The organism is Streptomyces sp. NPDC001700 (genome assembly GCF_053596435.1).
Genome location: NZ_JBSFGE010000009.1, coordinates 1 through 56,488, shown reverse-complemented (window position 1 = coordinate 56,488; position 56,488 = coordinate 1). Strand labels below are relative to the sequence as shown.

Here is a 56,488-nt window from a genome sequence, read left to right as displayed (position 1 = left end):
GTCATCGAACTGGCGGCCGCCCAGGACGTCGGCAAGGCGCTCAACCCGCTGTCCGTCGTCGGCCAGATCCAGGGCGGCTCCACGCAGGGCCTCGGCCTCGCCGTGATGGAGGAGATCCTCGTCTCGGACGGCGCCCGGGTCCGCAACCCGTCCTTCACGGACTATCTGATCCCCACCATCCTCGACACCCCGACCATGCCGGTCGACATCCTGGAGCTGGCGGACCATCACGCCCCCTATGGGCTGCGCGGCGTCGGCGAGGCCCCGACTCTCTCCTCCACCCCGGCGGTCGTCGCGGCCATCCGCGCCGCGACGGGCCTGCGGCTGGGTCGGGTGCCGGTGCGGCCGGAGCACCTGACGGGCACGTGACGGGCACGTGACGGGGGCCCGTCTGTAGGGTCATCTGACGGAACGCCACCCCTGGGCGGGAATCCCGTTGCGCCACTCGGCGGACGCTCGCGTTGCCGGGTCCCGGTTTCTGAGTGAGCCTCAGAAACCGACCCATGCGCCCCGCCCCTTGGAGTACGCCCGTGCGAACGAGACGGAAAACCCTCGCCGTGTCGATGGCCGTTCTGGCCGCAACTGTCCTGCCCGTACTGAGTAGTTCAGCCGTCGGGGCTGCCGTACAGGAGCGCGCCGCCGCGCCCGTGCAGAGCAGCCGCCTCTACGTCCCCCCGGCCGACAGCGCCTCATACCGTCAGGTGACGCGGCTCGCCTGGCGGGGCGACTACCGCGCGGCCGCCGGGCTCCTCGCCATGGTGCGGACCCCGCAGGCGGTCTGGTACGGGGACGACACCCCGGCCGAGGTCGCGCGCCTGGTCCGGCAGACCACGAGCGACGCGGCGGGGCTCGGCAAGCTGCCGGTGCTGGCGCTCTACAACGTCCCGGGCCGCGACTGCGGCAGCTACTCGGCCGGGGGTGCGCGGACCACCGACGAGTACAAGGCGTGGATCGACGCCGTGGCGCAGGGCATCGGCGACCGCGAGGTGATGGTCGTCCTCGAACCGGACTCGCTGGCGCTGCTGCCGTCCGACTGCGGCGGGCAGGCGAGCGAGGACACCCCGGCCGAGGCCAAGCCCCTGACCCCGGCCCCGGCCGCGACCCAGACCCCGGCCGCGGGTACGGCCACCACAGCCCCCACGGTGACGACCCCCACCACCGCCCCGACCGCGAATCCGCAACCCGGCACCGTCGCCACCCCCGGCGCGGCCACCGCCGCCGGGACCCCGGCCCCGAAACCGGCCACCCCGACCCCCGTCCCCACCCCGGCGCCGTTCCTCCCCGCCGACCCCGCCGACCTCGACAAGGAACCCGAGGTCACACCGCAGCCGACCACCGAGACCACAGCCGAGACCACAGCCGAGACGGCGGCAGAGACGGAAGCAGCGGCCGAAGCAACGACGGAAGCAACGACGGAGGCGGCGACCGACGAGGACGCGCAGACCGTCGCCCGCTACACCGAGATCAAGTACGCCGTCGACACCCTCATGGCGCTCGCCAACGCCAAGGTCTACCTCGACGCGGGCCACGCCGACTGGCACGCCGTCAGCAGCATCGTCCCGCGCCTCGTCAAGGCCGGTATCGACGAGGCCACCGGCTTCGCCCTCAACGTCTCGCACTACCAGACGGACCAGGCCAGCACCCTGTACGGACGGCTCATCTCCGCGTGCCTGGCCTACGTCGCCGACGGCGGCGACCCCGGCACCTGCCCCGACCAGGGCTGGTCGCGGCGCCACCTCCGGGCCTGGCTGAGCGCCCATAAGCCGGACGACCCGTCGGCGATGAAGCACTTCGTCACCGACACCAGCCGCAACGGCCGCGGCCCCTGGACCCCGCCGAGGTACCGCCGCCACGCGGACGCCCAGTCCTGGTGCAACCCGCCCCGCCGAGGCCTCGGCGCCCGCCCGACCACCGCCACGGGCGACCCGCTGCACGACGCCGCCCTCTGGGTGAAGACGCCCGGACAGTCCGACGGCCGCTGCCTGCGCGGCACCTCCGGCCCCTCGGACCCGGTACGCGGGGTGGTGAACCCCGAGGCGGGCCAGTGGTTCCCCGACCAGGCCCTGGAACTCGTCCGCTTCGCCCGCCCCACGGTCACTCGTTAGCCTTCGCCTCCACCCACACCAGACGCGCGGAGATGTGCGGCGGTCGCCCAAACCGCCGCACCCCGCGCTCCGGGGGCGCGGTGCTCGGTCGGGGTGATGCCGCGGAGACGTTTGAAGGCGACGCTCAGCGCGAAGGTGTTGGCGTAGCCGACCTTCCGGGCGATCGAGCCGACCGTGGCATCCGTCTCGCGCAGCAGGTCGGCCGCCATGTCGACGCGCCACGTGGCGAGGTAGGTCATCGGCGGTTCGCCGACCTTTGCAGTGAAGCGGCGGGCGAGTGCGGCGCGGGACATTCCCGCCTTGGCCGCCAGGTTCGCCACGGTCCATGGGTGGGCCGGATCGTCGTGGAGCAGTCGCAGGGCGTGGCCCACCGCGGGGTCGTCCGTCGCGCGGTACCACGGTGGCGCGTGCGCCTCGGACTGGTCGAACCAGGTCCGCAACGTGGAGAGGAGCAGCAGGTCCAGCAACCGGTTGCGCATCACATGCTGTCCGGGCTTGCCCCCGACGGTCTCCTCGATCACCAGATCCCGCAGCGGGCGGTGACAGGTGGCCTCGGGAAGCACCAGCACTTCGGGGAGCGCGTGGAGCAGCCTTTCGCTGATCTCGCCCCGGCCGGTGTAGGCGCCGCTGAGCAGGAGGGCTGACCCGTCGGGGCCCTCGTCGGTGTCGCCGCTGTCGGCGTCACGACGGCAGTAGTCGGTGCTGTCGATCACGACCTGCGGGGGGATGGCCGGGTCATTCGCGATCGTGTACGGCGCCCGGCCGCGGATGATCGCGATGTCTCCGGTGGCGACCGGCACCGGTTCGCCCTCCGCGGGGACGATCCACGCCTGGCCGCGCAGCATCGTGGCCAGCGTCAGGGGCGAGCCGCTGGCGAACCGCAGGGACCACGGGCGGTTCATGACGGTCCGCTGGAACAGGGCACCCCGTGCCCGCACTCCGTCCAGCAGTTCGGAGAGTACATCCACGCCCTTACGGTAGACGCTCGGACATTGAAGTGAGCCTCCGAACCATGGATCGTCTCGCGAGAGCTGGCTTGACTGGCCTCATGACCAAGCACCCGATTCTGGTAACTGGCGGTACGGGCAAGTCCGGCGGCCGGGTCGTCTCCCTGCTGCGAGCACAAGGAGCCCCGGTCCGGGTGGCATCGCGCTCCGGCATGCCGCGCTTCGACTGGCTCGACCGCGCCACCTGGGACTCCGCGCTCGATGGAGTGAAGGCGGTGTACCTCGTGCCGATCGACGGCGAGCTTCTCACCCGCCCCTTTGTCGCGCGCGCCGTCGAGCTGGGCGTCGAGCGCGTCGTGCTGTTGTCGGGACGCGGTGTGGACGTGCCGGGCTACTCCGGCGAGGCCAACATCGCCGGCGCCACACACATGGACGGTGAGGACGCCGTGCGCGACAGCGGTATCGCCTGGACGATCCTGCGACCCGCCTGGTTCGCACAGAACTTCAGCGAGGGCATCTTCCTGGACACGATCCTCGCCGGTGAGCTGAGGCTGCCGGCCGGGGACGGCGCGGCCTCCTTCGTCGATGCCGAGGACATCGCCGCGGTCGCGGTCGCGGCCCTCACCGAGGACGGCCACGGCGGGCAGACCTACGAACTCTCCGGGCCCCGGGCCCTGACCATCGCCGAAGCCGTCGCCGAGATCTCCAAGGCGACCGGCCGCGACATCCGCTACGTTCCGCTGTCCCCCGAAGAGTTCGTCGCCGAACTCACAGGGCAGGGATGGCCGGTCGCCGAGGCGGAGGACTACGCGGAGGCGGTGGGCCCCATCCGGCGCGGGATGGACAGCCACCTCTCCCACGGAGTCCAGCGGGCCCTCGCCCGACAGCCGCGTGACTTCACCGACTACGTGAGCGCGGCTGTCGGGGCATGGCGCGGCGGCGCGGCGTGAGCATGGTGCCGCGCCGCCGCTGACAGACTCCGGTTCGTCACCCCGCCGGGTTGTGCCGTATCAGGGTGTCGACCAGGCCCGAGGTGGTGTTCGGGTAGTCCATCGGTACGATGCCGAGCCCCGTCCAGCCCTGGTTGCCCGCGTTCTCCAGCAGGGACTTGACCTGCGGGTTGAGGCGGTCCGCGTTGGAGCGGGGCGGGAGGAGGGCGGCGGTGCTGACGTAGTTGATGTAGAGCTTGCCGGGTTGGGCCACCGCCTTGCGGAAGTGTGCCTCGATCTTGGGGTACTTGCCGAACGGCTCCGCCATGTAGTCGTCCTGGATGTCGAACAGCCCCGCGTCGCCGTACCGCACGCCCGGCATGTTGCCGGAGTCCGCGAGCAGCACCACCCGGCCGCGGGCCTGACCCAGGGTCGGGAGGGTGGTGTCGAGGCGGAAGAGGGAGCGCCAGCCCTTGTCGTTGAGGTAGATGTCGAAGATCCGGCGGAACTCGGCGGCGCTCTCCTCCGAGTACTCCTGCTTGACGCGCATCAGCACGGTCTCGGACGGATGCGCGGAGAGGAAGGTGCGGCACGCGCCGAGAACGTCATCGAAGTTGAGGTTCTGGTAGAAGGCGCCGTGGTGGATCGGGAAGGCGTTGTCGAACGCGCGGCAGCGGATGTCCAGGAAGCGGATGCCGCTGCCCAGCTGGTCGGCGATGGTGGTGTTCTGGCACTCGGTCCACGGCCCGCCGAAGCGGGCACCGGAGTCGTGTGTTCCGGGAAGGGTCAGCCGCTGCACGGGCGTGCCGTCGGCGATGCCGGAAAGCCAGTCCGTAGCGGCCAGAGGCCGAGTCGGCGCAGCAGCGGCGACACCGCCTAACCCGGTGACCACCCCCGCCGTGGACAGCGCGGCCGCGCCCTTGAGAAACCCTCGCCGATCCATAGGCATACTCCCGTCGCTCACCCGTTCGTACCGTGCGCACGGCATCGAAGCACAGATGAGGAGCGGAGGGGAGTGGGGAAGTCCCTTGGGGCCTGGTGACAAAGGCGTTGTGGGGCGCTGCGTTCTTGTGAGCATGGGCAGGGTGGGGCCTTCGTACGGTCCTACCGTCCCAGCATGGACACGACTCGTAGCAGAGGATCGAAAGCGCTGCGCAGTGCCGCTACGGCGGTGCTGTTGGCGATGGGGATGCTGGTCACGGGGGTGCCGGACGCGCGGGGTGAAACGGAGGGGGCGCGGACCGAGACGGGCGTGGTGTCGGCCAGTGCGGTCCGGGGCGTGACCGAGACGGTGGTGCGGGTGAAGGTGCCGCTGCCCGCGTCGTTCGGGGCGCGGCCCGCGGCGTGCGACTGGCTCTCGTATCTGCGCTACCGGGCCGACGACGGGCCACAGGCCTCGGCCGACGCGGATCGGATCCTCGTCGCGCAGCCGGGGATCCTGGAGGGCGCCGGGGCGTTCGACAGCGTCGCCCGCAACACCGTGGCGCGCGCGGCGGAGCAGGGCCGCCACATCGAGTTCTGGGCGCTGGACCGGCGCTCCAACTGCCTGGAGGACCGCACCGGTATCGGCTCCGGCGATCAGCACGCGGCCGTCGACTACTACTACCGGGGGAAGGAGGTCGGTGGCCGCACCTTCGACGGGTACGTAGGGAACAGCCGGATGGGGTGGATGGCCAAGCTCGGCATCGAGCAGACCGTACGGGACGAATACGACCTGCTGGCCGCCGAGTTGCCCGACCAGCGGGTGCGGAAGCAGAAGGTGTTGTGCGGCGGGCACTCGCTCGGCGGCGTGATCACCGGCTATCTGGCGGCCGCCGACTTCGACGGCAACCCCGCCACCACCGCCGACGCCGGATACAACCAGTGCGCGGGCTACTTCGCCCTCGACACCACCGTGTCCACCTCGCTCGGCGATCTGAGCGGCAGCATCCCGGACGACACCAACCTGCCCGACATCGGACTCGGTTACGGCGTGGTGCAGGCCGGGCTCGACAGCGGGCTGCTGTCGCGGTCGCTGTCCGCGCCGGTCCTGCTGAACCCCGAGACGATGACCCTGCTGTCCATCGCCGGACTGGGCGCCGTACGGGATCCGGGCGGCGAGGCCGACCTGCCGAGCTATCTGCCCGCGAACGTCAACATCGAGGCCACGAACCGCTTCCTGTTCTCCAAGGACACCGCCACCTTCCTCACCGGAAAGCCCGCGGTGAAGGACTTCCGGCTCACGAATGAGGCCGTGCTCGGCGCGCTGATGGACGACCACTCCGTACCGCTGGCGTTCCTGCAGAGCAGCGTGGGCTTCTTCGACGGCGGGCCGGTCGTCGACAAGAGCTTCCCCGTGGCCAACGGTGGCGACGCGCGACCGGGGCTGTTCGGGGGCGAGTACAAGGCCATCCCGGACCGGCCTGGCGGGCCGCTCTACACATGGCGGAATTACGACCGCGTCGGCGACCCCGACGACCCCGGGTACCGGTCGGCTGACGGGACGCCGTTCACCGGGGCGGGCAAGGAGGTCACCGACATCCAGGAGCTGGCCCGCAGCCTGGCCGAGCAGCCGCTGGACTTCACGGAGCAGTACTTCCCGACGAAGCTGGTCACCGACCTTCAGCTGGCCACCTCGCCCCAGGTGAAACGGCTTGTCGTGCACCCGAAGGGGCTCACCGCCAACCCGACGCTCACCGTGCTCGCGGGCGACGGACTCCTGGCGGGCCGTATCCCGGCCGACCTGCACCCCGTGGTGGCCGACGGCTATCAGCACCTCGATGTGCTGACCGCAGCGCCGACGCAGAACAACGGCCGCCCCGAGCCCGTCTCCACGAACCTCGCGACGTTCGCGCGGACACCGGGCTAGCGAGAGAAGGGCCCGGGAGGAGATCCTCCCGGGCCCTTCTTGTATGTGTTCTACGGGGCTCAGACCTTGCCCGCGGCGAAGGTGGCCGCCGCGTCGGCGTTCGCGGTGTAGCCGAGGTGCGCTCCCACGTCGAGCCCGCCGCTCTGGCAGATGGGGTCGCCCTTGGCGCAGAAGTCGATGGTGCGGCTCTGGTACGTGCCGGTGACGCTCTTGCCGATGGCCCGGATCGGGTTGCCGAACAGCAGCACCGCGGCGACCTTGGGTTCGAGCGCGGCGGGAATGGTCGCCACGATCGGGCTGCCGACCACCGCGCCCGCGCTGCTGATGCCGATCGAGTTGTCGACGACGTTGGCGCCCTGCGAATACCCGACCAGCACGAAGCGCTGGTTCGGGCACGCCGCCGCCTGGCTCTTGACGTGGTTCACGACGTCGGCGTTGCCCTGCGCGGCCGAGGTGAGGGAAAGGTCGGCGGGGTAGTTCACCTTGTAGCTGGAGAGGGTTTTGCCGGTGATTTTCTTCTGCAGTGCGGAATACACCGGGTCGCCGACGATGAAGCCGAGGTTGCCCGGTTCGAAGGTGCCACGGGCCGCGACGACGTCGATGTCGGCGCAGGCGGCGGCCGTTGCGGCGGCCGTTGCGGCGGGGGCCGAGACGGTGACCAGTCCGGCCCCGCCGAGCAGCGAGAGCACGGCCAGGCCCAAGCGGATACGCATGAGGGGAATCCTTTGCGGATGAGGCGCGTGGAGCGCCTGCGGACAAGGACGTCCCGAAGGTATTCGCGTGAACTGACCGAGTGTTATGGACGGGAATTCAAATATTCCTCGCCTTTTTGTGCGGAGGTGAGTGCGGGCGTAAGTCCCGAGGTGAGCGAGGGGAATTCGTTGCGCAGTGCCTCGGCGCGCAGGGCCAAGATGAGGTCCAGACGGCTGCCGGGGTCGTGCAGGGCGTCGCCGAAGAGCTTCTCCAGCTGGCGCAGGCGGTAGCGGACCGTCTGCGGGTGGATGTGGAGGCGGGCGGCGACATCGGGCACGTTGCTGCCGCTGAGCAGCCACGCCAGCAACGTCTCGGCGAGCCGCCCGCGCTGCCCCTCGGAGACGGCGGCGAGGGGCGCGAGGGCCCGTGCGTGGAGCTGGGCGAGCATGGGTTCGTCGCTGTGCAGGAGAAGAGTCGACAGGTGGTCGGAGCAGCGCACCACGCCCTGCCGGGGCAGGATGCCACGGCCCATCAGCCCGAGAGCGCGAGTGGCCCAGTGCAGCGACCGCGCGGCGTCGGCGGGCGGCACGGTGGGCCCGATAGCAGCGGGCCGCCCGCGCAGCGCGAGACTGAACGCGCGACTCCCGAGCCCCCCGACCCCGCCGATTCCGGCCCCGTGGCCGCCGTAGCCCCCGGAGCCGGAGCCGCCGAGGCCGGGGCTGCCGCATCCTCCGGAACCACCGTGGCCACCGGTACCGCCGGACCCGCCGGGGCTGCCGTAGCCCCCGGAACCGCGCGGGCTGCCGGAGCCACCGCGCCCGCTGGAACCACCGAACCCGCCCACGCCACCGGACCCACCGGACTCCGCCACCGGTACCAGAATGCGCGGCGGTCGCGACTCCATGTCCACCAGGGCGCCCGCCGCCACCAGTGGCCACTCCTCCTCCCGCTGGTCCGCCGTGGCCGCGAGTGCCACCACCGCGACGTGGCCCGGCACCGGCCATCGGGCGGCGTGGGCCAGGGTCTGTATCGCCTCCGGGGGCACCGGGCCCTCGCCCAGGAGCAGGTCGAGCAGTCGGCGGCGGCGCCGTTCCAGCTCGTCGGTGCTGTGCGACCGCGCCTCCGCGTATCCCGCCGCGGCCGCCTCGGCGACCTCGTGCACGGTACGGAACGCCAGCTCGCCCAGGGCGGCCACGACCGTGGAGTCCAGGCCCAGTTCCTCCGCCGTACGGCCCAGCAGCCGCCAGGCGTGCAGGCCGCCGATCCGCAGCGCCGACTGCAGGGCGTCCAGGCTGCGGCCCTCCAGCGCCTCGCCGCGCCCGAGTTCGTAGTACGTCGTGGCGATCGAGGCGCCCTGGCCGCCCGGTTCGGCGATGTGGTCGACGAACAGGGTCAGCGCCTGGACGACCCCCGATCGGAGGTGCGCCCGGTACGCCTCGTCGGCCGGACGCGCGTACTCCGGGACCTGCCTGCGCACCTCCGCCTCCACCTCGTCGGCCACACCCTCCAGCTGATCGCGCAGCAGTTTGGCCAGTTCGGGCGGGACCGGGGCGGCGTCGGGGCCGTCCGGTGCGCTGGGCGGGGTGGGGTCAGCCACGGCGGACCCTCCGTTCAGCCGGAAGCGGCTCACCCACGGGCCGTTGCCCGGGGCGCGCGGGACACGTACCGGGTTGGACGGACGTCCCCTGCGCTCCGTTCCGTGCCCCGACGGCACCGGCCTCACTCCGGCACCCCCAGCGCACCGGCGAGCATCGGCCACGACGCGGTGAACTCCCGCCTCCAGTAGGTCCAGCTGTGTCCTCCTCCCGCGTAGTAGTGGGTCGTGACGGGGATACGGAGCAGCGCGAGCCGGTCCGTGAAGGAGTGGGCGGACGGCCACAGCACGCTCTCCAGCGCCTCGGGCAGCCAGTCGCCGATACCGCCGATCACACCGCTGCCGCTGGACACGTACAGCGGTGTGCCGCGCAGCCCCTCGGCGCGGGCGCGCGGGTTGAAGTCGCGCCAGGTGAGCAGGTTGAGGACCGGGCTGCCCCACAGGGAGCGCGGCAGCAGCTTCTCGCGGGCCACGATGGCGTCCATCAGGGCGGGCATGCCGGGCGCCATGGTGTCGAGGGTCCCGCTGTACGAGGCCGCCGCGCCGAACACGCCCGGGTGGCGCGCCGCGTGCGCCATCGCGCCGTAGCCGCCGGTGGACACCCCGGCGACGGCCCGCACCCCGGAGGCCCGCCAGTCGCGCGCGAGCAGCGCGGGGACCTCGGTGAGCTGGAACGTCTCGTAGTCGGGGCCGCTGCGCCACACGGTGGGAATGCCGGTGGGGCCCGCGTCCGGCATCGCCACGATCAGGTCCCGGCCCTCGGTGAACGCCTCGATGTCCGTCTCCCGGGTCCACGACGTGTAGTCGTCGTGGGCGCCGTGCAGCAGGTACAGCACGGGGTACGTCCGCCCGGGCGGCCGGGTGTCGAAGCCGGACGGCAGGATCAGCCGTACCGGCGCGCTGCGGCCCAGCGCGGCGGAGGGCACGGACAGGTCGAGGGTGCGGGGCCCGAGCCGGGTCGCAGCGGATTGTGCGGCGGTGGCGGTCGTGGCGCCGGACACGACGGCCAGTCCGGCGGCCGCCGCCGCACGGGCGACGGCGCGCCGGGACACTCCGGTGGTGCGGTGGGGCATGGCGGCTCTCCTCGGATGAGGTGCGATCAGGTCAGATGCGGCGGGCTCTCCTCGGCGAGTCGCCGCCGCAGATGGGCGGCGATCTCGTCCACGCAGGGCGGGTCGAGCAGCGACAGATGGTGTCCGGCGACCGGTACGACCGTCAGGCGCGGGCACACCTCGTCCCAGCCGAGCGCGTCGTCGTCCCGTTCGTACGCGGGGTCGCGCACGGTGTGCGGCGCGGGTTCGCAGGCCCGGTAGAGCACCACCGGCCCGTCGTGGCGGCCCGGCCGATGCGCCTCGCCGATCCTCAGGTCCAGGTACGAGGAGCGCTGGTGCTCCAGCGCTGCGGGCGGCACGTCGGCTGCCTCGCGCAGGGCCCGCAGGACGGTGTCGATGCGCTCGCCGTCGTCGTCCATCGCGGTCAACTTGTCGTAGGGCAGGTCGAGTTGGACCCCATAGGTGTCGGCGATGTGGCGGGCGAACCCGGTGAAGTGGGCGCGGATCCGGTCGGCCGGTGTGCGGCCGGGCTGGGGGAGGGGGCGTACGGAGTCGATGAGCGCGACCAGCGCCACGTCCCGCCCGGCGGCGGTGAGCTGCCGCGCGGTCTCCTGCGCGACGAAGCCGCCGAAGGACCAGCCGCCCAGCAGGCAGGGCCCGTCGGGGTGGACGGCGGCGACGGACTCGGCGTAACGGCGCGCCTTCTCGGGCACCGTACGGGCCTCCTCGACCCGCTCAAGACCGTACACCGGCCGCTCGCCGCCGAGCCGTTCGGCGAGCGCCCGGTAGACATCGGTGGTGCCGCCTGCGGCGTGGACGAGGAAGAGCGGTGGCCGGGAGCCGGTGGCCTGGAGAACACGCAGGCTCGCGTCCCGCGCGGGTAGCGCCCGCTCGATGCGCGCGGCCGCCTCCGCGACGGTGGCGGCGCCGAGCAGATCGCGCAGCGGCAGCCCGACCGCGAACTCCCGCTCCAGGGCGGTGCGGATGCGGACGGCCATCAGCGAGTCCAGGCCTAGCTGGGCGAGGGCGGTGGCCGGGGTGACGCGGGTGGGCGGGTGGCCGGTGACGGCGGCGATGTGATGACACACCCGGGCGGCGACGGAGGAGTCCTCGGCCGTGTGGCCGATGGCGACGGGCGCCGCCTCTGCATGTGCTGCGGTGACGGGTGCCGTGCCTGCGTGGCCTGCGGTCACCGCTGCCGCGCCCGCGTGGCTTGCGGTCACGGGCGCCACCGGCGCCACCGGTGCGTTCCCGGCCGCCGCAGCCCCCGTACGCCCGTCAGTCCACCAGTGCCGCACATGCCGCCAGCGCGGCGCGGGCAGGTCGATGACGCGCCCGGGTGGCGGCGGTAGCCGCAGGCCCCCGGCGTACAGGGCGCCCACCTGGGCCAGGAACCCGGCGGAGCCGTCCGCGTCCCGGCGCAACGTGCCGACGGCCAGGGCGCCGGGCGCGGTGTCGGCCACCGCCCGGGCCAGCACCGGGTGCGGCGAGATCTCCACGAACGCGCCGTGGCCATCGGCCGCGGCGGCCGCCACCGCCCGGTCCAGGCGCACGGGCCGCCGCAGGTTGGCGGCCCAGTGGGCGGCGTCGAACACGCTGTCGCCGCGCGGATCGTCCAGCACGGTGGAGTACACGGGGACGCGGGGCGGTGCGCCCCGGAGACCGGCCAACTCCTGGGCCAACTCCGCGAGCAACGGCTCGACCTGTGGCGAGTGCCCCGCCCCCACCACCCGCATGGCCCGCGCCACCCGCCCTTCCCGCTCCAGCCGCCGCACGAGCCGGGCCACCACCGGTTCGTCGCCGGTGACCACCTTCTGGCTGGGGGAGGAGTGCACGGCGACGTGGACACCGGGGAAGTCCCGTGCCAGCGCGCCGAGTTCGTCATCCTGGACATCGACGACCGCCATGGCGCCACCGCGCAACCCGCTGAGCAACCGGGCCCGTACGGCGACCACCCGCGCCGCGTCCGCCACCTCCAGGGCACCCGCGCACACCGCGGCGGCCACCTCGCCCATGGAGTGGCCGACGACGGCGGCGGGCTCGACACCGTACGAACGCCACAACTCGGCGAGCGCCACCTGCAGCCCGAACAGCACGGGCTGGGCCACCTCCAGGCGGTCGAGTCCGCCGCCGGACGCCAGGTGGTCGTACAGGGACACGCCGCACTCCGGGGCGAGCTGCGCGTCGAGCCTCTTGATGGCGGCGGTGAAGGCGGGCTCCTCGACCAGCAGCCGCCGCCCCATCCCGGACCACTGGCTGCCGTACCCGGAGAACACCCACACCGGCCCGCGCCCGGCGACCACACCCCGGTCGCCGGACACGACCCGCGCGTCGGGGCGCCCGGCCGCCAACGCGCCCAGCGCGTCGGCGAGTTCGTCGCGGTCGCGTGCGACGACCGCGACACGTACGGCCCCTCGCCCGGCCCGCCCGGCGAGGGTACGCGCCACGTCGGCGAGACACGCGGCGCCACCCTCGGGCGCACGGAGCCACGCCGCGATCCGGTCGGCGGTGTCCCGAAGGCGCGCGGTGTCGACGTCGGAGAGCAGATACAGACGCGCGGCCCCCTCCGGGGGTGGTGGCGGTGGCGCGGTGGCGTGTCCGCCGAGTCCCGCCGGGTCTGCGGCGTCCGGTGTGCTTGTCCCAGGTGGCGTGCTCCCGGACGCCGTCCGGGAGTTGCCTCCGCCAGGGTGCTCCCCGGGCTCCACGGGCTGACCTGGCGGGTCGCCGACACGTCCCGGCGGGTCTGCGGCGTCTCGCGTGCTCGCCCCAGGTGGCGCGCCCTTGGACGGCGTCCGGGAGGTGCCCCCGCGAGGGTGCTCCCCGGCGTGTGCGGGCTCGCCCGGCGTGACGTCGATGCGCCTCGGTGGCGGCGCGGCGTGTTCGCTAACTCCCGCAGACACTGTGGCATTTGTCGCGCTGCCTGTGCTGCCGTTGGGAGGCGCCACTTCTCGCGGCGTGGTTGGGCTCGTCCGAGCGGGCCGGTCCCCGACCTCCGTGGGCTCGCCCGGTGCGACGCCGTCACGTCCCGGTGGCGCGGGGGCACGTCCGCCAACTCCCGCCGCGTCTGCGCCGCCTGGCGTGCCCGTCCCGGGAGGCGCGCTCCCGGGCTCCGTGTGGGCGGTGTCCGGGCGAGGGCGCTCCCCGGTCACTGCGGGCTGGCCCGGCGTGACGCCGACAGGCGTCGGTGGTGCGGGGGCGTGTTCGCCACGTTCCGCCGGGTCTACGGGCTGGCTCGGCGCGGCGCCGATACACCTCGGTGGCACCAGGGCGGCGTGTTCGCCGAGTCCCGCCGGGTCCGCGAGGTCTGGGGCGCTCGTCCCGGGAGGCGCGCTCCCGGACGCCGTCCGGGCGGGGTGTGCCTCGGCCAGCGCGGGCTGGCCCAGAGGGGTGCCCGTACGGTCTGGGACCGGTCGCCACTCCTCCAGCACCGCATGGGCATTGGTGCCGCCGAAGCCGAAGCCCGAGACCCCGGCGGTGGCCGTACCCCCGTAGCGGGGCCAGGGCTCGGGCTCGGTCACGACGCGCAGGCGTTCGTCGTCCAGGGCGGTGCCCTCGGCGCAGTGCAGCGATGGCGGAATGACGTCGTGGTGCAGCGCGAGCACCGTCTTCACCAGCCCCGCGATGCCCGCGGCGGACTCCAGGTGGCCGAGGTTGCCCTTGACCGACCCGAGCAGCAGCGGCTGGTCGGGGTCGCGGCCCGTGCCGAGTACCGCGCCGAGCGCGCCCGCCTCGATCGGGTCGCCGAGCGGGGTGCCGGTGCCGTGCGCCTCGACGTGGTCGATGTGCGCCGGGGCGAGCCCGGCCCGTGCGTACGCGGTCGTCAGAAGGGCCCGCTGGGCTGCGGGGTTGGGGGCCAGGAGGCCGTTGGAGCGGCCGTCGGAATTGACGGCCGTGGCGCGGATGACGGCGAGCACGCGGTCGCCGTCCCGCGAGGCGTCGGACAGCCGCTTCAGCAGCACCGCCGCGCACCCCTCACCCCGCCCGATGCCGTCCGCCGCCGCCGAGAACGGCTTGCACCGGCCGTCCGGGGCGAGCGCCCCCGCCCGCCGGAACGCCACGGTGACGGTGGGGGAGAGCAGCAGGTTGACCCCGGCGGCGATCGCCGTGTCGCTCTCGCCCGTGCGCAGGCTGACGCAGGCGTGGTGGACGGCGACCAGCGACGACGAGCAGGCCGTGTCGACCGCCATGCTCGGCCCGCGCGCGTCCAGGACGTACGACAGGCGGCCCGCCGCGACGCTCAGCGCGCCACCGGCCGGTGCCCACGGATCGACGGCCGCCGGGTCGGCGCCGGTGAGCTGCCCGTACTCCGGCGCGGAGACCCCGACGAAGACACCGGTGGCGGTGGCCGCCAGCGACGCGGCCGGGACGGCGGCGTGGTCGAGCGCTTCGTGGACGACCTCCAGGAGGATGCGCTGCTGCGGGTCCATCACCGCGGCCTCGCGCGGGGTGATGCGGAAGAAGTCCGCGTCGAACCCGGCGATGTCGTCGAGGTAGCCGCCGTACGGGGGCGCGTCGGCGGGCGGGAACGCGGTGAAGTCGCGCCACCGGTCCTCCGGGACGCGCCGGATCGCGTCGGTGCCCTCGCTGAGCAGCCGCCAGTAGTCGTCCGGGCCGTGCACACCGCCGGGCAGTCGGCAGCCGACTCCGATGACGGCGATCGGTTCGCCGGGCGGGGGCGGGGGCGGGGGAGGGGCGATGCCCGTCGAGCCGTCGTCCATACCGCACAGCCGCGCCACCAGCGCATCGCCCGTAGGCGCCTCCCACAACAGGGTCGCGGGCAGCTCACGGCCCACCGCACGGGACAGCTCCCCGGCCAGGACGACCGCGTCCCGGGAGGACATGCCGAGGTCCGCGAGCGGCCGGTCCATCGGGACGTCCCCGGCCGCCGTGCCCCGCCACGCGGCCACCTGCTCGGCGACCAGGTGGCGCAGCGCGCCCTCACGGGCATCCCCGGCGGCCCTCATTCCGCGGCCCCCGGCGTCGCGTAGGCCCCCGCCAGATAGCGCTCGCGGGTCAGCGCCCGCGACACCTTGCCGCTGGAGGTGCGGGGCACGGTGCCCGGCGGGACGAGGACGACATCGGCGAGCCGCAGCCCGTGCCGGGCCGAGACGGCCGCGCACACCTCCCGCATCAGGGCCGGTACGTCGATGTCGTCCAGCGCCGTGTTCCGGGCGTGCTCCGCCACGACGATCACCCGCTCACCGAAAGCGCCCGCTGTGCCGAAGGCGGCGAGCCGGTCGCGCCGTACGGCCGGATGCGCGTCCTGGGCGGTGGCCTCCACGTCCTGCGGGTAGTGGTTGCGGCCGTCCACCACGATGAGGTCCTTCAGCCGCCCGGTGACGATCAGCTGCCCGTCGAGGACCGTCCCCAGGTCGCCCGTACGCAGCCAGCCGCCGCCCGGACCGGCCGTCTCCTCAGCGAAGGTGGCGCCGAAGACGCGGTCGCTCTGCCGCTCCTGATTCCGGTAGCCGCGCCCCACATTGGGACCCCGCACCCAGATCTCGCCGACCTCGCCCTCGTCCAGCGCGGCGCGCGAGAGGGGATCGGCGATACGGACCCGCTGGCCCGCCGGAGTGCCGCACCCCGCCAGCAGCACGGCCGTCGGATCGTCGGGCCGCGCGGGCAGCGCCTTGCCGGTGGCCAGGGAGTCACGGTCGAGCGCGAAGCGGCGTAACGGTTCGCCGGGGCGGGCCGCGCTGACGAAGACCGTCGCCTCGGCGAGCCCGTACGACGGGCAGTGGGTCTCCGGCGCGAGCCCCTGGGCGGCGAACGCGGCGTGGAAGCGGTCGGCGGTGCCGGGGCGGACGGGCTCGCTGCCGTTGATCAGCGCGGTGACGCCGTCCAGCCGCAGGCCCGCCTTCTGCGCGTCGGTGACCGTCGAGGCGCAGTAGTCGTAGGCGAAGTTGGGCGCGGCGCTCACCGCGCGCGGGTGTGCGGCCAGCAGCCGCAGCCAGCGCACCGGCTCGTGCAGGAACGCGACGGGGTCCATGAGCACCGACACCAGCCCCCGCACCACCGGGGCGGCGACGCTCAGGACGAGCCCCATGTCGTGGTAGAGCGGCAGCCAGCCGACGCAGCTCACCGGGTGGGCGTCGGCGCCGTAGGCGGTCAGCGCCTGGCGGGCGTTGGCGACGACATTCGCGTGGGTGATTTCCACGCCAGCCGGAACCCGGGTCGAGCCGGAGGTGTATTGCAGGTAGGCGACCGCCGAGTCGTCCGGTGCGCCAGGCCGCCAGGCGTGGGCGTGGGCATCGGGCACCTGGTCGGCGGCGATGACAGGAAGGGACCGGTCTGTGCAGAACTCGCTTACGTCGTCCAGGACATGGCCCGTCGTCACGACGGCCGAGGGAGCCGCGTCGGCCAGCACGGCCGAGAGCCGGTCGCCGTGCCCCGGCAGGCCCGGCGGATACAGGGGCACGGCGACCAGCCCGGCGGCGAGCGCCGCCAGGAAGGCGGTCACGTATTCCGTCCCCTGCGGGCACAGCAGCGCGACCCGCGCCCCGGGCTCGCACTCCTCGGCGAGCCGCGCGGCCACCGCCCGGACCCGCAGGTCCAGGCGCCGCCAGGTCAGCGTGCGGTGGACACCGCGCGAGTCGGGGGCGGGATGCTCGACGAAGGTGAACGCGCGGCGGTCGGGGGTGGCCTGGGCCCAGTGCCGTAGATACTCCGGCAGGGTGTGGAACGCGGGCGCGAGCGTGGTGCGGCGGCTGTCCATCGGGCATGGCTCCTCACGTCAACGTCAACATCGACATCACGGGATGGACTTGCGGGGGCGGGAGCGGGAGCGGAGTGCGGGCCGGTCAGAGCGGGATGTTGCCGTGCCTGCGCTCCGGCATCGCGGCGCGCTTGCCGCGCAGCGCGCGCAGGGCGCGGCAGATATGGGCGCGGGTGTCGCGCGGCGCGATGACGGCGTCGACGTAGCCGCGCTCGGCTGCCAGGTACGGGGTCCCGTAGGTGCCCTCGTACGTGGCGACGAGCCGGGCCCGCAGCGCCTCGGGGTCGTCCGCGGCGGCGAGTTCACGCCGGTGGAGGACGCCCACCGCGCCCTCGGCGCCCATGACGGCGATGCGCGCCGTGGGCCAGGCGAGGTTGATGTCGGCGCCCAGGTGCTTGGAGCCCATCACCGCGTACCCGCCGCCGTACGCCTTGCGTACCACCACCGTGACCTTGGGGACGGTCGCCTCGGCGTACGCGTACAGCAGCTTGGCGCCCCGCCGGATGATCCCGGCCTGCTCCTGCCGGACGCCGGAGAGGTAGCCGGGGACGTCGGCGAAGGTCAGCAGCGGGATGCCGAACGCGTCGCAGAACCGCACGAAGCGCGCGGCCTTCTCGGACGCGTCGATGTCCAGGACCCCGGCGGCGTGCAGCGGCTGGTTGGCGACGACCCCGACGGAACAGCCCTCCACGAGCGCCAGGGCACAGATGATGTTCGGCGCGAACAGCTCCTGGATCTCCAGCAGTTCGCCGTCGTCCACGACCGCGCGCAGGATGTCGCGCATGTCGTAGGCCTGCCCGAGCCGGTCCGGCATGACCTCATCGAGGCACGCCCCGGCCGGTGGCGCCACCGGTGCGTACCGCGGGGGCAGTTCCAGATTGTTGGCGGGCAGGTACGACAGCAGATCGCGCACGGTGCCGAGGGCGCTCACCTCGTCGGCGGCGAGGAAGTGGGCGTTGCCGTTGACGGTGTTGCTGGTGCGGGCGCCGCCCAGCTCCTCGGCGGTGGCGCGCTCACCGGTCACCGCCTCGATGACATCCGGCCCGGTGACGAACATCTGCGAGGCCCCGTCCACCATCACGGTGAAGTCGGTGATGGCGGGCGAGTACGCGGCCCCGCCCGCGCACGGCCCCAGCACCACCGAGATCTGCGGAATCACCCCGGACGCCCGCACATTGCGGCGCACCAGCTCGGCGTAGAGCGCGAGCGAGGCGACCCCCTCCTGGATCCGGGCGCCCCCGCCGTCGTTGAGCCCGACGACCGGACAGCCGGTCTTCAGCGCGAGGTCCATCAGCGCCACGGTCTTCTCGCCGAAGGCCTCGCCCATGCTGCCGCCGAACACCGTGGAGTCCTGCGCGAAGACACACACCGGACGGCCGTCGACCGTGCCGTGCCCGGTGACGACCCCGTCGCCATACGGCCGCCCGGAACCGCCCCCGCTCCCGTTCCCGCCCCCGCTCCCGTCTCCGCCGGGCCGGGCCCGTACGAACAGCCCGGTCTCGGTGAACGACCCGGCGTCCAGGAGCAGATCGATCCGCTCCCGCGCCCCGTACTCGCCCCGCCGCCGCGTCCCGCCCGGCGCGGCCGCCTGTTTCCTGCGCACCTCCAGATCGGCGAGGCGATCGGCGGTGGTGCGGCCGGGTGCGTGCGGTGGGGGTCGCGGCGGGGAGAGCGGTGCGGGTATCCGGGATGTTGTCGCCTCAAGCGTCACTGCCACCTCCGAAGGGGGCCTTCGAATATGGCAGCGCCTGAGTCACGGACCGGGACGATCGCGGCCGCGTGTGGCCGAGGTGAGTCCCCCGGGCCGATGGTTCGTGCGGGGATGACAAGGCCAACGGCGCCCGGGGCGGGCTCAGAGCCAGTCGCGCCGCTTGAAGATGACGTACAGGCTGACGCACACCACCGCCATCAGCAGCAGGGCGAAGGGGTAGCCCAGCGCCCAGTGCAGCTCCGGCATGTGCGTGAAGTTCATGCCGTAGATGGTGCCGACAAGGGTGGGGGCGAAGAGGATGGCCGCCCATGCGGAGATCTTCTTGACCTCCTCGTTCTGCTCGAAGCCCGCCTCGGCCAGCGCTCTCATCTCGGCGTTCTGCTGCTGGGTGACCAGGGTGGCGTTGACCGCGAGGATGTCGGTGAGGGCCGAGCGGAAGCCGTCCACGCGCTCGCTGGTGTGGGTGACGTGGTCGGCGACGTCCCGCAGGTAGCGCTGCAGCTCCTCGTCGGTGCCGTACTTGTCGAACCCGGCCATCAGCCCGCGCAACATCCCCACCAGGGGGCGGGTAGCGCGCTGGAACTCGACCATCTCGCGGGAGAGTTCGTAGATGCGGCGCGATACGGCGGGGTCGCCGCGGAAGACCTCGGTCTCGATCTCGTCGATGTCGTTCTGCACGCCCGCCACGACCGGGGCGTAGCCGTCCACGACCGCGTCCAGGATGGCGTACAGCACGGCCTCCGCGCCCAGGGCCAGCAGCTCGGGGGCCGACTCCATGCGGGCGCGCACCGCCGACAGGTCCGGGGCGGCGCCGTGCCGGACGGTGATGACGAAGTCGGGGCCGACGAAGACGTGCAGCTCGCCGAAGTCCACCTCCTCGACCGCGTCGAGGTAGCGGGCCGCGCGCAGCACGACGAAGAGCGTCTCGCCGTAGCGCTCCAGCTTGGGCCGCTGATGCGCCTCCATCGCGTCCTCGATGGCCAGCTTATGCAGGTCGAATTCCTCGGCGACCGACAGCAGCTCCGCCTCGGTCGGCCGGTGCAGCCCGATCCACGCCATCGCGCCCGGCTCCTCGCGCAGCCGCCGGAAGGTGGCGGCCAGGCCGTCGGGCGTGCCGACCCGGCGGCCGTCGCGGTAGACGGCCGCGTCCACCACGCTCTGCTCGTCGGCGACCGGGGTGCCGTCGACCGCGGCGGTCCCGGAGTCGGCGCTCGGCGAACCGGCCGCCCCGGCTCCGGCCCCGGCCCGGGATCGCGGTCCGGCGCCCGCTCCGCGCTCCGCTGCGGACCGCAGCCACGGGTACTTTCTCGGCGGGCGCGGGGTGTGGGAACGGCGCTCGGACATGCGGGGTCCTTTACGAAGAGGTGCCGCCGGGCCGCGCTGCGTTCAGCGGGGCCGGACCGGGGTGGTGGCTCGCGGCATGCGACTGGGAGGTTCGCTGGTCATCGCGTGGACCTCACCTCCTCGTCGCGGTCCCCTCGGCGCCCGGAGCGCCGACCACTGGCCTCAGTGCAGGATATCCCCCGATATGCCCAGGCGGCGGCCGGGGCACTGGCGGGGCCTCGCCGGGCCCTCGTACCCGCTCCTGGCGCGCCAACGACTGTTTGCCTACGATTGTTGGCATGGACGATCCCGGGCGGCGCCTCCCCTCCGGACCCTCCGACCCCTCCGACCGCTCCGGAAGCGAACCGGGCCCCGGCCCGGCAGACAGCTCGGCGGCTACCCCGGCGGGCTGCCTCACGGGTGCCCGGAGCGCCGACCGCACCCGCGCCACCATCCTCCGCGCCGCCCGCGCGCACTTCGCCCGGCACGGCTACGAACGCACCACCATCCGCGCCGTCGCCGCCGACGCGGCCATCGACGCCTCGATGGTCATGCGCTACTTCGGCAGCAAGGAGAAGCTCTTCGACGCGGCCCTCACCATCGACCTGCGGCTGCCCGACCTCACCGCCGTGGCCCGCGACGACCTCGCGCTCGTCCTCGTACGCCACTTCCTCGACCGCTGGGAGGGCGACCCCGCCGACGACGCCCTGCTCGTCCTGCTGCGCTCCGCCGTCACCAACGAGCGGGCCGCCGAGCGGCTGCGCGAGATCTTCGCCGAGCAGGTCGCGCCCGCGCTCGGCGAGACCGTCGACCGGCGCCGCGCCGGGCTGGTCTGCGCCCAGCTCCTCGGCCTCGCCGTCACCCGCTATCTGCTGCGCGCCCCGGCCGTCACCGCGCTCACCCCGGACGAGGTCGCCGAGCTGTACGCACCGGCCCTCGCCGCCGTCCTCTCCTGACCGCAGCCGTCACGAGCCCCGCCACCGCCACCGCACCATGAAACCCTCACGGCAGCAGCCCCGCGCGTCGCGCCTCGACCACCGCGTGCAGCCGGGTGCGCGCCCCCAACTTGCGCATGCACGACCGCAGATAGCTCTTCACCGTCTCCGGCCGCAGCCCCAGCCGGTCGGCCGCCGCCGAGTTCGTCGCGCCCGAGGCCACGCAGGCCAGGACGTCCACCTCGCGCGGCGACAGCCGCACGTGGCCGTGGGGCGCCGGGTCGCGGGCCTCGCCCGACGAGGCGCGGGCCAGACGGCCGCAGGCGGTCAGGATCTCCTGCCGCAACTGCGGGTCGGCCACCCGGTGGGCCAGGGCCCGCAGGTCCACATGGGCCCGGCGGACCTCTTCCCAGACCGCCGGGTCCGGCTCGGCCTCCGGCACCGGCCGCTCCGCGACGACCGTCATCAGCCGCTGCGCCTCGTCCTGGACGGCGAGGGCCCGTTCCAGCTCGCGGGCCGCCTCCACCCCGGCGGTCAGCGCGCGGTCGCCGAGGATCAGCGGCTGCCGCAGCGCCCCGTACAGCACGGCGCGCACCCGGCCCCGGACGACCACCGGGACGGCCATCATCGAGCGCAGCCCCTCGGCGCCGACCGCCCCGTCGTACTCATGGCTGATGGCCCGCGAGACGGGGTAGTCGATCACGGATATCGGCCGGGACAGGGTGAGGACCTTGCCACCGAGCCCGTTGCCCGCCGTGATGGCGAGCCCGTGCAAGGAGTTCGTGGTGGTTCCGGTCAGTTCGGAGATCCGGAACTGCCGTGCGCCCGAGAACAGCCCGCCGAAGGCGACGGGCAGCCCGCCGCGCCGGCGCATCCGCAGCAGCGCCGCCCGTATGTCGACGGCACGCTCCGATGCCGCGGCACGCTCCGATTCCGCCACGGTCGCCTCCCCGAAACGTCACCACCCCCGCCCGGGGGATGGTGAGACCCAGATCACCCGTCGCACGATGCTAGCGAGCGGCACGCCACATCAGGAGGACAAGTGACAGCAAACAGTCCGTCTCACGAATTCCGTGCGGCCCGGGACTTCCTTCTCGACCGCCGGGAGGACTACGAGGCGGCGTACGAGGGGTTCAGCTGGCCGCGCCCGGACCGGTTCAACTGGGCCCTGGACTGGTTCGACCAGATCGCGGACGGCAACGACCGCACCGCCCTGCACATCGTGGAGGAGGACGGTCAGGAGACCCGGCTGAGCTTCGACGCGATGCGCCGCCGCTCCGACCGCGCCGCGAACTGGCTGCGCGCGCGGGGCGTGCGGGTCGGGGACCGGATCGTGGTCATGCTCGGCAACCAGCGGGAGCTGTGGGAGACGGCGCTCGCGGCGATGAAGCTGCGCGCCGTCGTCATCCCCGCCACCCCGCTGCTCGGCCCGCTGGACCTGGCCGACCGCATCGGCCGCGGCCAGGCGAAGCATGTGATCGCGCGGGCGGAGGACACCGGCAAGTTCGCCGAGGTGGCGGGCGACTACACCCGCATCGCGGTCGGCGCACCCCGGGGAGCGGTCCCGGACGGCTGGCTGGCGTACGAGGACGCCGGGACGGACACCGTGCCGGACGAGACGCAGGGCGGGGCGGCGGACCGCTTCGTACCGGACGGCCCGACCTTCGCCGCCGACCCCCTCATGCTCTACTTCACCTCCGGCACCACCGCTCAGCCCAAGCTCGTCCAGCACACCCACATCTCGTACCCCATCGGCCATCTGTCGACGATGTACTGGATCGGGCTCCGGCCCGGGGACGTGCACCTCAACATCTCCTCCCCGGGCTGGGCCAAGCACGCCTGGTCCAACCTCTTCGCCCCGTGGAACGCCGAGGCGACGGTCTTCCTGCACAACTACACCCGCTTCGACGCCACCCGCCTCATGGCCGAGATGGACCGCTGCGGCGTCACCACCTTCTGTGCCCCGCCCACCGTCTGGCGGATGCTCATCCAGGCCGACCTCACCCAGCTGCGGCACCCGCCGCGCGAGGCCGTGGCCGCCGGTGAGCCGCTGAACCCCGAGGTCATCGAGCATGTCCGGCGCGACTGGGGTGTGACCATCCGGGATGGTTTCGGCCAGACCGAGACCGCCGTCCAGGTCGCCAACACCCCCGGCCAGCCGCTCAAGACCGGCTCGATGGGCCGCCCGACGCCCGGCTTCGCCGTCGTCCTCCTCGACCCGGTCACCGGCGAACCGGGCGACGAGGGCGAGATCGCCCTCGACCTGACCGGACGGCACGGCCGCCCGGTCGGCCTGATGACGGGGTACGAGGGCGACGAGGAGCGCACCGCCGAGGCCACCGAGGGCGGCTACTACCGCACCGGCGACATCGGCTCCCGCGACGAAAACGGATATATCACCTATATCGGACGCGCCGATGACGTCTTCAAGGCCTCCGACTACAAGATCTCCCCGTTCGAGCTGGAGAGCGCCCTGCTGGAGCACGAGGCGGTCGCAGAGGCCGCCGTCGTCCCGGCGCCCGACCCGCTGCGGCTGGCCGTGCCGAAGGCGTACATCGTGCTGGCCGAGGGCTGGGAGCCGGGACCCGAGACGGCGAAGGTGCTGTTCGCGCACTCCAGGGCGGTGCTGGCGCCGTACAAGCGGGTCCGGCGGCTGGAGTTCGCGGAGCTGCCCAAGACGGTGTCCGGCAAGATTCGCCGGATTGAACTACGGGAACGCACGGCGATGGGAGACGGCGTCGAGTTTCATGAGGGGACCTCATGAAGGGCAGCTCTCTTTCGTGTGACCGCTAAGGAGACACCATGACCGACCCGATCCCCCCGGCAGCTGAGGCCCCCGCCGCCCTCTCGTACGCGAGCGGCACCGGGGACCAGCCGCTGCGCGGCGACACCATCGGCGCCGACCTCGCCCGGGCCGTCGAACGCCACGGCGACCGCGAGGCGCTGGTCGACCTGCCCTCCGGCCGCCGCTGGACGTACGCCGAATTCGGCCGGTCGGTCGAGGAGGTGGCGCTCGGGCTGCTGGCCAAGGGCGTCGGCAAGGGCGATCGGGTCGGCATCTGGGCGGTCAACTGCCCCGAATGGCTGCTGACGCAGTACGCCACCGCCCGCATCGGCGCCATCATGGTCAACGTCAACCCCGCCTACCGCGTCCACGAGCTGCGCTACGTGCTGCGGCAGGCCGGGGTGTCGGTCCTCGTCTCGTCCACCGAGCACAAGGACAGCGACTACCGCCGCATGGTCGAGCAGGTCCGCGCCGAATGCCCGGCCCTGCGCGACGTCGTCTACATCGGCGACCGCACCTGGGACGGGCTGGTGCGCGCGGGGGAGACCGTGCCGAAGGACCAGCTGGCCGCCCGCGAGGCCCGGCTGACCTGCGACGACCCGGTCAACATCCAGTACACCTCGGGCACCACGGGCTTCCCGAAGGGCGCCACCCTCTCCCACCACAACATCCTCAACAACGGCTACTTCGTGGGGGAGACGGTCGGCTACACCGAGCGCGACCGGATCTGTCTGCCGGTGCCGCTGTACCACTGCTTCGGCATGGTCCTGGGGGCGCTGGCCGCCACCACCCACGGCGCCTGCCTCGTCCTCCCCGCCCCCACCTTCGACCCCGCCGCCACCCTCTCCGCCGTCGAACGGGAGCGCTGCACCTCGCTGTACGGCGTCCCCACCATGTTCATCGCCGAGCTGGCCCTGCCCGACTTCGCCACCTACGACCTCTCCTCGCTGCGCACCGGCATCATGGCCGGATCGCCCTGCCCGGTGGAGGTGATGCGGCGGGTGGTCGCCGAGATGCACATGGCCGAGGTGTCCATCTGCTACGGCATGACCGAGACCTCCCCGGTCTCCACCCAGACCCGCCGCGACGACGACCTCGCCCGCCGCACCGGCACGGTCGGCCGGGTGCTGCCGTACGTCGAGGTCAAGGTCATGGACCCGGCCACCGGCCTGACCGCACCCCGAGGCACCCGGGGCGAACTGTGCACCCGCGGCTACTCGGTGATGCTCGGCTACTGGGAGGAACCCGAGCGGACGGCCGAGGCGATCGACCCGGCGGGCTGGATGCACACCGGCGACCTGGCCGTGATGGACGACGACGGCTACGTCCAGATCGTCGGCCGCATCAAGGACATGATCATCCGGGGCGGCGAGAACGTGTACCCCCGGGAGATCGAGGAGTTCCTGCACACCCACCCCAAGATCGCCGATGTGCAGGTGGTGGGCGTACCGGACGAGAAGTACGGCGAGGAGATCCTCGCCTGCGTCATCCTCCGCGAGGGCGCCACCGCCCTCACCCGCGACGAACTGGCCCGCTTCTGCCGTGGCCGCCTGGCCGCCTTCAAGGTGCCCCGCCATCTGCGCGTCATGGACGCCTTCCCGATGACGGTCAGCGGCAAGGTCCGCAAGGTCGAGCTACGGGAGGCGGGTGCCCGAGACCTGTCCGCCGTCCCGGAAACCCGCACCGACCCGGACCGCACCCCGGACCGCAGCCCGGACAGCGCTCCGGACCGCACCCCGCAGCCCCAAGCCACCCGCTGACCTACCGGGCCGCGTTCGGGAGGCAGCCCTTCACTCCGGATTCGGCGCCCCGGCTGAACGCCGAGACGCGCTGCGAGGCGTTGCCGTGGTCGGAGGTGTTCGTCCACGGCGTCTCGTCGGCGAGGGCCGACAGGGCGTCGGACAGTTCGTTCGTGTCGCCGTCCTCGAAGGTCAGCGTGTTGTCCTGGGCCGCGCCGAAGAGGACGGCGCCCGCCAGGCAGTCGGCCTGGAGTTCGCGGGCCAGGTCGACCAGGCCCGCGTCCAGCCGGTTCTGGATGGCGTGGCCCCACTCATGGGCGATGACCAGGTAGACCCAGGCGTCGCCGCGCTGGTGGCCCGCCCGCATCAGGTCCATGTCCCAGGCCACGTAGTCGCCGCCCGGGCAGTAGACGGCGTTGTTGTCGGGGAGCGCGGTGCCGCCGCAGGTGGGGGCGGTGCCGGTGGCGCCGTCGTAGGCGCCCACGATCCGGGGCGGGCGGTAGGTGCCGGTGAAGAACTCGTTCCAGTGGGTGGACCAGTAGGTGTTGGTGATGGACACCGCCGCGTTGATGTCCCCCTCCACGCTGTCGGCCGTCCCCGGATCGGGGACGCTCGGCGTGGTCGCCGGGCGGCTCTCGTCCGTGGGCTGCGGCAGCCCGCCCCCGCCGCAGCCGGTGACCGTGAGCAGGGTCAGGACGGTCAGGAGGGCGAGGAGCGTCGCCGCGATCCTCGGGCACCACGGAACAGCCATCGCTACGGCCTCCGGCCGGTCGTGAACGGTGGGGGTGGTGCTTCAACCGAAGCGCCCCCCGGTCATGAGCGCAAGTGCGGGCCGGTGGTGAAGGAGCGCACGAGCGCCGCCAGCGCACGCGGGCGCTCGAGCAGCATCGCGTGCGACGCGTCCAGCGTGTGGACCGCGATGTGCGGGTGGTCGGCGGCGAGCGCGCTCAGCTCGGCCTCCAGCCCCTTCATATACGCGGCCATCAGCTCGTCGAACCACGCCAGCTCCGGGCCCTGGTCCACGAGCCGCGCACCACGGACGATCAGCAGCGGGCGGGTCAGACGGCGGTAGACCGGGAACATGTCCAGCTCGTACATCGCGTCCAGCATCTCCACCGCCCGCTCCCGCTCCGGCCGCAGGAACAGCTGCCCGTCGCCGGTCTCGCCGAGCGACCGCCGTAGGCCCTCCTCCAGCAGCTCGGGCGCGAAGCCCAGCTGGGCGGCCATGGCGGCCCCTTGGGCGCGTACGGTCTCCAGCGTCTCGGGCGGGAAGGCCTGGCCCGCCGAGGCCCGGGCGACCTGCCGGGCCCGGTCCAGGCCCTCGGCCACGGTCCGCGGGTCGAGCCCGGCGTACTGGTCGGGGCGTCCCATGCCGAAGCCGTCGAGGTTGACCGCGCCGGGGGTGTGCGGATGGGCGTCCGCGTAGAGCGCGGCCAGCATGCCGCCGAGCGAGTGCCCGACGAGTACGGCCTCCGGGACGCCGCACGCGTCGAGGACCGCCTCGATGTCGCCGAGCGCGGCCCCGGCCGTCCACGGCCGCGTACCGCGCCCCGAGGCGCCGTGCGCCCGCAGGTCCATCGAGAGGACCCGGTGATCGGCGATCAGGTCGTCCGCGATCTCCGACCAGTCGGCGAGCGTGCGGGTGGCGCCGTGGAGCAGCAGCAGCGGGGTGCCGCTGCCACCGTGGTCGCGGACGGCCAGGGTGATGTCGGCGCGGTCGACGGTGAGGTCTTCGGGCATGGCTCGGCGCTCCGATTCAGGAGGGGGTCGTGGGCGGGAACGGGAACCACGGTAGAGCGCGAAAAACCGGCGGAGATCATCCGCGAAGGGGAGGCGAATCGGCCCTTGTCCGGGTGACAATGGACAAGGCTCATACGCGGGTTCATGCGCGCGGCGGGCCACAGCGGATCAGCGTGTCCGCGGGGTCGTTGACGGGCTGTGGAGTGCCGGTCAGGTCCATGATGAACAGCGGTATGTGCAGCGCGTCCGCGCGCGCCCGCGCCTCCCGGGCGTAGCCCGCCAGCGAGAAGAAGACGCTCACGGCGGACTCGTTGAGCCCGTTCAGCCACAGGCACTCGACCTCGCGCAGCCCGGTGGGGCGGGTCGTCGGATCGACCTGGGCGACGACGCCTTTCCCGTACAGGTCCACTCCGGACGCCTCCGGGTCGTCCGGCCGCCGCAGACACCCGAAGCCGAGCCACCGCAGATACTGGGCGGCGGCGGTGACCACGTCCCGCGCGGTACGGATCGTCACCGGCCGGAAGGCCGGGCGCGGGGTCGGCTCGCTGTCCTGATGACGTTCCGAAGCTTCCGGAACCGCCGCGACCGGTGCTACGGGCGCGACCGGCACCACCGGGACCCGTACGACCGCACCGCAGCCGCAGCCGAACTCCGGCTGCGGCCAGTGGCCCTGGCGCCCGCAGGACGGGCAGTCCACCGCCACCCATATGTCCTGCCAGGTGCGGTGTTCGATCTCCTCCGGCGTGCCGTCGCGCAGCACCGGGAGGGTGAGCGGCGCGCCGCACGAGCACGGGAAGGTGGGCGGAGTGAACGACTGCTCGCGGCGGCACGCGGGGCAGCGCACCGGCACGCTCTCTGTCATCTGACGCTCCGTAGTGGGCTGCTGGTAACTGGGCCATGGTCCACGAAGCGGGCGGGCGAGGAGGGGGAGTTGGGCGTTCTGCCCACCTCCAGTGGGACGGCCGCGTGACGCCGGGCTGGACGCTTGACGGATGACGCCCGGAGTACGCGCCGCGCGAGGCTGCCGGAGGCGCGGCCCGGCGCAGTAGGTTGGCGGCGTGAGATTGAGGGTTGAGTTCACCACCGAGCCGTTCGACCTCGACGAGGTGCCGCCGCACGCCGTGGCCGCCCGCGAGGCGGTTCAGGCCGCACCGCTGGACACCGTCGACGTCGGCCCGTTCGGCAACACCGCCGAGGGCCGGGCGGACGCCGTGCTGGCCGCCGTGGGCGACTTGCTGCGCACCTCCCTGGACGCGGGCGCCACCCGGGTCTCGCTCCAGGTCAACGTCGTCGCGGAGCCCGACGCGTGACCGGCCCGGCGGACACCGACGCGGACCCGGGGACGGACCACCCCTTCGTCTCGGCGGTCCGGCCGCTGGTCGACGCGATGGGCGGTGAGCTGATCGCCCCGGACCGGGCCCGGGACGACGACGTGGTGCTGTCCTGGGAGGGCAGTGCGGTGGTGGCCGTACGGCTGCCGCACCTCTCGGCGTCCCTGGACCACATCCTCGCCGACCTCCAGCGCCGCCACGGCGTCCCGCTGCCGGACCTGGACCGCAAGACGAAGCAGGGAATCGTCCGCGCGCTGGAACAGCGCGGCGCGTTCTCGGTGCGCCACGGCGTCGAAACGGTCGCGAGCGCGCTCGGGGTGAGCCGCTTCACCGTCTACAACTACCTCAACCGCGAGAAGGGCTCCGAACACCCGGAGCCCGAGCCCCCACGGCCGTGACCCGCTTGACGCCGATCAGGGTGCGGTAGCGGGGCCGGTCGGCGAAGGCGCTCAGCGCCCAGACGGCGGGGCGCCCGGCCTCGGCTCCGTACCTCATTTCAACAAAGTGTTGACGTTCGCCGGGGAAGCTCTTAGCTTTCGGGATGTGACTACCAGCGCTCCACCGGGCCTGGCCCGGTTCAACGCGGCGGACCGGCCGGACGCGGCCGCGCTGCTGTACGAGGTGTGCGCCAGCCGGGCCTGGGGCGCGGCGGTGGCCGCCGGGCGGCCGTACGCGCACCTGGACGCCCTGCTCGACGCGTCCGACAGGGCCATGGCCGGGCTGACCGAGGGCGACCTCGCCGAGGCCATGGCCGGGCATCCGCCCATCGGGCGGCCGAAGCCGGGGGACGCCACCTCGGCGCGCGAGCAGAGCGGAGTGGGCCATGAGCTGCGGGCGGAGCTGCTGGAGCTGAATCTCGCGTACCAGGAGCGCCACGGCCATGTGTTCCTGATCTGTGCCACCGGCCGCACCGGCGAGGAGATGCTCACCGCCCTCCGCCACCGGATCGGCAACGACACGGCCACCGAACGCGAGATCGTCCGTACCGAACTGGGAAAGATCAACCGCATCCGGCTGACCCGATCCATGACCGCCGAGGCGGCGGAAGGAGAGCGGTAGTGACGACCCCCACCTCCGTGTCCACGCATATCCTGGACACCAGCCTCGGCCGCCCGGCCACCGGCGTCCCCGTCGAGCTGTCGGTGCGCCCCACCGCCGGTGGCGAGTGGACGGTGCACGCCGCCTCTGCCACCGACCAGGACGGGCGCTGCAAGGATCTGCCCGCCCTGCCCGAGGGCACCACCCAGGTACGGCTGCGTTTCGAGACCGAGTCGCGCGGGCCCTTCTTCCCGGAGGTGGCGGTCGTCTTCGCCGTCGAGCCCGGCGAGCACTACCACGTGCCGCTGCTGCTCACCCCGTTCGGCTACTCCGTATACCGAGGGAGCTAAGCCCGATGCCCATGCTCGGCCAGAACCAGTACGGCAAGGCGGAGACCCGTGTGGTCCGGATGGTGCGCGACGGCGCCGTCCACCACATCAAGGACCTGAACGTCTCCGTCGCGCTCTCCGGCGACCTGGCGGAGGTCCACCGCCACGGCGACAACACCGGTGTCCTGCCGACCGACACCATGAAGAACACGGTGTACGCCTTCGCCAAGCAGCACGGCATCGCCACCGCCGAACACTTCGGCATCGAGCTGGCCCGCCACTTCGTCTCCAGCCAGGAGGCGATCCGCACCGCCCGCGTGCGGATCGAGGAGTACGCCTGGGAGCGGATCGAGACCGGCGGCGAGGCCCGGCACTCCTTCGTCCGCGCGGGCCGGGAGACCCGTACCGCCCAGATCCGCTACGACGGCCAGGGCTGGGAAGTGCTGTCCGGCCTGCGCGATCTCACGGTCATGAACTCCACCGACTCCGAGTTCCACGGCTACGTCAAGGACGCGTACACCACCCTGCCCGAGGCGCGCGACCGCATCCTCGCCACCGAGGTGCACGCCCGCTGGCGCCACGGCTGGAGCGACGGCGGGCAGCCCGAGCCGGACTGGGACGCCGCGTACGCGGACGCGCGCGCCGATCTGCTGGCCGCCTTCGCCGAGACGTACTCGCTCTCGCTCCAGCAGACGCTGTACGCGATGGGCGCGCGCGTGATCGAGCGGCGTTCGGGGATAGACGAGATACGGCTCTCGTTGCCCAACAAGCATCACTTCCTGGTCGACCTCGCGCCCTTCGGGCTCACCAACGACAACGAGGTCTACTTCGCCGCCGACCGGCCGTACGGGCTCATCGAGGCCACCGTCCTGCGGGACGGCGCCGAGGCCAGGATCCCCACCGACTGAACCCCCGACAGGGAAGGCCACGCCCCGTGCACCGCATCGTCATCGAGAACTGCGCCATCGCGACCGTGGACGCGCAGGACACCGAGCACGCCTCGGGCCATGTCGTCGTCGCGGGCAACCGCATCGAGTCGCTGGGCGCGGGACCGGCACCCGACGGCCTGGACGGGGTGGTCCGCCGGGTCGACGGCACCGGCCACCTCGTCACCCCGGGCCTGGTCAACACCCATCACCACTTCTACCAGTGGCTCACCCGAGGCCTCGCCCAGGACCACAACCTCTTCAACTGGCTGGTCGCGCTCTACCCCACCTGGGCCCGGATCGACGAGCCGATGGTGTACGCCGCCGCGCGCGGCTCGCTCGGGATGATGGTGCGCGGCGGCGTCACCACCGCCATGGACCACCACTACGTCTTCCCGCGCGGCGCGGGCGATCTGCTGGGCGCCGAGATCCGCGCGGCGCGCGAGCTGGGCGTGCGGTTCACCGCCGCGCGCGGCTCCATGGACCTCGGCAGCTCGGACGGCGGGCTGCCGCCGGACTTCGCCGTCGAGACCACCGAAGCCGCCCTCGCCGCCACCGAGGAGGCCATCGACACCCACCATGACGCCTCGTACGACGCGATGCTGCGGATCGCGGTCGCGCCCTGCTCGCCCTTCTCCGTCACCACCGAACTCATGCGGCAGAGTGCCGAGTTGGCCCGCAGCAAGGGCGTACGGCTGCATACCCACGGCTCGGAGACGGTCGAGGAGGAGAAGTTCTGTCACGAGCGGTTCGGGATGGGCCCGACCGACTACTTCGCGGACACCGGCTGGCTCGGCGAGGACGTGTGGATGGCGCACAGCGTCCATATGAACGACGCCGACATCGCCGCCTTCGCCCGCACCGCCACCGGCGTCGCCCACTGCCCGTCGTCCAACGCCCGGCTCGCCGCCGGGATCGCCCGGGTGCCGGATCTGCTCGCGGCGGGCGTACCGGTCGGGCTCGGTGTGGACGGCACCGCCTCGAACGAGTCCGGCGAACTCCACACCGAGCTGCGCAACGCCCTGCTGATCAACCGGCTCGGCGACCACCGCGAGAAGGCGCTGACGGTCCGCCAGGCGCTCCGTCTCGGCACCTACGGCGGGGCCCAGGTGCTGGGCCGCGAGCGCGAGATCGGGTCCCTGGAGCCGGGCAAGCTCGCCGACCTGGTGCTGTGGAAGCTGGACGGCATCGGCCACTCGACCATCGCCGACCCGGTCGCGGCGCTGGTGCTGGGCGCGGCGGCGCCGGTGACCCTGTCGCTGGTGAACGGCGAGCCGGTGGTGGAGGCGGGGCGGCTGCTCACCGCCGACGAGGACGACATCGCACGCGGTGCGCGCGACGAGGCGCGGCGGCTGGCCCGTATCGCCGAGGAGGGGTGATACATCGGATGGGTAGGGGCTCACTGGTAGCAATGTGGCGGCGGTGGCGCTTTATGTCCCGTTGACATCCCACCTATGCGGCTCTAGGTTCCGGTACGCGGCTGGCCAGCCCTCCTGTCCGACCACCCATGAGCACCATGAGCACAGGAGCCGCCATGCGTGTGTCCCCACGGGCGTTATCCCTGTCCCGAGGTCTGAGCCTGCTGCTCGGCCTGTTCCTGGCGCTGACCCTCACCGGACCCTCCGCCACCGCCGAAGCCACCCCCGTACCCACCCCCGTACCCACCAGCGCCGACCCCGGTCCCGGCACCGACTACGCGGCCGACGACCCGTTCACCTCCGCCCGCACCGACTGGTGGCGGCAGGACCGGTTCGGGATGTTCATCCACTTCGGCGCGTACTCCCAATTGGAAGGCGAATACACCCGCCCGGACGGCACCGTGTGCCGGGACGCGGAGTGGATCAAGCGGAACTGCCGGATATCCACGAGCGCCTACGAGGACATGGCGCGGGGCTTCAACCCGTCCTCCTTCGACGCCAAGGCGGTCGTCAAGGCCGCCAAGGACGCCGGTCAGCGCTACATCGTCATCACGTCCAAGCACCACGACGGATACGCGATGTGGCCGACGAAGCAGAACACCTGGAACCTGCGCGACCACTCCTCGTTCGACCAGCGGCGCGACATCCTCGCCGAGCTGAAGACCGCCGCAGACGCAGCCGGGATCAAGCTCGGCTTCTACTACTCGATCTGGGACTGGCACGACCCCGACTTCGCCGACCCGGCCACCTTCCCGAAGTACCGGGAGCGGATGTACGCGCAGCTCAAGGAGCTGGTCGACGGCTACGACCCGGCGCTGCTGTGGTTCGACGGTGAATGGGACGCGGACGACCCCACCAACAACTGGTCCCCGCGCGACGGCGAGCAGCTCGAAGCGTATCTGCGCGGCCTCGACCCGGACCTGGTCATCAACAACCGGGTCGGCAAGCGCCGCGTCGTGGACGGCGACTACGGCACCCCCGAGCAGGAGATCCCGGACGCCCCGGTGGACGGCCAGCTCTGGGAGTCCTGCATGACCCTCAACGGCAGCTGGGGATACGCGAAGCACGACCAGAACTGGAAGTCGCCGCAGACCCTCACCCGCAATCTCCTCGACATCGCGAGCCGTGGCGGCAACTACCTGCTCAACGTCGGCCCCGACAAGCTCGGCCGCGTCCCCCAGCCGTCCGTCGACCGGCTGCGTGAGATGGGCTCCTGGCTGCGGACGTCCGGCCAGGGCCGGGCCGTGTACGGGGCGCGGGAGGCCGGTCTGGTGACCGAGCCCCGGTGGGGAGCGGTCAGCCGGTCCGGCGACAAGCTCTACGCCTCCGTGGCCGACTGGCCCGCCGCCGGGCAGCCCCTCCATCTCACCGCGCGGGCGCCGTTCGAGGTGACCGGGGCGCGGGTGCTGGGCAGCGATCAGCAGGTCGCGGTCGCGGCGGCCGGGGACGGCTTCGACCTCACCCCGTCCGGCGGGCCGGTGAACACCACCGCGTCGGTCATCGAGCTGACGGTCAGGCCATCGGGCACGTCCGTACCCCCGGGCCGGGGGACCGGGCTGCGGCAGGAGGTGTTCGCGAACGACACCTTCACCGGGCCGCCGGTCGTCACCCGGACCGATCCGACCGTCAACCACGCCTGGCGGAGCGCCGGTTCACCGGACGTCCGGGTCCCGGCCGACCGCTTCAGCGTCCGCTGGACCGGCTCCCTGGTGCCCCGCCACAGCCAGACGTACACGCTCACCACCGTCTCCGACGACACGGTGCGGGTGTGGCTCGACGGCAAGCTGCTCATCGACAGCACCACGCCGCATACGGCGAAGGTCGACAAGGCGACCGTCGCCTTGACGGCCGGGCAGCGCCACGCCCTCAAGGTCGAGTACACCGAGCAGACCGGGGAGGCGCATATGAAGCTGCTGTGGTCCAGCCCCGGCCAGCCCCAGCAGATCGTGCCGCGCGCCCAGCTCTACCCCTCATAACGCGCATTCATGACGCGCACACGCGAAAGGGCCCCGGGGCGATGTCCCGGGGCCCCTCGTCACGTACGGGGCTCAGTCCAGCAGCTCGTACGCGGGCAGCGTCAGGAACTCCGCGTAGTCCTCGTCCAGCGCGACCCTCAGCAGCAGATCGTGCGCCTGCTGCCACCGCCCGGCCTCGAACGCCTCCGGGCCGACCTCCTCGCGGATCGCGGCCAGCTCCTCGGCGGCGACCGTGCGCACCAGGTCGGCGGTGGCCTTCTCGCCGTTCTCGAAGACGACCCCGGCGTTGATCCACTGCCAGATCTGGGAGCGGGAGATCTCCGCCGTGGCGGCGTCCTCCATCAGGTTGAAGATGGCGACGGCGCCGAGGCCCCGCAGCCACGCCTCGATGTAGCGGGTGCCGACCTGCACGGCGTTGCGCAGCCCCGCGAAGGTGGGCTTGGCGTCCAGGGAGGCGACGTCGATCAGCTCGGCCGCCGTGACCCGGACGTCCTCGCGCAGCCGGTCCTTCTGGTGCGGCCGCTCGCCGAGCACCGCGTCGAACGACTCGCGGGCGACCGGAACCAGATCGGGGTGGGCGACCCACGAGCCGTCGAAGCCGTCGTTCGCCTCACGGTCCTTGTCGGCCCGCACCTTGTCGAACGCGACCGCGTTCACCTCGGCGTCCCGGCGCGAGGGGATGAAGGCCGCCATCCCTCCGATCGCGTGGGCGCCGCGCTTGTGGCAGGTGCGCACCAGCAGCTCGGTGTAGGCGCGCATGAACGGCGCGGTCATCGTCACCGCGTTGCGGTCGGGCAGGACGAAGCCGGGGCCCGCGTCGCGGAAGTTCTTCACGATGGAGAACAGGTAGTCCCAGCGGCCCGCGTTGAGCCCGGACGCGTGGTCGCGCAGCTCGTACAGGATCTCGTCCATCTCGTACGCGGCCGTGATCGTCTCGATGAGCACGGTGGCGCGGACGCTCCCTTGCGGGACGCCCACGTAGTCCTGCGCGAAGACGAAGACGTCGTTCCAGAGGCGCGCCTCCAGATGCGATTCGGTCTTCGGCAGGTAGAAGTACGGGCCCTTGCCCAGGTCGAGCAGGCGGCGCGCGTTGTGGAAGAAGTACAGCCCGAAGTCGACGAGCCCGCCGGGCACCGCGCGGCCCTCCGCGTCCCGGAGGTGGCGCTCGTCCAGATGCCAGCCGCGCGGGCGGGCGACGACGGTGGCCAGCTCCTCGGCGGGGCGCAGCGCGTAGCTCTTGCCCTCGGGGGAGGTGAAGTCGATCCGGCGCTCATACGCGTCGGTCAGATTCAGCTGGCCGCCGATCACATTCGCCCAGGTGGGGGCGGAGGCGTCCTCGAAGTCGGCGAGCCAGACCCTGGCGCCCGAGTTGAGCGCGTTGATCGTCATCTTGCGGTCGGTGGGACCGGTGATCTCCACCCGGCGGTCCTGGAGCGCGCGCGGGGCCTCGGCCACGCGCCAGTCCGGGTCCTCGCGGATGTGCGAGGTCTCCGGCAGGAAGTCCAGCGTGCTCGTACGGGCGATCTCGGCCCGTCGCTCGGCGCGACGCGCGAGCAACGCGTCGCGGCGAGGGGTGAAGCGGTGATGCAGCTCGGCCAGGAAGGCCAGAGCCGCGTCGGTCAGCACCTCTCCCTGACGCTCCAGAGGCTCGGCGTCGACGATGGCCAGCGGGGATGGCGCTGGTGCGGACATGGGCGTTCACTCCTCAGTCGATAGCGTTCTGGATATTAATTTCCTCATCGTGGAAGTTCAATCGGCTGTCGATGTGAGACTCGCTGCATGTGCGGTGTGGACGTGTGGGTGGGGGCTACCGCAGCAGCGCCAGATCCTCCGGGGTGTCGATGTCGTCCACACGGGCGATGTCGCCGCAGTCGACCCGGATGATCTCGGCCTGATGTGCCCTCAGATACGCGCGTGCCCCGCGATCCCCCTCCGCACTCGCCGCCACGTCCGCCCACCGGTCCGCGCCGAACAGCACCGGATGCCCCCGCTCGCCGCCGTACTCCGCCGTCACCAGGCTCTCCGCCGGGCGGGTCGCGTCACGGCAGGCGGCCCGTACGCGCGCCACCGCCGGTGCCCCGATCCCGGGCTGATCCACCAGCGTGACCAGGACCGCGCGCGCCCCCGTGGCGCTCAGCGAGGCCAGCCCGGCGCGCAGCGAGGAGCCCATGCCGCCCTCCCAGTCCGGGTTGTCGACCAGGACGCAGCCCGGCAGCTCGGCCCGCTCCCGCACCTCCCCGGCGGCGGCGCCCAGCACGATGTGCACCGGGGCGCACCCGCCCTCCCGCAGCGCGCGCGCCGCGTGCTCCACCAGCGGCCTGCCCCGGTACTCCAGCAGGGCTTTCGGTCGCCCGCCCAGCCGCCGTCCCCCGCCCGCCGCCAGCAGCAACCCGGCGACCTGCGCGTTGTCATCGAAGGTGCGATCCATGCCCCCTGCTTACCGCACCGGGGCGCCGCGTGGACGGTTCATCCCAGCCGGTCTGATTTTCGCTCTCCGTATGGCGCACTGCGCACACGGTGGCGTTAACTGATCCGCAGCCCCTTGTGTCCGATTCGACATCCGGAGGGGCAGGGGAGAGGGAGGGCGGGCTCGTGCAGCCGCGCGCGAGGGGGAGAAGGGCCGTGTTGTCCGACGTGGAGGGCGCCACAGTGGCGTGCACCGAGGAAGACCCGAGGGTGGCGGAGCTGCGCCTGGCCGTGGCCCGGCTCAGGCGTGACCTGGCCGCCCATCCGGCGGAATTACCGGACCGGGCCATCGCGGACGACGAACTGGCCGCACTCGACGCCATGGCCCGCACCGGCACCCCCGAACTGCACCGCCTCCGCCGCTCCCTGCTTCTGGTGGCCGGTGCGCTCGGCTCGGTCAGCGCCCTGAATCCGGCGCTGCGAGGGGTCAGGACGGCGATCGACCTGTTCGGTACGGTGCCGCGCTAGCAGCCGCTCCTTCAGGTCCCGTCCGTGCTGGCCAGCGCCGCCGACAGATCGGCGGCGACCTCCTTCAGTACCGGCACGATCTCCTGGGTGGCCTCGTCCGTCACCCGCCCCGCCGGGCCCGAGATCGAGATGGCGGCCGCCGTCGGGGAGTCCGGTACGGACACCGCCAGGCAGCGCACGCCCATCTCCTGCTCGTTGTCGTCCACGGCGTAGCCGGTCTCGCGCACCAGCCGCAGCGCGTCCAGGAACGCGTCCGGCGAGATGATCGTCTTCGCCGTCGCGGCGGGCATACCGGTGCGGGCCAGGAGGGCGCGTACCTCGTCCGGGGGCGTGGTGGCCAGCAGCGCCTTGCCGACCCCGGTGCTGTGCGGCAGGACCCGCCGCCCGACCTCGGTGAACATGCGCATGGAGTGACGGGAGGGCACCTGCGCGACGTACACCACCTCGTCCCCGTCCAGCAGCGCCATGTTCGCGGTCTCGCCGGTCTCCTCCACCAGGCGCGCCAGATACGGCCGCGCCCAGGTGCCCAGCAGCCGGGCCGAGCTTTCGCCGAGCCGGATCAGCCGGGGGCCCAGGGCGTAGCGGCGGTTGGGTTGCTGGCGTACGTAACCGCAGGCCACCAGCGTGCGCATCAGCCGGTGGATGGTGGGCAGCGGGAGGCCGCTACTGCCGGACAGTTCGCTCAGCCCGACCTCGCCCCCGGCGTCGGCCATCCGCTCCAGAAGGTCGAAGGCGCGCTCCAGGGACTGGACGCCACCCGCGTTGGTGGCGGCGGTCTTGGACTCGGCGGACGGCACGTCGGCGTTTCCTTTCGCAGCGGGCAGCACCGGTCTCGCGCCCGCGTCGGATATCGCGGCCGACCGGCCTTCGGAAGCCTACCGGTCCCTCTCGGCGCCACGTTCTACATATCGAAAATCATCTTTCATGGTACGGAATCGAACGGGGGTGCCCGGGAAGTCTTGACCAGATCGAACGAGAAGGGAAGACTCCGAGCGGAAAACTTATTCCGTGTTGCGGAATTATCGAGGGGAGTAGGGGTGCCCGAGCTGGAACCGGAGCTGAGCCCGGACCTGGTGCTGCGTTCGACGCGCGTGATCACTCCCGACGGTCCGCGCGCCGCGTCCGTCGCCGTTTCCACCGCCGAGGGCCGGATTCTGGCCGTCCTGCCGCACGACACGGCCCTCCCGGCCGGGGTGCGGCTCGAAGACCTCGGGGACGATGTCCTCCTCCCCGGGCTCGTCGACACCCACGTCCACGTCAACGACCCCGGCCGCAGCGAGTGGGAGGGCTTCGCCTCCGCCACCCGCGCCGCCGCGGCCGGTGGCGTGACCACGCTGGTCGACATGCCGCTCAACAGCATCCCGCCCACCACCGACGTCGAGGCGCTGGAGATCAAGCGGGCCGTCGCCCGCGCGGCGGCCCATATCGACGTCGGCTTCTGGGGCGGTGCGATCCCCGGCAACACGGCCGATCTGCGGCCGCTGCACGACGCCGGAGTCCTCGGCTTCAAGTGCTTCCTGCTGCACTCCGGCGTGGACGAGTTCCCGCACCTCGACCCGGCCGGGCTCAAGGCCGCCCTCGGCGAGATCGCGGGCTTCGGCGGGCTGCTCATCGTCCACGCCGAGGACCCGCGGCTGATCGACGGCGCCCCGCCGCCCAGCGGCCCGCGCTACGCCGACTTCCTGGCCTCCCGCCCGCGCGCCGCCGAGAACCGGGCCGTCGAGGGGCTGATCGACCTCGCCCGCGAGCTGGAGGCGCGGGTCCACATCCTGCATCTGTCCTCCGCCGACGTCCTGCCGCGCATCGCCGCCGCGCGCCGCGAAGGCGTCCGGATCACGGTCGAGACCTGCCCGCACTTCCTCACCCTCACCGCCGAGGAAGTCCCGGACGGCGCCACCGAGTTCAAGTGCTGCCCGCCGATCCGCGAGGCGGCCAACCAGGACGCGCTGTGGCAGGGCCTGGCCGACGGCACGATCGACTGTGTCGTCTCCGACCACTCGCCCTGCACCGCCGAGCTGAAGACCGACGACTTCGGGCAGGCCTGGGGCGGCATCTCCTCGCTCCAGCTCGGCCTGCCCGCCATCTGGACCGAGGCCCGCGGCCGGGGCCACACCCTCGCGGATGTCGCACGCTGGATGTCCGCGGCCCCGGCCGCGCTGGTCGGCCTCGATGGCAAGGGCGCCATCGAGGCCGGCCGGGACGCCGACTTCGCGGTCCTGGCGCCCGAGGAGACCTTCACCGTCGACCCCGCCGCCCTCCACCACCGCAACCAGGTCACCGCGTACGCCGGGAAGACGCTGCACGGCGTCGTACGGTCCACCTGGCTGCGCGGCCAGAAGATCGCCGACCACGGCGCACACACCGAACCCACCGGCCGACTCCTCGAAAGGCAGCCCCGCGTATGACCGCGCCGATCCCCCGTTTCACCGGCGACGCCCACCCGTACGGCGGCGGCGACCCGGGCGCCGACTACCGCACCGCCGACTTCCCCTTCGCCCACCTCCCCGACCTCGCCGACCGGCGGCTCGGCGGCAGTGTGATCGCGGCCAACGACGAGTTCTTCGCCGAGCGCGAGAACCTGCTGCGGCCCGAGGCGCCGCACTTCGACCCCGCGGACTTCGGCCACAAGGGCAAGGTCATGGACGGCTGGGAGACCCGGCGCCGCCGGGGGGCCGCCGCCGACACCCCGCACCCCACGGACGAGGACCACGACTGGGCCCTGATCCGGCTGGGCGCGCCGGGCGTCATCCACGGCATCGTGGTCGACACCGCCCACTTCCGCGGCAACTACCCGCAGGCCGTGAGCGTGGAGGCCACCTCGCTGCCGGGCACCCCGTCCCCCGCGGACCTGCTCGCCGACGAGACGGAGTGGACGACCCTCGTCCCCCGCACCCAGGTCGGCGGCCACGCGGCCAACGGCTTCCCCGTCTCCGTTCCCCATCGCTTCACCCATCTGCGCCTCAAGCAGCACCCCGACGGCGGCATCGCCCGCCTCCGCGTCCACGGCGAGGTCATCCCCGACCCGGCCTGGCTCACCGCCCTCGGTACGTTCGACCTGGCGGCCCTGGAGAACGGCGGCGCGGCCGAGGACGCCTCCGACCGCTTCTACTCCCCGCCCACCAACTCCATCCAGCCGGGCCGCTCCCAGAAGATGGACGAGGGCTGGGAGACCCGCCGCCGCCGCGACCGGGGCAACGACTGGGTGCGCTACCGGCTCACCGAACAGGCCTCGATCCGCGCCGTCGAGATCGACACCGGCTGCTACAAGGGCAACTCGCCGGGCTGGGCGGCGCTGTACGGCCGTGACACCACCGCGGACCCGGACAGCGCCTGGACTGAACTGCTGCCCCGTACGCCCCTCCAGCCGGACACCGTCCACCGCTTCCTGCTCGACCAGGCCCCGCCGGTGACCCACGTCCGCATCGACATCTACCCGGACGGCGGCATCGCCCGCCTCCGCCTCCACGGCTCCCTGACGGCCGAGGGCGCGAAGCGGCTGGCCATGCGGCATGCGGAGCTGAGCGGCGACTAGGTCTCGTCCGCGTAGCGGGCGGCCGCTTCGGCCGCCCGGCGGGCCAGGGCGCGGCGCAGCTCGACGGGGGCGAGGACTTCCGCGTCGGCGCCGAACGCGAGGAGCGCCTGCGCCGCGCCCAGGGAGCGGAACCGCAGCTCGACGGTCACCCGTTCCGGATCACCGGCCTCAAGGAGCCCGTCGGCGGGGAGGTGCGGCTCGGCCAGATCGGCCTGGTGGACGCGGAGGAACCGGCCCAGGATCTCCCGCCGTACGGCGACCGTGACCGGCACCGGGGCGGGGATGTCGTCGATGCGGCGGCGCAGGACGTCCCACACCTCGCTCAGCTCCAGACCGTCCCGCCGCTGGACGGGCTCGTCCAGGACCCCGGCGGACAGCACGCGGTCGGCGCGGAAGAGCCGCGGTTCGCCGAGGTGGTCGGCGACGAGGTACCAGACGCCCGCCTTGTGGACCAGCCCGTACGGGTCGGCGGTGTACGAGCGGACGCGGCCGTCGTCGCCGTGCCGGTAGCGCAGCCGCAGCCGCCGGTCGCCGAACACGGCGCGCTGCAGCACCCCGAGGTCGTCGGCGGCCGCACGCGACGGCCCGCCGCGCCAGCGGACCGGGTCGATCAGGATGCGGCGGCTGGCCAGGTCCGCGTCCGGCCGGTACGGGGCGGGCAGCGCGGCCATGACCTTGCGCAGCGCGGAGCCGATGGCCCGGCCGAGCCCAAGATCGGCGTAGGCACGGTCGGAAAGCAGCACGAACAGGGCGCGCGCCTCGTCGGCGGTCAGCCCCGTCACATCCGTACGGAAGCCGGGCAGCAGGGCGATGCCGCCGTGCGGGCCGCGCACGGTGTAGACGGGCACCCCGGCCCCGGACAGCGCCTCCACGTCCCGCATGACCGTGCGGACCGACACCTCCAGGCGCTCGGCCAGCGTGGCGGCGGGCAGCTGCCCATGGGTCTGCAGCAGCAGCATGATCGAGAGCAACCGGTCGGATCTCATGGCTCCAAAAGTCCCTGCCGTATACGACACAACGTGTCATATACGAGGGCGAGTATCCACGTGACAGATCCCCGGCCCGGGGACCATCACGAAGGGATACCGCCATGACCACGACCAGCACGTCCCCCCGTACGATCGCCGAGACCTTCGGCCGCGCGTGGATGAGCGGGGACACCGAGAAGGCGCTGAGCCTCGTCGCCGACGACGTCGTTTGCGACGCGCCCTCCGGCCGGATCGAGGGCCTGCCCGGGTACCGGAAGTTCCTGGAGGGCTTCCTGCCCATGCTCACCAGCGCGACCATCACTGAGGTCTTCGGCGACGAGACCAGCGCGGCGATCATCTACACCACCGAGACCACGTTCGTACCGGACCTGCGGGCCTCGGACTATCTGACGATCGCGGGCGGCAAGATCACCTACATCCAGACCGTCTTCGACCGCCTCCCGATCACCGAGGCCCGCCGCGCCCAGCAGGGCTGACCCGGCGCGTCAGGCCCACGCGCCGCCGTCGACCCGGAGGACCGCCCCCGTCACGTACGAGGCCCGGTCGCTGAGCAGCCAGGCGGCGGCCTCGGCGATCTCCTCGGGGTCGGCCATGCGGCGCAGCGGGGTGTTCGCCGTGATCCGCTCCAGCAGGTCGGGCGAGTGCGTCTCCCACGTACGGATCATCTCGGTCATCGTGCCGCCGGGGGCGACGGCGTTGACCCGGATGCCCTCCGGGCCGTACGTCACGGCGGCCGACTCGGTGAGGCTGTTGACCGCCCGCTTCATCGCCCCGTAAACGGGCAGCTCGGGGTTGGCCCGCAGGCTGCCGACGCTGGAGTTGTTGACGATGGCCCCCGCTCCGGCGGTGGCCCGGATGGCGGCGATCTCGGCGGCCATGGCCAGCCACGGGCCCTTGAGGTTCACGGCGTAGAGGTGGTCGACGTCGGCCTCCGGCGCCTGGTCCAGCGGGCCGGGCGGGGTGATCGTCGCGCCGTTGTTGAAGGCGACGTCGAGCCGTCCGTACAGCTCCACGGCCCGGTCCACGGCGGCCCGTACGCTCGCCGCGTCGGCCAGGTCGCACACCACGTACTCCGCGGTGCCGCCCGCCGCCCTGACCTCCTCGGTCACCGCCTTGAGCTGGGCCTCCGTACGGGCCGCCAGCAGCACCCGGGCGCCCTCCCGGGCGAACAGCCGCGCGGCGGCGGCGCCGATGCCGCGCCCGGCACCGGTGATGAAGGCGACCTTGCCGGTCAGCAGGCCGGGGATTTCGGTGTTCGGTGTGTTGTCCATGGCAGTGAGCCTGCGCACCGAGCGGGAGCGTATCCAGGCACGGGCGGTACCTGGATACCTCTCCCGGCACCCGCGCACACTGGAGCCGTGGACAGACAAGAACTGGCGGCCTTCCTGCGCAGCAGGCGCGAGCGGATCGCCCCCGCCGACGTCGGGCTGCCCGCCGGGCCGCGCCGCCGCACCCCGGGGCTGCGGCGCGAGGAGGCGGCCCAGCTCGCCTTCATCTCGACCGAGTACTACACGCGGCTGGAGCAGGCCCGTGGCCCGCGCCCCTCGCGCGAGGTGCTGGCCGGGCTGGCCCGGGCCCTGCGGCTCTCCGACTCCGAGCGCGCCCATCTCCACCACCTCGCCGGAGCCCCGCCCGCCCCCGCGCCCGGGCCCTCGCGCGAGGTGCGGCAGTCCATCCTCGACCTGCTGCGACGACTTCCGCAGGCCGCCGCGATCGTGACGTCCGCGATCTACGAGGTGATCGCCTGGAACGACCTCGCGGCCGCCCTCATGGAGGACTTCTCCGCCCTGCCCCGGCGCGACCGCAACCTGGTGCGCCGCGCCTTCCTCGGCCCGCACCCGCAGGGGCGGCGGCTGTACGGCGTCTCCGACGCGGACGCGTTCGCCCGCACCACGGCCCGTGGCCTGCGCGCCACCGCCGCCCGCTACCCCGACGACCCCGAGGTGGCCGAACTGATCGCCGAACTCCGTGACGGCAGCGAGGAGTTCGCCCGGCTGTGGGCCTCCCACGACGTATGCGCCGCGCCGACCCTGTGCAAGACCTTCGACCACCCGATGGTCGGCCCCGTCACCGTCGCGTGCGACTCCCTCGACATCACCGACCGGGACCAGCGCGTCGTGATCTACACCGCGACACCCGGCTCCTCGTCCGAGGAGGCGCTGCGGCTGCTGTCCGTCGTCGGCACGCAGCGCATGGACGTGCCCCGCTGACGCCCGCTATCGCCCGATGGCTTCGACGACGGCTGTGGTGAACTCAGTGGTGGAGGCGGAGCCGCCGAGGTCGCGGGTGGACGTACCGGCGGCGATGGTGTCGGCCACGGCCGTCTGCATGAGCCGCGCGGCGGCGCCCAGGGCCTCGTCGCCGTGCTGGGCGCCGAGCCACTCCAGCAGCATGGCGCCGGAGAGGATCATGGCGACCGGGTTGGCGGCGTTCTGCCCGGCGATGTCGGGGGCGGAGCCGTGGGACGCCTGGGCCATGGCGGCGGTGGCGGAGGCGTTGATGGACGGCGCGGTGCCGAGCGAGCCGGAGATCTCCCCGGCCAGGTCGGAGAGGATGTCGCCGAACATGTTCTCGGTGACGATGACGTCGAAGTCCTGGGCGCGGCGCACCAGATGGACCGTCATGGCGTCGATGTGGAAGTCGTCCACCGCGACATCCGGGTACTCCTGGGCGACCTCCTGGCACACGGTGCGGAACAGACCGGTGGTGAGCTTGAGGACGTTCGCCTTGTGGACGATCGTCACCTTCTTACGGCGCGAACGGGCCAGGTCGAAGGCGACGCGGGCGACGCGCTCGGTGGCCTCGCGGGTGATGATGCCCATCATGATCGCCGTATCGCGGGTGGGCATGAACTCGCCCGTACCGGCGTAGGTGTTGCGGTCGGCGTAGAAGCCCTCGGTGTTCTCGCGGACGATGACCAGATCGGCGCTGTCGCAGACGGCCTTCGCACCCGGGAAGCTCTTGGCGGGGCGGATGTTGGCGAACAGCTGGAAGTGCTTGCGCAGGGTGCCCGAGGGGTTGAGCGCGGACTTGTGCGGCTCGGGGTACGACACGGAGTCGTGCGGGCCGAGGAACCACCCGTCCAGACCGGCCAGCGCCTCCTGGGTCTCCTCTGGAACCGGCGTCCCGTGCGAGGCGATCGCGGTGGCGCCCAGCGGCAGGGTCACCCAGTCGACGGACACCCCGGCGGCCCGGGCGGCGGCGGTGGCGATCTCGACGGAGGACGGGACGATCTCGGTGCCGATGCCGTCGCCCTCCAGGACGCCGAGGCGGTAGGCGTTGCTCATGCGGGTTCCTCTCGCGGATGTATCGAACGGGGGCTGGTCTGCTCCAGGGCCTCCATCAGCCGCCGCGACGCCCCGTCCATATGCCGGGCCATGGCCGCGCGGGCCGCCTCGGCGTCCCCTTCCGCGACCGCTTCAAAGATGGGCACGTGGTCGGCGTACGCCACGTCACGCGACCGTACGGCGCCGGTACGCCGCACCCAGCCGCGCTGTATCGTCGTCCGCATCCCGTTGAGCATGTCCCGCAGGACCGTGTTGTCGGCCAACTCCGCCAGGGTCGTGTGGAAGTCCGTATCCGCCTCGGGGAACTCCTCGTCCGGGCACTCCCGCATCGCGGCCAGCCGCGCGCGCAGCCTCTCGACCCCCGCCTCGTCACGGGCCCGCGCCGCCAGCCCCGCCACGACGACCTCCAGCTCCGCCCGGGCCCGCACCATGTCCCGGGCACCCCGCTCGCCGAGCACCAGGCCCAGCTCGAACAGCCGGTACAGCACATCGGAGTCGGCGCCGCGGAAGTACGTCCCGCTGGACTGCCGGATCTCCAGCAGCCCGAGGAACCCCAGCGACTTGATCGCCTCACGCACGGTGGGCCGGTTCACGCCCAGCATCTCGGTCAGCCGCCGCTCGGAGGGGATACGGTCGCCGGGCTGCACCTCGCCGGACATCAGATAGTCGATCAGACGGCGAGAGACCTCGGCCGCCAGCGGCTCCCGTGGCTCGACGGTGATCCTGGCGAGTCCAACCATCGAGATCCCCACCTCCGGCATCGGCGTGACGCCCGGAGTCTAGTGATCTACCGCCATCCGGTAAACCGGTTGACCAGATTCCCGGCGCCGGGCCCCGATCGCGCGAGCCACGTCACCTGAGCCGTGGCTAAGGGATGTCCCGCGACGCGACCGGGTGCCGCTCCGCCCGCCGCCTCGCGTGCTGACGGCGCGCCGCCATTCCCAGCAGGGCCACCCCCGCGAAGCCGACCAGCAGCGTTACCCACTCGGGCAGATGGGCGGCCCGCAGGAGCCCGGCGACACCAAAGCTCGTATCCCACCCGGCCTCCGTGATGGCGGAGCCGAAACCCTGGATGACGAGGATGGCGCCGAACAGCCACAGCAGCCCCTGTCCTGAGCCGCTGTCCGTCCTCTTGAGCTGCTTCGCCATGACGAGCTTTCCCTCCCGGCATCCGCGCATCGTTCCGATGCGATCGCATCACATCGTGCAGCGGATCCGGATACGATGCAAGTGCATCAGAACGTGGGAAGGAGTAAACCGTGCCCAGGCAGGTCGACTACGAGGACCGACGCCGACGGATCGCCGAGGCGGTCTGCACCCTGATCGCGCGCTCCGGCATGGAAGCCGTCAGCCTCCGCGACGTCGCCGCCGAGGCCGGTGTGTCCATGGGCGCTGTCCAGCGGTGCTTCCGCACCAAGCAGGACATGCTGCTCTTCGCGCTGGAGCACATCTCCCACCACGTCAGCGAACGCGCCAACCAGCGCATCGCCGCCACCCCCACCTCCCAGGCCGCGTCGACCCTGCTGTCCCACACCCTGGCCGAACTCGCCCTGCTGGACGAGGAGTCGAAGACCCAGGCCCAGGTCTGGCTGGCGTTCGTCACCCACGCCCCCGCCAGCGAGGAACTGGCCGCCGTCCTGCGCGACACCTACGCCAAGCTCCACGGCCTCATCGCGTGGCTCATCCGCTACGGCCAGGACACCCGGGAAGTCCCCCAGCACCTCGACCCCGACCGCGAAGCCCACACCCTCCTCGCCCTGGCCGACGGCCTCACGGCCCACGTCCTGGCAGGCCACCACTCCCCGCCCACGGCGCTGGCCATCCTCCAACGCCACATCGACCACCTGCTGCAAACCACACCCGCCCGCGCCTGACGCCTCCGGCGCGCGAGCGACGTCCCGGGCCCCGGTAGAGCAGGGCCCGGGGCGCCGGGCAGCCCGGTTAGCCGAACTGGCCCACCCGGTAGTCACCGGCGGGCTGCTGGACGATGACGTTCATGCGGTTGTAGGCGTTGATGAGGGCGATGAGGGAGACCAGGGCGGCGAGCTGGTCCTCGTCGTAGTGCTTGGCGGCGTCCGCCCAGGCCTCCTCCGTGACGCCACCGGCCGCGTCGGCGATGCGGGTGCCCTGTTCCGTCAGCTCCAGGGCGGCGCGCTCGGCGTCGGTGAAGACCGTGGCCTCGCGCCAGGCCGCGACCAGGTGGAGGCGTACCGAGGTCTCCCCGGCGTGTGCGGCCTCCTTGGTGTGCATGTCGGTGCAGAAGCCGCAGCCGTTGATCTGGCTGGCGCGGAGCTTGACCAGCTCCTGGGTCGCGGTCGGCAGGGTCGAGTCCGAGACGGACCGGCCTGCCGTGTTGATGTGCTTGAGGAACGTGGCCGCGGCCGGGTTGGCGAAGAGGTTCAAGCGGGCTTCCATGGTCGGCTCCTCATGTCGTCGCTGCTGGTTACACCTCTCTGACGGAACAGCGCGGCGAAGTGTGACATGGGGGAGGGTGACCTGGGTCACTGCCCGCTCGGGTTCGGCAGGCCGATCGGGTTCGGGAAGCGGAGCGCGGTGGCGCAGGCGCGGGAGACGGGGGTGAGGAGGGTGGTCAGCTCCTGGACGGCGTCCGGGGTCAGGGCGCGCCAGGGGCGTTCCGCCGCGCGGTCGGTGGCGGACTCGACGGCGCGCAGCAGCTCGCGGCCGTTGCGGCTGGCGGTGCCGTCGGGGAGGAGGAGGCCGCGTTCGATGAGGTGGAGGCGGGCCTCCTCCCACTCCTGGTCGGTCCAGCCTCGGTAGGGCTGGAGTTCGGCGCGCGGGATGTCGGTGCCCGCGCGGAGGGCGAGGGCCTCGCAGCCGTCGAGCCCGGCGGCGACGAGGGCGGCGACATGGCCGTCGCCGCGGTGCTCGCGCAGCAGCGTGGCGGCGTGCCACAGGCGGTCCAGGGGCTGGTCGGGGAAGTCCAGCGCGGCATGGGCGGCGGCCAGGACGCGCCCGGCGGTGTCGAGCCCGGCGGCGCGGGGGACCAGGGCCTCGGCGGCCCGTTCGGCCTCGCGCTCATGGCCGGTGAGCAGCCGCCTGAGCGCCGCTACGGTGCCCGCGCGCCGTATCTCCAGGGCGCGTTCGGGGGCGGTCAGCTGCCATACGTCGGGCAGGGCGCGGGCGACCATGGCGGGCGCGAAGGAGAAGAAGGCGGCAGCGACGGGCTCCGGCCCGACCGGGCCCAGCGGCGCGGCGCGGCACGCGAAGTAGCCGCGCCAGAAGCCCCGCAGGCCCGCGTCCTCGTACGTCGCCAGGGCCTCGGGGGCGAAGTAGGCGACGGCGTGGACGGGTTCGAACAGGGTCCACATCGTGCGGGCGGTCGACGCCGCGCGGTCCTCCATCGGTGGGCTCCCTTCCCGGGGTGGTGCGGGCAAGTCCGTTCAGGGCTGCTCGTCGGGTTCCCGGACATCGGGTTCCCGGACGTCGGGTTCCCTGACGTCGGGTTCCCGGACGATCGCCAGCAGCGTCAGCGCGGCGCCCGCCAGCCGCCCGTCCCCGCGGATCGTCGCCCGGGAGCGGGCCGCCTCCGGGGTGATGCCGCGGGTGGCCAGCCGCCACAGCGCGTCCGCGTCGAGGTCCACCTCGGCGGTGGGCCGGGCGGGCGGTGCGTCGGCCGTGCCGAGGCGCCAGTGGTTCCCGTCCCGTACGGCCGTCCACCGCCCGCCCGCCGGGCCGGGCACCTGGACGCGTACGGACGCGCCGTCCGGGGCCGGATGGTCGCGGAGGGTGTGGGGGAGGGCGCGCAGGAACGTGTCGAGCACCGGGTGCAGCAGCTCCGGGCCGGTGCCGCCCGGTCGGCCCACGGCGTCGCGCAGCTGCTGCTGATGGACCCAGAACTCGGTGTACTCGCGGGCGGTGTCCAGCCAGTTCGGGGCCGGGGCCCCGGGCGCGGCCCAGGACACGTCCAAACCGGCGGGCGCGTCCGGGTCGCAGCGGGCCCAGTAGTCGTCCAGCTGGGGCCCGAGCGTGGCCAGCAGGTCGGTCAGCAGCCGGGGGCTGAGCCGCCGGGCGGTGCCGCGTACGAACTCCTCGTTGGTGCGGGTGATGAAGCCGGGCAGCGTCTCGCCGGGGCCGAAGGGCGGCCCGGGATGGCCGTCGCGGCCGCCGGACAGGCGGCGGATGTGGTCGTGGAGGAGGTGACCGGCCACGTCGTGCACGTCCCATCCGGGGCATGCGGTCGGGCGCCGCCAGTCGGCGGGGGCGAGCCCGGTCAGCAGGTCCAGCAGGGCGCCGCGGTCGACGGGGAAGAGGGGACGTACGTCCAGTGGGGGGCCGAGGCGTGACCAGTCCATGCCCGGGGATTGTGCCACCTCGCGGAACGGATGCGTCCGGGTCGGTCCGGGTGCGTCGTACGCCTGCGCGCGGGCTGCTCGTACGCCCCCACGCGGGCTACTTGGACGCGCCCAGGTAGAAGAGCATGTAGAGGAAACCGGCGAAGGCATGGACGCCGACGACATAGATGAAGATGCGGACGGAGACCGGGATCGGCGCCCGGTCCTGCTCCCGCATCGCCCTCGGGGCGGCCGGGTCCGGCTGGGGGTTCGGGGTCGCGTCGTTCATGGGGTTCCGGGCCTTCCTCCGCGGCGCGCGGCGTCACCGAGGCACAGCTCGGCGGCCCCGCTCTGCAGCAGGGTGTGGACGAAGAGCAGATCGGTGCCGCCGGGGGACGCGGCGGCGATGCGGTGCGGGGTGAGCGAGTCGAAGTGGGCCGCGTCGCCGGGGTCGAGTACGTGGACGGCGTCGCCGAGCGTCAGCCGCAGCCGCCCGCTGATGACGTACAGCCACTCCTCGCCCGTATGGACGCGTACGAGGTCGTCCTGCGCGCCCGAGCCCTCCGGTACGTGCAGCCGCAGCGCCTGCATCGCCCGGCCGGAGCCACCGGCCCGCCGGTACGTCCAGCCGCCCGCCTCCTGAGCCTCCATCCGGTCGGCGCGCACGATGGGGTCCTGGCTCGGCGGCACCTCGCCGAGGAGGTCGGATACCGTGGTTCCGTAGGTACGGGCCAGGGCCAGCAGCATCGGCAGCGACGGCTGACGGCGGCCCGTCTCCAGCCGGGACAGATGCGCGGGGGAGAGCCCCACACGGTGGGCCGCCGCCTCCAGGGTCAGCCCGCTGCCGCGCCGCAGGTCCCGCAGTCGGGGTGCGACGGTGGGCAGTTCGGCGGACGCGTCCGCGGGCGGTTCCGCGGGTGGCTCGGCGGGCGGTTCGGCGGGGTCCCCTTCGGGGAGCGGGTTCATGCTTCCGGTATAGCGAGCCCTTCGCCTCTCAGGCAAAAAGCTTGCCTCAGGGGCAAAATAACGGTTCGGTCTCGCCTCCTCGCGCTTCACCCGTATCTTGTGAACTCCGCGAAAACTCCCGCCACTTGGCATTGACATGCCACTGTCTACGCGCGTCATGCTATGGGGCATGAAAATCCCCCCACGGATTGCCCGCATCGGAGCCCTCGGCGTCCTCGCCTCGTCGCTCCTCATCGGCGGTACGGCTGTCACGGCCACCGCCACCCCGGCCGCACCCGCGGCCTCCGTATCGGTACGGGCCGTCGCGGACGTCGGCGACATCTGTTACTCGAAGCTGCCGTCCCAGGCCCATGACACCCTCGACCTGATCGAGGAGGGTGGCCCGTATCCGTTCCCGCAGGACGGCACGGTCTTCCAGAACCGCGAGGGCATCCTTCCGGCCCAGTCCTCCGGTTATTACCACGAGTACACCGTCATCACCCCCGGCTCCGACGACCGTGGCGCGCGCCGCATCGTCACCGGCAAGAAGGCGGAAGAGGACTACTACACCGCGGACCACTACGAGTCGTTCGACCTGGTGGACTACGGCTGCTGAGCCGCATCGCGAAAGCCGCCACCCCCCATGCGCAACGGCCGCAGCCCTCGCCCGGGCGGCGGCCGTTGTGCTGTGCACGCGCGCCGGTCCGCGAATGATCTCGGTCTCTTTGTGAACGATCTCATCCCCCCGCGCCGCCGTTTGTCGGTGGTTGCCGATACCGTTCCCGTAGAAGTGGACACGCGGGGAGGCAGCGGTGGCGAACGGTCCGGAAGTGGTCACGTGCGGCGAGGCGATGCTGCTGCTGCTCGCTGAGCCGGGAATCCCGCTCGACCGGGCCGTGCACTTCCGCCGCTCCGTGGCGGGCGCCGAGTCCAACGTGGCCGCCGGGCTGGCCCGGCTCGGCCACGCGGTGCGCTGGCTCGGCCGGGTCGGCGCGGACCCGGCGGGCGAGGCGGTGCTGCGCGAGCTGCGCGCCGACGGGGTGGACGTCTCGCAGGCCGTCATCGACGAGCACGCGCCCACCGGGCTGCTGCTGCGCGACAGTCATCCGCAGCGCGCGATCGACGTGCAGTACTACCGCATGGGATCGGCCGCGTCCCGTCTCACCCCCGACGAGATCAGCCCCGACGCGCTGGACGGCGCCCGGATGCTGCACATCTCCGGGATCACGCCGATGCTCTCCCCGACCGCCGCGGCCGCCAGCCGACGGCTGCTGGAGCTGGCCCGGGAGTCCGGGGCGAAGGTGTCGTTCGACCCGAACGTACGGCGCAAGCTGGGCGGCGCCGCCCAGTGGGCGCAGACGGCGGGGCCGTTGCTGCGCGAGGCGGATCTCGTCCTGGCGGGGGAGGATGAGCTGGAGCTGCTCACCGCCCAGTCCGCCGACGACGCCGCGCAGGAGCTGCTGGAGGGCGGCACCCAGGAAGTCGTGATCAAGCACGCCGACCACTCCGCCACCGTCATCACCTCCGAAGGCCGCTGGCAGCAGTCGCCGCACACGGTGCCGGTGGTCGACCCGATCGGCGCCGGTGACGGCTTCGCCGCGGGGTATCTGTCGGCGCGGCTGCGCGGGCTGTCCGAGCCGCGGGCGCTGGCCGAGGCGGCGTGTGTCGCCTCGCTCGTCGTCCAGGCCGCCTCGGATACGGACGGGCTGCCCTCGGCGCTCGCGCGGGACCGGGCGCTCGCCGAGATCGTCACCGGCGTGGAAGCGGTCCACCGCTAGGAGCGAGGCCCGTTTCCGTTCCGCCCGGCCCGTTCCGTTCGGAAGAAGCAAGACCATCAAGCGCACGACAGCACCGCACACCGTCCATCGCACAGGCACAAACACCGGCACACGCATAGGCACAAACACCGGCACAGGCACACGCACACCCCGCGCCGCCGCATATCCCGGAGGCACAGGGGTGCGGCACGATCAGGCAGCAGACCCTAGGAGAGGAAAGGCGGCGACTGCCGTGTACCGCTGGGAGACCACCCGGGCCGCGCTCGCGCAGCGCGTCCTCGCCATCGTCCGCAGCGACAGCTACGACCACGCCACGGCGACGGCGGACACTCTGCTCTCCGCAGGCATCACCAGCCTGGAGATCTCGCTGACCACCCCCTTCGCGCTGGAGGCGGTCACCACGCTGATCCGGGAGGTCGGCGACGACGCGGTGATCGGCGCGGGCACGGTGCTCGACGCCGCGTCCGCCCGGATGGCCGTCGACGCGGGCGCCCGCTTCCTCGTCTCGCCGAGCCTGGACCCCGAGGTCATCCGCACCGGCCACCGCTACGGCCTGCCGGTCTTCCCCGGCATCTCCACCCCCACCGAGGCGGTGCGCGCGATGGAGCTGGGCGCGGACGCGCTGAAGCTGTTCCCGGCCGCGGCGTTCGGGCCGCGCTGGATCAAGGACGTACGGGCGGCGCTGCCGCAGGCCGCCTTCGTGCCGACCGGCGGGGTGACCGTGGCCGACGCGCCGGACTGGATCGCGGCGGGGGCGGTCGCCTGCGGGATGGGCTCGGCGCTCTCGGAGGGCGACCGCGACACCGTGGCCAAGCGCGCCTCCGAGCTGCTGGCCCGGCTCGCGGACGCCGGACCGCCGCTGGAGGACGCCGGACCGGAGCGCTTCTGACGACGGCCTGACGGGTTCCGGACGGCGGCGTCTTCTGACACCCTGAGCGCGCTGTGATCATGCCGCTGCCGGGGAGGCCCTATGAGACGCGCCGTCACGCTCGCCACCGTCGCCGCCGTGCTCGCCGCGACTGCGGCGGGCTCGGCCCTGGCCGACGGCGCGGCGCCACCCAGGCCCACCGCGCACTCCATGGTGGGCACCCTGCTCGACCGGGTGCCCGAGCGCGGTGTGCTGCGCGTGTGCACCACGGGCGACTACCGGCCGTTCAGCCATCGCGACGCCACCACCGGCGCGTACACCGGCATCGACATCGCGATGGCGGGCAACCTGGCCAAGAGCCTCGACGCCCAGCCGAAGTTCGTGGCCACGACCTGGGCGAAGCTGGTCGACGACCTCGCCGCCGGGCGCTGCGACATCGGCATGGGCGGGGTGTCGGTGACGCTGGAGCGGGCCCGTAAGGCTGCCTTCAGTGAGCCGTATCTGACCGACGGCAAGACGCCGATCGTGCGGTGCGAGGACGAGAAGAAGTACCAGACGCTGGACGACATCGACCGGCCGGGCGTCCGCGTGGTGGTCAACCCGGGCGGCACCAACGAGCAGTTCGCCCGCGCCCACATCAAGCGGGCCACCCTCACCGTCCACCCGGACAACACCACGATCTTCGAGGAGATCATCGACGGCCGTGCCGATGTGATGATGACGGACGCGAGCGAGACGCGTTACCAGTCGAAGATCCATCCCGAGCTGTGCGCGGTCCACCCGGACAAGCCGTTCTCGTTCTCGGAGAAGGCGTACGCGCTGCCGCGTGCCGACGCGCAGTTCAAGGAGTACGTCGACCAGTGGGTGCATCTGGCGACGCATGACGGGACGTACCAGAAGTACGCGGACGAGTGGCTGGCGCGCCCAGTTGAGTGAAAACGTGGGTCCGTACGACCGAAATCCTATTTTTCCGGGTAAGCCTTCTTTGCCAGGTTACGAACCGCTTTCACCACAGGAGCGAATCGAATGAGGCAGAAGCGAAAGCTTGCCATAGCCATGACCGTCGCGGCCCTCGCGACGGGTATCGGGACCAGCGCGGCAGCGACCGAGCCGCAGCCCGAGTCCGACAAGACGAGACAGTCCGCCCACACCGGGCGCGGCGGGCACGATGAGCATGATGGGCACGAGAAGTCGAATGCCTGCATCGACGTCGACTCCGCGGGTAATGAAAATGCCATCTCGGCCGGAGTGGGCGCGAAGTACATCTCGACGGTGTGCAACGGTCAGGTCTACGTCCTGTCGGTCGATGAGTCGACAAACCCGGGCACTCCTGTCGGCGGGTGGGTGGCCGTGGGCGGTCCCCGCGACGTTCTCGAAGCCACGCTGGCATCCAACACCGATGATGTCCAAGGCGGCCCGGTGTTCGTCACCGTGCTGACCCGGTCGCAAGAGGTGTGGGAGGGGCGCTGCCCCAACACGCGGCCGATCGGGACGTGCGCCTTCACCCAGCTGCCCGATCCGCCTCACTGACGTCCCGAGGCCCCGGCGCGTTTCGACTCGCGCCGGGGCTTGGCCATGTCCGTACGACGGGCCCGGCCCAGGTGAAACCCGGTGACCCGGACACACGGTTGACTACGCGATCTATTCTGGCCTGGCTCTCGTCCACTCGTTCACAAGGACTCGATCCATGACTGCCAGCCCCGAACAGCCGTCCGAGAACGCCGTGGCCACCGCCGCCGCCCCGCCGCCCGGCTGCCCCGCCCACCAGGGCGCGCGGTCGCTGAGCGGGCCCGGCTTCCAGACCAACCCCTTCGGGGTCTACGGGGAGATGCGGCGCGAGCACGGACCGGTGGCCCCGGTCCTGCTGGACGGGGACATACCCGGCTGGCTGGTGCTCGGCTACCGCGAACTCCACCAGGTCACCAGCGACGCCGAGTTGTTCACCCGGGACGCGAACCAGTGGAACCAGTGGGGCAACGTGCCCGAGAACTGGCCCCTCGCGCCCATGATCAGCCGCGATCAGACCTCCGTCGTATACGCGACCGGCGAGGACCACCAGCGCCGCGCCGAGGCCATCGGGGAGGCCCTGGAGGCCGTCGACCCGTACGAACTCGCCCGCCAGGCCGAGCACGTCGCCGACCGGCTGGTGGACGAGTTCTGCCACCAGGGCGAGGCCGAACTGATCGCCGACTACGCCCGGCTCCTGCCGGAACTGGTCCTCGCCCACATCTACGGCATCCCCGACGCCGAGGGCCCGGCCCTCGTCCAGTCGATGAACGACGCGATCGACGGCAAGGAGAACGCCTTCGAGGCGTACCAGCACGTCTACATGGTGATGAGTCAGCTCGCCTCCGCGAAACGGACCGCGCCCGCGCCCGACGTGGCCTCCCGGATGGTCGCCTCGTACCGGGGATACTCCGACGAACTCATCGTCCAGGACCTCATCGTCATCATGACGGCCGGTCACCAGCCCACGGCCGACTGGATCGGCAACACCCTGCGGCTGCTGCTCACCGACGAACGCTTCGCCCTCTCGCTCTCCGGCGGCCGCCACAGCGTGGGCCAGGCCATGAACGAAGTCCTCTGGGAGGACACCCCCGTCGCCAACCTCGCCGCCCGCTGGGCCACCCGCGACACCTCCCTCGCGGGGAAGCGCATCCGCAAGGGCGACCTGCTGATCCTCGGCTTCCACGGCGCCAACACCGACCCCCTGGTCCGCCCGGACACCCACGCCTTCACCGAGGGCAACAGCTCCTTCCTCTCCTTCGGCCACGGCGAACACCGCTGCCCCCACCCGGCCCAGGAGATCGCCGAGACGATCGCTAAGACCGCCGTCGAGGTCCTCCTGGACCGCCTCCCGGACGTACGCCTGGCCCCCTCCGACGACACCCTCCTCTGGCGCCCCTCCCCCTGGGTCCGAGGCCTATCAGCCCTCCCCGTAACCTTCACCCCCGCCCCGAAGGGCGGCCGCTGACTTCCCTTCGTCCGACGCCCACCACGCAGCACGGGGGCCCTTCTGCCCACCCGGCTATCGAAGGCGCCCACCCCGGAGGCAGCCGAATCCACCCCCGCGTGTGCGGGGACCACAACGAAGCCCCCGCGCGGCTTGCGGGAGCTTCGGGACCAACCCCGCGTGTGCGGGGACCACCCCTGCTCGCGGGCGCCGCCGACGGCCCGGCCCGGACCAACCCCGCGTGTGCGGGGACCACAGTAGGTGACCTGGGGGTTTATGTGGCTGGGGGCTCGATTTTACTTACCTCTGCGGAGTCCGGCGAAACGGGGCTTGCTGGCATTTCTCGCATATTGGTCATTCTGGTGCCCCCGTACTCTTCAGGTACTCGGCCAGTTTGGATTATCGCGGTGGGCTGCTCCATTCCGGTGGCGGATGGGGTGTTGAGGTCCGTGGCCGAGACGCGGCCCCCGGGCGCCAAGACACGTTGGCCCTCGGCGCTCCCAGGTGCGGCCGGGTCTTGCGCCGGGTTCAGGCGGGGGGCGAGTAGTGCGTCGAGTTGGGTGGCGGTGGCCTCGGGGTTCGTCGTGTGGTGGATGGTGCGGATGCCCAGGGCTTCCGCCGGTGGGAGGTTTCCGGCGTGGTCGTCGACGAACACGCACTCGGGGCCTGCGAGCCCAAGCGCGTCCAGCGTCCGCTGGTAGATGGCTGGCGACGGCTTCCGTACCTTTTCGACCTCGGAGAGGATCACCGCGTCGAAGCAGTCGTACAGCCCGAGG

Annotated in this window: 53 protein-coding genes (1 of these 53 cut by a window edge); 26 read left to right on the top strand and 27 right to left on the bottom strand. The window is 72.5% G+C overall.

Annotated elements, in window-relative coordinates:
- Positions 1-369, top strand: partial view of a xanthine dehydrogenase subunit D gene (gene pucD, locus ACWC5C_RS18660; protein WP_450876521.1) — the end only. Its footprint begins 2,001 nt before the window's first position; 369 of the gene's 2,370 nt are visible here — the last part of the coding sequence; the start codon falls outside the window, past its left edge; the stop codon is at positions 367-369.
- Between the two features lie 161 nt (positions 370-530).
- Positions 531-2,105: a glycoside hydrolase family 6 protein gene (locus tag ACWC5C_RS18655; protein WP_450876519.1), complete on the top strand. Its 1,575-nt coding sequence runs from the start codon at positions 531-533 to the stop codon at positions 2,103-2,105.
- Here ACWC5C_RS18655 and ACWC5C_RS18650 read toward each other — a convergent pair.
- Positions 2,102-3,073, bottom strand: coding sequence for an AraC family transcriptional regulator (locus ACWC5C_RS18650; protein ID WP_450876517.1), 972 nt, complete (start codon positions 3,071-3,073; stop codon positions 2,102-2,104). The genes ACWC5C_RS18655 and ACWC5C_RS18650 overlap by 4 nt on opposite strands.
- Positions 3,074-3,153: 80 nt before the next feature.
- Here ACWC5C_RS18650 and ACWC5C_RS18645 point away from each other — a divergent pair, with 80 nt between their 5' ends.
- Positions 3,154-4,002, top strand: coding sequence for an SDR family oxidoreductase (locus ACWC5C_RS18645; protein ID WP_450876515.1), 849 nt, complete (start codon positions 3,154-3,156; stop codon positions 4,000-4,002).
- A 37-nt stretch (positions 4,003-4,039) separates the two neighbouring features.
- Here ACWC5C_RS18645 and ACWC5C_RS18640 read toward each other — a convergent pair whose 3' ends face one another.
- Positions 4,040-4,924, bottom strand: a complete 885-nt coding sequence (locus ACWC5C_RS18640; RefSeq protein ID WP_450876513.1) for a phosphatidylinositol-specific phospholipase C domain-containing protein — start codon at positions 4,922-4,924, stop codon at positions 4,040-4,042.
- A gap of 174 nt (positions 4,925-5,098) precedes the next feature.
- Here ACWC5C_RS18640 and ACWC5C_RS18635 point away from each other — a divergent pair, with 174 nt between their 5' ends.
- A complete protein-coding gene (locus ACWC5C_RS18635; RefSeq protein WP_450876511.1) occupies positions 5,099-6,829 on the top strand; it encodes a hypothetical protein in 1,731 nt (576 codons plus the stop codon).
- A 59-nt stretch (positions 6,830-6,888) separates the two neighbouring features.
- Here the strand turns inward: ACWC5C_RS18635 and ACWC5C_RS18630 are convergent, their stop codons facing one another.
- The 7 genes from ACWC5C_RS18630 to ACWC5C_RS18600 all read right to left on the bottom strand — a co-directional run bounded on the left by ACWC5C_RS18630 (position 6,889) and on the right by ACWC5C_RS18600 (position 19,938).
- Entirely contained in the window at positions 6,889-7,542 is a 654-nt protein-coding gene (locus ACWC5C_RS18630) for a cutinase family protein (RefSeq protein WP_450876509.1), read from the bottom strand.
- A gap of 83 nt (positions 7,543-7,625) precedes the next feature.
- Complete coding sequence (locus ACWC5C_RS18625) at positions 7,626-9,119, bottom strand: PucR family transcriptional regulator (RefSeq protein WP_450876507.1); 1,494 nt, start codon at positions 9,117-9,119, stop codon at positions 7,626-7,628.
- Positions 9,120-9,241: 122 nt separating this feature from the next.
- A complete protein-coding gene (locus ACWC5C_RS18620) occupies positions 9,242-10,189 on the bottom strand; it encodes an alpha/beta hydrolase (protein ID WP_450876505.1) in 948 nt (315 codons plus the stop codon).
- Positions 10,190-10,215: 26 nt separating this feature from the next.
- Entirely contained in the window at positions 10,216-15,132 is a 4,917-nt protein-coding gene (locus ACWC5C_RS18615; RefSeq protein WP_450876503.1) for a beta-ketoacyl synthase N-terminal-like domain-containing protein, read from the bottom strand.
- Positions 15,129-16,883: a fatty acyl-AMP ligase gene (locus ACWC5C_RS18610; RefSeq protein ID WP_450876501.1), complete on the bottom strand. Its 1,755-nt coding sequence runs from the start codon at positions 16,881-16,883 to the stop codon at positions 15,129-15,131. The genes ACWC5C_RS18615 and ACWC5C_RS18610 overlap by 4 nt, the downstream gene beginning before the upstream one ends.
- Before the next feature lie 85 nt (positions 16,884-16,968).
- Positions 16,969-18,567, bottom strand: coding sequence for an acyl-CoA carboxylase subunit beta (locus ACWC5C_RS18605; protein WP_450876963.1), 1,599 nt, complete (start codon positions 18,565-18,567; stop codon positions 16,969-16,971).
- 168 nt (positions 18,568-18,735) lie between these two features.
- Complete coding sequence (locus ACWC5C_RS18600; RefSeq protein WP_450876499.1) at positions 18,736-19,938, bottom strand: magnesium and cobalt transport protein CorA; 1,203 nt, start codon at positions 19,936-19,938, stop codon at positions 18,736-18,738.
- A gap of 278 nt (positions 19,939-20,216) precedes the next feature.
- On the opposite strand from ACWC5C_RS18600, the gene ACWC5C_RS18595 reads away from it, so the two are divergent.
- Positions 20,217-20,873 carry a TetR/AcrR family transcriptional regulator gene (locus ACWC5C_RS18595; RefSeq protein WP_450876497.1) on the top strand — a complete coding sequence of 219 codons (657 nt, stop codon included), beginning with the start codon at positions 20,217-20,219 and terminating at the stop codon, positions 20,871-20,873.
- A gap of 46 nt (positions 20,874-20,919) precedes the next feature.
- Here the strand turns inward: ACWC5C_RS18595 and ACWC5C_RS18590 are convergent, their stop codons facing one another.
- Complete coding sequence (locus ACWC5C_RS18590; protein WP_450876961.1) at positions 20,920-21,726, bottom strand: response regulator transcription factor; 807 nt, start codon at positions 21,724-21,726, stop codon at positions 20,920-20,922.
- A gap of 168 nt (positions 21,727-21,894) precedes the next feature.
- On the opposite strand from ACWC5C_RS18590, the gene ACWC5C_RS18585 reads away from it, so the two are divergent.
- Together ACWC5C_RS18585 and ACWC5C_RS18580 are read left to right on the top strand one after the other, a co-directional pair.
- Complete coding sequence (locus tag ACWC5C_RS18585) at positions 21,895-23,616, top strand: AMP-binding protein (protein WP_450876495.1); 1,722 nt, start codon at positions 21,895-21,897, stop codon at positions 23,614-23,616.
- A gap of 38 nt (positions 23,617-23,654) precedes the next feature.
- A complete protein-coding gene (locus tag ACWC5C_RS18580) occupies positions 23,655-25,397 on the top strand; it encodes an AMP-binding protein (RefSeq protein WP_450876493.1) in 1,743 nt (580 codons plus the stop codon).
- A 1-nt stretch (position 25,398) separates the two neighbouring features.
- On the opposite strand, the gene ACWC5C_RS18575 is transcribed toward ACWC5C_RS18580, so the two are convergent.
- From ACWC5C_RS18575 to ACWC5C_RS18565, 3 genes are all read right to left on the bottom strand, one after another.
- The gene (locus ACWC5C_RS18575; protein ID WP_450876491.1) at positions 25,399-26,127 is read right to left on the bottom strand and encodes a neutral zinc metallopeptidase; all 729 of its coding nucleotides are present in this window, start codon (positions 26,125-26,127) and stop codon (positions 25,399-25,401) included.
- 62 nt (positions 26,128-26,189) lie between these two features.
- Positions 26,190-27,116, bottom strand: a complete 927-nt coding sequence (locus ACWC5C_RS18570) for an alpha/beta fold hydrolase (protein WP_450876489.1) — start codon at positions 27,114-27,116, stop codon at positions 26,190-26,192.
- Positions 27,117-27,258: 142 nt separating this feature from the next.
- Positions 27,259-27,978 (bottom strand): hypothetical protein, encoded by a 720-nt coding sequence (locus tag ACWC5C_RS18565; RefSeq protein ID WP_450876487.1) that lies wholly within the window; start codon positions 27,976-27,978, stop codon positions 27,259-27,261.
- A gap of 196 nt (positions 27,979-28,174) precedes the next feature.
- On the opposite strand from ACWC5C_RS18565, the gene ACWC5C_RS18560 reads away from it, so the two are divergent.
- From ACWC5C_RS18560 to ACWC5C_RS18530, 7 genes are all read left to right on the top strand, one after another.
- The gene (locus ACWC5C_RS18560; protein ID WP_385444716.1) at positions 28,175-28,426 is read left to right on the top strand and encodes a hypothetical protein; all 252 of its coding nucleotides are present in this window, start codon (positions 28,175-28,177) and stop codon (positions 28,424-28,426) included.
- Positions 28,427-28,503: 77 nt separating this feature from the next.
- Positions 28,504-28,845, top strand: a complete 342-nt coding sequence (locus ACWC5C_RS18555; protein WP_450876959.1) for a helix-turn-helix domain-containing protein — start codon at positions 28,504-28,506, stop codon at positions 28,843-28,845.
- Between the two features lie 145 nt (positions 28,846-28,990).
- A complete protein-coding gene (uraD, locus tag ACWC5C_RS18550) occupies positions 28,991-29,506 on the top strand; it encodes a 2-oxo-4-hydroxy-4-carboxy-5-ureidoimidazoline decarboxylase (protein WP_450876485.1) in 516 nt (171 codons plus the stop codon).
- Complete coding sequence (gene uraH, locus ACWC5C_RS18545) at positions 29,506-29,835, top strand: hydroxyisourate hydrolase (RefSeq protein WP_450876483.1); 330 nt, start codon at positions 29,506-29,508, stop codon at positions 29,833-29,835. The genes uraD and uraH overlap by 1 nt, the downstream gene beginning before the upstream one ends.
- Positions 29,836-29,840: 5 nt before the next feature.
- Positions 29,841-30,722 carry a factor-independent urate hydroxylase gene (gene pucL / locus ACWC5C_RS18540; protein WP_450876481.1) on the top strand — a complete coding sequence of 294 codons (882 nt, stop codon included), beginning with the start codon at positions 29,841-29,843 and terminating at the stop codon, positions 30,720-30,722.
- Positions 30,723-30,748: 26 nt separating this feature from the next.
- Positions 30,749-32,119 carry an 8-oxoguanine deaminase gene (locus ACWC5C_RS18535; RefSeq protein WP_450876479.1) on the top strand — a complete coding sequence of 457 codons (1,371 nt, stop codon included), beginning with the start codon at positions 30,749-30,751 and terminating at the stop codon, positions 32,117-32,119.
- A 155-nt stretch (positions 32,120-32,274) separates the two neighbouring features.
- Positions 32,275-34,134, top strand: a complete 1,860-nt coding sequence (locus ACWC5C_RS18530; protein ID WP_450876477.1) for an alpha-L-fucosidase — start codon at positions 32,275-32,277, stop codon at positions 34,132-34,134.
- Between the two features lie 72 nt (positions 34,135-34,206).
- Here ACWC5C_RS18530 and aceB read toward each other — a convergent pair whose 3' ends face one another.
- Both aceB and ACWC5C_RS18520 read right to left on the bottom strand, forming a co-directional pair.
- Positions 34,207-35,826, bottom strand: coding sequence for a malate synthase A (gene aceB, locus ACWC5C_RS18525; RefSeq protein WP_450876475.1), 1,620 nt, complete (start codon positions 35,824-35,826; stop codon positions 34,207-34,209).
- 115 nt (positions 35,827-35,941) lie between these two features.
- On the bottom strand, positions 35,942-36,562 hold the full coding sequence (locus ACWC5C_RS18520) for a nucleotidyltransferase family protein (protein WP_450876473.1): 621 nt from the start codon (positions 36,560-36,562) through the stop codon (positions 35,942-35,944).
- Between the two features lie 194 nt (positions 36,563-36,756).
- Between ACWC5C_RS18520 and ACWC5C_RS18515 the strand changes: the two genes are divergently transcribed.
- Positions 36,757-37,068, top strand: a complete 312-nt coding sequence (locus ACWC5C_RS18515; RefSeq protein WP_385444701.1) for a DUF5955 family protein — start codon at positions 36,757-36,759, stop codon at positions 37,066-37,068.
- Positions 37,069-37,079: 11 nt separating this feature from the next.
- Here the strand turns inward: ACWC5C_RS18515 and ACWC5C_RS18510 are convergent, their stop codons facing one another.
- The gene (locus tag ACWC5C_RS18510; protein ID WP_450876471.1) at positions 37,080-37,865 is read right to left on the bottom strand and encodes an IclR family transcriptional regulator; all 786 of its coding nucleotides are present in this window, start codon (positions 37,863-37,865) and stop codon (positions 37,080-37,082) included.
- A 261-nt stretch (positions 37,866-38,126) separates the two neighbouring features.
- On the opposite strand from ACWC5C_RS18510, the gene allB reads away from it, so the two are divergent.
- Positions 38,127-39,473 carry an allantoinase AllB gene (gene allB / locus ACWC5C_RS18505; RefSeq protein WP_450876957.1) on the top strand — a complete coding sequence of 449 codons (1,347 nt, stop codon included), beginning with the start codon at positions 38,127-38,129 and terminating at the stop codon, positions 39,471-39,473.
- On the top strand, positions 39,470-40,600 hold the full coding sequence (gene alc / locus ACWC5C_RS18500) for an allantoicase (RefSeq protein ID WP_450876469.1): 1,131 nt from the start codon (positions 39,470-39,472) through the stop codon (positions 40,598-40,600). The genes allB and alc overlap by 4 nt, the downstream gene beginning before the upstream one ends.
- Here the strand turns inward: alc and ACWC5C_RS18495 are convergent.
- Positions 40,597-41,586, bottom strand: a complete 990-nt coding sequence (locus ACWC5C_RS18495; RefSeq protein ID WP_450876467.1) for a helix-turn-helix transcriptional regulator — start codon at positions 41,584-41,586, stop codon at positions 40,597-40,599. The genes alc and ACWC5C_RS18495 overlap by 4 nt on opposite strands.
- 104 nt (positions 41,587-41,690) lie before the next feature.
- Between ACWC5C_RS18495 and ACWC5C_RS18490 the strand changes: the two genes are divergently transcribed.
- Positions 41,691-42,065 (top strand): nuclear transport factor 2 family protein, encoded by a 375-nt coding sequence (locus tag ACWC5C_RS18490; protein WP_450876465.1) that lies wholly within the window; start codon positions 41,691-41,693, stop codon positions 42,063-42,065.
- A gap of 9 nt (positions 42,066-42,074) precedes the next feature.
- Here ACWC5C_RS18490 and ACWC5C_RS18485 read toward each other — a convergent pair whose 3' ends face one another.
- Complete coding sequence (locus tag ACWC5C_RS18485; protein ID WP_450876463.1) at positions 42,075-42,860, bottom strand: SDR family NAD(P)-dependent oxidoreductase; 786 nt, start codon at positions 42,858-42,860, stop codon at positions 42,075-42,077.
- A gap of 87 nt (positions 42,861-42,947) precedes the next feature.
- On the opposite strand from ACWC5C_RS18485, the gene ACWC5C_RS18480 reads away from it, so the two are divergent.
- Positions 42,948-43,799 carry a helix-turn-helix transcriptional regulator gene (locus ACWC5C_RS18480; RefSeq protein ID WP_450876461.1) on the top strand — a complete coding sequence of 284 codons (852 nt, stop codon included), beginning with the start codon at positions 42,948-42,950 and terminating at the stop codon, positions 43,797-43,799.
- Positions 43,800-43,805: 6 nt separating this feature from the next.
- Here the strand turns inward: ACWC5C_RS18480 and ACWC5C_RS18475 are convergent, their stop codons facing one another.
- The 3 genes from ACWC5C_RS18475 to ACWC5C_RS18465 all read right to left on the bottom strand — a co-directional run bounded on the left by ACWC5C_RS18475 (position 43,806) and on the right by ACWC5C_RS18465 (position 46,025).
- Positions 43,806-44,876 carry an isocitrate/isopropylmalate dehydrogenase family protein gene (locus ACWC5C_RS18475; protein ID WP_450876459.1) on the bottom strand — a complete coding sequence of 357 codons (1,071 nt, stop codon included), beginning with the start codon at positions 44,874-44,876 and terminating at the stop codon, positions 43,806-43,808.
- Positions 44,873-45,616, bottom strand: coding sequence for a FadR/GntR family transcriptional regulator (locus tag ACWC5C_RS18470; protein ID WP_450876457.1), 744 nt, complete (start codon positions 45,614-45,616; stop codon positions 44,873-44,875). The genes ACWC5C_RS18475 and ACWC5C_RS18470 overlap by 4 nt, the downstream gene beginning before the upstream one ends.
- Positions 45,617-45,743: 127 nt before the next feature.
- Entirely contained in the window at positions 45,744-46,025 is a 282-nt protein-coding gene (locus tag ACWC5C_RS18465; protein ID WP_450876455.1) for a hypothetical protein, read from the bottom strand.
- A 110-nt stretch (positions 46,026-46,135) separates the two neighbouring features.
- Between ACWC5C_RS18465 and ACWC5C_RS18460 the strand changes: the two genes are divergently transcribed.
- Positions 46,136-46,750, top strand: coding sequence for a TetR/AcrR family transcriptional regulator (locus ACWC5C_RS18460; protein ID WP_450876453.1), 615 nt, complete (start codon positions 46,136-46,138; stop codon positions 46,748-46,750).
- Positions 46,751-46,817: 67 nt separating this feature from the next.
- Here the strand turns inward: ACWC5C_RS18460 and ACWC5C_RS18455 are convergent, their stop codons facing one another.
- From ACWC5C_RS18455 to ACWC5C_RS18435, 5 genes are all read right to left on the bottom strand, one after another.
- Entirely contained in the window at positions 46,818-47,291 is a 474-nt protein-coding gene (locus ACWC5C_RS18455) for a carboxymuconolactone decarboxylase family protein (RefSeq protein ID WP_450876451.1), read from the bottom strand.
- Positions 47,292-47,377: 86 nt separating this feature from the next.
- Positions 47,378-48,238, bottom strand: coding sequence for an SCO6745 family protein (locus ACWC5C_RS18450; protein WP_450876449.1), 861 nt, complete (start codon positions 48,236-48,238; stop codon positions 47,378-47,380).
- A gap of 39 nt (positions 48,239-48,277) precedes the next feature.
- Positions 48,278-49,189 (bottom strand): maleylpyruvate isomerase family mycothiol-dependent enzyme, encoded by a 912-nt coding sequence (locus tag ACWC5C_RS18445; protein WP_450876447.1) that lies wholly within the window; start codon positions 49,187-49,189, stop codon positions 48,278-48,280.
- A 97-nt stretch (positions 49,190-49,286) separates the two neighbouring features.
- Positions 49,287-49,457 carry a DUF6126 family protein gene (locus ACWC5C_RS18440; protein WP_450876445.1) on the bottom strand — a complete coding sequence of 57 codons (171 nt, stop codon included), beginning with the start codon at positions 49,455-49,457 and terminating at the stop codon, positions 49,287-49,289.
- A complete protein-coding gene (locus ACWC5C_RS18435) occupies positions 49,454-50,134 on the bottom strand; it encodes a helix-turn-helix domain-containing protein (RefSeq protein ID WP_450876443.1) in 681 nt (226 codons plus the stop codon). The genes ACWC5C_RS18440 and ACWC5C_RS18435 overlap by 4 nt, the downstream gene beginning before the upstream one ends.
- Positions 50,135-50,303: 169 nt before the next feature.
- On the opposite strand from ACWC5C_RS18435, the gene ACWC5C_RS18430 reads away from it, so the two are divergent.
- The 6 genes from ACWC5C_RS18430 (at position 50,304) to ACWC5C_RS18405 (ending at position 55,733) form a co-directional block, all read left to right on the top strand.
- Complete coding sequence (locus ACWC5C_RS18430; RefSeq protein ID WP_450876441.1) at positions 50,304-50,729, top strand: ribonuclease domain-containing protein; 426 nt, start codon at positions 50,304-50,306, stop codon at positions 50,727-50,729.
- A gap of 196 nt (positions 50,730-50,925) precedes the next feature.
- Entirely contained in the window at positions 50,926-51,891 is a 966-nt protein-coding gene (locus ACWC5C_RS18425) for a sugar kinase (protein ID WP_450876439.1), read from the top strand.
- Positions 51,892-52,123: 232 nt separating this feature from the next.
- Positions 52,124-52,780, top strand: coding sequence for a bifunctional 4-hydroxy-2-oxoglutarate aldolase/2-dehydro-3-deoxy-phosphogluconate aldolase (locus ACWC5C_RS18420; protein WP_450876437.1), 657 nt, complete (start codon positions 52,124-52,126; stop codon positions 52,778-52,780).
- Positions 52,781-52,861: 81 nt separating this feature from the next.
- The gene (locus ACWC5C_RS18415; RefSeq protein ID WP_450876435.1) at positions 52,862-53,695 is read left to right on the top strand and encodes a transporter substrate-binding domain-containing protein; all 834 of its coding nucleotides are present in this window, start codon (positions 52,862-52,864) and stop codon (positions 53,693-53,695) included.
- Between the two features lie 90 nt (positions 53,696-53,785).
- Complete coding sequence (locus ACWC5C_RS18410) at positions 53,786-54,289, top strand: hypothetical protein (protein ID WP_450876433.1); 504 nt, start codon at positions 53,786-53,788, stop codon at positions 54,287-54,289.
- Between the two features lie 157 nt (positions 54,290-54,446).
- On the top strand, positions 54,447-55,733 hold the full coding sequence (locus ACWC5C_RS18405) for a cytochrome P450 (RefSeq protein WP_450876431.1): 1,287 nt from the start codon (positions 54,447-54,449) through the stop codon (positions 55,731-55,733).
- Between the two features lie 253 nt (positions 55,734-55,986).
- On the opposite strand, the gene ACWC5C_RS18400 is transcribed toward ACWC5C_RS18405, so the two are convergent.
- A partial coding sequence (locus tag ACWC5C_RS18400; RefSeq protein WP_450876429.1) for an HAD family hydrolase occupies positions 55,987-56,488 on the bottom strand: 502 nt, incomplete at its 5' end.

Bases quoted from the DNA above. Each gene is read 5' to 3' on its own strand.
- ACWC5C_RS18615 (WP_450876503.1), bottom strand. From the start codon at position 15,132: ATGAGGGCCGCCGGGGATGCCCGTGAGGGCGCGCTGCGCCACCTGGTC.
- ACWC5C_RS18435 (WP_450876443.1), bottom strand. From the start codon at position 50,134: ATGAACCCGCTCCCCGAAGGGGACCCCGCCGAACCGCCCGCCGAGCCA.
- ACWC5C_RS18580 (WP_450876493.1), top strand. From the start codon at position 23,655: ATGACCGACCCGATCCCCCCGGCAGCTGAGGCCCCCGCCGCCCTCTCG.
- ACWC5C_RS18495 (WP_450876467.1), bottom strand. From the start codon at position 41,586: ATGAGATCCGACCGGTTGCTCTCGATCATGCTGCTGCTGCAGACCCAT.
- ACWC5C_RS18440 (WP_450876445.1), bottom strand. From the start codon at position 49,457: ATGAACGACGCGACCCCGAACCCCCAGCCGGACCCGGCCGCCCCGAGG.
- ACWC5C_RS18600 (WP_450876499.1), bottom strand. From the start codon at position 19,938: ATGTCCGAGCGCCGTTCCCACACCCCGCGCCCGCCGAGAAAGTACCCG.
- ACWC5C_RS18470 (WP_450876457.1), bottom strand. From the start codon at position 45,616: ATGGTTGGACTCGCCAGGATCACCGTCGAGCCACGGGAGCCGCTGGCG.
- ACWC5C_RS18555 (WP_450876959.1), top strand. From the start codon at position 28,504: ATGGGCGGTGAGCTGATCGCCCCGGACCGGGCCCGGGACGACGACGTG.
- ACWC5C_RS18620 (WP_450876505.1), bottom strand. From the start codon at position 10,189: ATGCCCCACCGCACCACCGGAGTGTCCCGGCGCGCCGTCGCCCGTGCG.
- alc (WP_450876469.1), top strand. From the start codon at position 39,470: ATGACCGCGCCGATCCCCCGTTTCACCGGCGACGCCCACCCGTACGGC.
- ACWC5C_RS18410 (WP_450876433.1), top strand. From the start codon at position 53,786: ATGAGGCAGAAGCGAAAGCTTGCCATAGCCATGACCGTCGCGGCCCTC.
- ACWC5C_RS18565 (WP_450876487.1), bottom strand. From the start codon at position 27,978: ATGACAGAGAGCGTGCCGGTGCGCTGCCCCGCGTGCCGCCGCGAGCAG.
- ACWC5C_RS18455 (WP_450876451.1), bottom strand. From the start codon at position 47,291: ATGGAAGCCCGCTTGAACCTCTTCGCCAACCCGGCCGCGGCCACGTTC.
- ACWC5C_RS18415 (WP_450876435.1), top strand. From the start codon at position 52,862: ATGAGACGCGCCGTCACGCTCGCCACCGTCGCCGCCGTGCTCGCCGCG.
- ACWC5C_RS18445 (WP_450876447.1), bottom strand. From the start codon at position 49,189: ATGGACTGGTCACGCCTCGGCCCCCCACTGGACGTACGTCCCCTCTTC.
- ACWC5C_RS18575 (WP_450876491.1), bottom strand. From the start codon at position 26,127: ATGGCTGTTCCGTGGTGCCCGAGGATCGCGGCGACGCTCCTCGCCCTC.
- ACWC5C_RS18630 (WP_450876509.1), bottom strand. From the start codon at position 7,542: ATGCGTATCCGCTTGGGCCTGGCCGTGCTCTCGCTGCTCGGCGGGGCC.
- ACWC5C_RS18475 (WP_450876459.1), bottom strand. From the start codon at position 44,876: ATGAGCAACGCCTACCGCCTCGGCGTCCTGGAGGGCGACGGCATCGGC.
- ACWC5C_RS18590 (WP_450876961.1), bottom strand. From the start codon at position 21,726: ATGCGCCGGCGCGGCGGGCTGCCCGTCGCCTTCGGCGGGCTGTTCTCG.
- aceB (WP_450876475.1), bottom strand. From the start codon at position 35,826: ATGTCCGCACCAGCGCCATCCCCGCTGGCCATCGTCGACGCCGAGCCT.
- ACWC5C_RS18610 (WP_450876501.1), bottom strand. From the start codon at position 16,883: ATGGACAGCCGCCGCACCACGCTCGCGCCCGCGTTCCACACCCTGCCG.
- ACWC5C_RS18450 (WP_450876449.1), bottom strand. From the start codon at position 48,238: ATGGAGGACCGCGCGGCGTCGACCGCCCGCACGATGTGGACCCTGTTC.
- ACWC5C_RS18430 (WP_450876441.1), top strand. From the start codon at position 50,304: ATGAAAATCCCCCCACGGATTGCCCGCATCGGAGCCCTCGGCGTCCTC.
- ACWC5C_RS18640 (WP_450876513.1), bottom strand. From the start codon at position 4,924: ATGGATCGGCGAGGGTTTCTCAAGGGCGCGGCCGCGCTGTCCACGGCG.
- ACWC5C_RS18520 (WP_450876473.1), bottom strand. From the start codon at position 36,562: ATGGATCGCACCTTCGATGACAACGCGCAGGTCGCCGGGTTGCTGCTG.
- ACWC5C_RS18485 (WP_450876463.1), bottom strand. From the start codon at position 42,860: ATGGACAACACACCGAACACCGAAATCCCCGGCCTGCTGACCGGCAAG.
- ACWC5C_RS18645 (WP_450876515.1), top strand. From the start codon at position 3,154: ATGACCAAGCACCCGATTCTGGTAACTGGCGGTACGGGCAAGTCCGGC.
- ACWC5C_RS18490 (WP_450876465.1), top strand. From the start codon at position 41,691: ATGACCACGACCAGCACGTCCCCCCGTACGATCGCCGAGACCTTCGGC.
- ACWC5C_RS18635 (WP_450876511.1), top strand. From the start codon at position 5,099: ATGGACACGACTCGTAGCAGAGGATCGAAAGCGCTGCGCAGTGCCGCT.
- ACWC5C_RS18405 (WP_450876431.1), top strand. From the start codon at position 54,447: ATGACTGCCAGCCCCGAACAGCCGTCCGAGAACGCCGTGGCCACCGCC.
- ACWC5C_RS18570 (WP_450876489.1), bottom strand. From the start codon at position 27,116: ATGCCCGAAGACCTCACCGTCGACCGCGCCGACATCACCCTGGCCGTC.
- ACWC5C_RS18530 (WP_450876477.1), top strand. From the start codon at position 32,275: ATGCGTGTGTCCCCACGGGCGTTATCCCTGTCCCGAGGTCTGAGCCTG.
- ACWC5C_RS18465 (WP_450876455.1), bottom strand. From the start codon at position 46,025: ATGGCGAAGCAGCTCAAGAGGACGGACAGCGGCTCAGGACAGGGGCTG.
- ACWC5C_RS18595 (WP_450876497.1), top strand. From the start codon at position 20,217: ATGGACGATCCCGGGCGGCGCCTCCCCTCCGGACCCTCCGACCCCTCC.
- pucL (WP_450876481.1), top strand. From the start codon at position 29,841: ATGCCCATGCTCGGCCAGAACCAGTACGGCAAGGCGGAGACCCGTGTG.